The organism is Mesorhizobium sp. P160927, from assembly GCF_057766385.1.
Map to the genome: position 1 here is coordinate 5,466,662 of NZ_JBYMDW010000001.1, position 55,795 is coordinate 5,522,456.

Here is a 55,795-nt window from a genome sequence, read left to right on the forward strand (position 1 = left end):
GCCGGACGTCGTTTTGTTTTGCGGACCGTTTTCTCGGGAGGAAAAACGGCAGGTCCGCCGCATGTCAAGGTCGCCGCGCTTCGGCGGAAAAGGTTCGGACGCGGTAGCCGCCTGAGCCCGGGCCGTACGAGTGATGCCCCCATCTCCCGTCCGAACCACACCGCGTCCTATCATCCACTTAGCAGATGGAGGGTGTCCTTGTCATGTTACCAGAGGTTACATGACACTGTTACGCGGCAATTCTGGTGAATTTTTCAGCCATCCCAGTGGCATGCAGGCAACAAAAAAGCCGGATCAATGAAGATCCGGCTGAGTTTGATTGGAAGTGCCTGTTAAGGCTAACCTCCAGAGGGGAACACTCGAGGACGCTAATGGGAGGAGAACGCGTCCAGGAGATGATCTAAATATGTGCTCTTCATGCCCAAGAAACAAGCATCTATTTTGCAACACACACATGCAAAAAGGCACAGGCTGTGGTCCAACCCGTTCCGGAAGCCAATAGGACCAGCAGAATCGTGAAAATGAGCCGCGATTTCGGGTCATTGTCGTCTCGAAAACGCCAATCCCGACCGATTTTGCTCCCGAACGTCCAAAAACACTGATGATGTTGAATGAGGCAGCGGCGGTTCAATTCCAAGGCATTCAAGCGAGGATCGACCATTGCGCAGGTTTTCGGCGATCGCCGGCAGCGGCATTTTCCTGATTGCGGCTCCCGGCGTTGTCGCCGGGCTGATTCCCTGGCTGCTCAGCGATAGCTGGGGCCTGCCATGGTCGCCCCTGCCCTTGTTTGCTCTCACGGGCGGCGTGCTCGTCATTGCCGCGGCCGCAGTGTTGCTGCATGCCTTCGCCCGCTTCGCGCTGGAGGGGCTGGGCACACCCGCCCCCGTCGCGCCGACCGAAAGGCTGGTGATCGGCGGCATCTACCGCCATGTCCGCAACCCCATGTATGTTGCCGTGCTGTCGATCATTCTGGGCCAGGCGCTGCTGTTCTCAAGCTGGTCGATCGCTGCCTACGCGGCAATCGCGGCGGCTGCCATGGTGACCTTCGTCAAGCTCTACGAGGAGCCGACGCTCGCCGACCGCTATGGCGCCGAATACGAGGCCTACCGCCGCAACGTACCGGGCTGGCTGCCGCGGATGACACCTTGGAAGGGATAGGCTCGCGGACCCGACTTGGATCAGAACGACCAGCTTCTGGCCTTGGCGATGATGAAGTCGCGAAACACGTGCAGCTTGGCCTGGTTCTTCATCGCGTCGGGATAGGCGAAATAGGTGTCGAAGGACGGCACTTCGGTCTCCGGCAGCAGCTGCACCAGGCCGGAATCCTTGCTGATCACATAGTCCGGCAGCATGGCGATGCCGGCGCCGCCCTGCACGGCGCGCTTGATCGATAGGATGTCGTTGATCTGCAGCGACGGCACGCGCTGGCCGCTCTCGAAATCGCCGACCGTCTCCAGCCAGTTCAACTCCGACAGATGCGACGGCACGGGCAGGCCGAAGGTGACGATGCGATGGGTTCTCAGCTCCGCGACCGAGCTCGGCTTGCCGTGCTTGGCGACATAAGAGGGGGCTGCGTAGAGGTGGAAATGCACGGTGAACAGGCGGCGCTGGATCAGGTCCGGCTGTTGCGGCTGGCGTAGCCGGATGGCGCAATCGGCCTGGCGCATGGTGAGGTCGAGTTCCTCGTTGGCGAGGATCAGCTGCAAGCTAATTTCGGGATAGAGTTCGATGAACTCCTGCACCCGCTCGGTCAACCAGCCGGCGCCGAGGCCAACGGTGGTCGTTACCCTGAGCACGCCGGACGGCCGGTCCTTGGTCTCGGTCAGCCGCGACTTGATGGTCTCGAGCTTCATCAGCACGTCATGCGCCGTGCGGAACAGCATCTCGCCCTGTTCGGTCAGCACCAGGCCGCGTGCATGACGGTTGAACAGCGGCACGCCGACATCGTGTTCCAGCGCGCTGACCTGCCTCGAGATCGCCGATTGCGACAGATGCAGCGTCTCGGCCGCATGCGTGAACGACCCCGCTTCCGCCGCAGCGTGAAACACGCGTAGCTTGTCCCAGTCCAACGCCATGATTTCCCCTCGTTCCGGTTGGCGTCTGAATGAAAAATCAGGCTTTTACACGGCGTTTCTAAGCCGTTTTTTACAGTCTGCGGCGGCCCTATTCCGCCGCTTCGCGATGGACTTCGATGCTGGCCAGATACTTTTCCGCTTCGAGCGCGGCCATGCAGCCCAGCCCCGCCGCAGTCACGGCCTGCCGATAGATATCGTCGGTCACGTCGCCGGCGGCGAACACGCCGGGCACGTCGGTGCGCGTCGAATCCGGCGCTGTCCACAGATAGCCGTTCGGCTTCTGCTTCAGCTTGCCGGCGAACAGCTCGACCGCGGGCGCATGGCCAATGGCCACGAAGACGCCGTCGATCTTGAGGTGGCTCTCGGCGCCGGTCACGGCATGCCTGAGCTTCAGCCCTTCGACCGAAGGCGGCAGCGGTGCCTTGCCGGGGCGGCCGGTGATCTCATCGACGATCGTGTCCCAGATGACGCGGACATTGTCCTTCTTCAACAACCGTTCGCGCAGGATGCGTTCGGCACGGAAGTCCGAGCGTCTGTGGATGACGGTGACGCTCTTGGCGAGGTTGGACAGATAGAGCGCCTCCTCCACCGCCGAATTGCCACCGCCGACCACAGCGACATCCTTGCCGCGATAGAAGAAGCCGTCGCAGGTGGCGCAGGCGGAAACGCCGAAGCCCATGAAGTCCTGCTCGGTCGGGATGCCCAGCCATTTGGCTTGCGCGCCGGTAGCGATGATCAGCGCATCGGCCGTGTAGGTCGTGCCGGAATCGCCCATGGCGCGGAACGGCCGCACGTTGAGGTCAACCTCGGTGATGATGTCGTTGATGATGTCGGTGCCGACATGCTCGGCCTGCTTGAGCATCTGCTCCATCAGCCACGGCCCCTGGATCGGATCGGCGAAACCGGGGTAGTTCTCGACATCGGTGGTGATCATCAATTGGCCGCCCTGTTGCAGACCGGCGACCAGCATCGGCTTCAGCATGGCGCGCGCGGCATAGACCGCCGCCGTGTAGCCGGCCGGACCGGAACCGATGATGAGGACGGGCGCGTGCTTGGTGGTCATTTGGAGCCTCTGCGGGGCGGACAGCGAGTGTGCCTTGGAAAAAAGACGTGGAATATCGCGCTTAATGTAAGGGCTGCCAACCACGCCAGCAAGACGAACGGACCGTCGTCCCCGGAAAGCTTCGGCCCATAAGGATATTCGCGCGATGGCCGCTTTCGTTACCTGTCCACAATCGCGTCGACGAGGGCTGGCTTCGACGCAAAAGTCGTTTAATTACAAAATAGCGAAAGATTCTTGCGCCCACTGATCATCGAGAACCCTGATGCCCCTCAAGGCCGATCTTGACGCCATCGACTGGAAGATCCTGCGCGAGCTTCAGTCGGACGGGCGCATGACCAATGTCGAGCTCTCGAACCGCGTCGGCATTTCGGCACCGCCCTGCCTGCGCCGGGTCAAGCGGCTGGAGGAAGCCGGCATCATTCGCGGCTACCGCGCGCTGCTCAACGCCCCGGCGCTGGGCCTCGATGTCGTTGCCTTCTGCCTGGTCGGACTGCATCACCAGGCTGATGCCGAACTGCGCATCTTCGCCGAGCGCACGCGCGGCTGGCCGATCGTGCGCGATGCCTGGATGGTGTCGGGCGAATCCGACTTTCTGCTGCATTGCGTGGCGAGCGACCTCGGCGCCTTCCAGACCTTCGTCATCGAGGAGCTGACCTCGACGCCGAACGTCGACACGGTGCGCACCGCGCTCACCATCCGCCGCGTCAAGGATGAGGGCCTGGTATCGTTCGAGCGATCCTGAGCCAGGCGAAAACCTGCGCGATGGGCAGATTCCCGACATTCGCCACACCGGTGCCGCGTTGGTATTCGAAAGACGCTGATGTACAAGGCTGGACGGCTCTGCCGGATTCGCCGCTCAACTGACGCTTCATTGGTTTTTCAAGCAATTCCAGCAAAAATGTGTAACGGTTTTGCCGCCCGGAATTGCTTGGGAACAGATGCCGCCGGCAGCGTATACTCCGGGAAGAATCCGCCATGGGAAGGGGACCATGACCCGTTTTGCAAGCCCGGTCTCGGCGCTGATCATCTGCGTGAACGAAGCCGATATGATCGGCCCATGTCTGGAAAGCATCGATTTCTGTGCCGAGATCATCATCGTCGATTCCGGCTCGACCGATGGCACCGTCGAATGCGTTGAAAGCTACATCGCCAAGGGCTATCCGATAACGCTGCTGCACAATGACTGGCCGGGCTTCCCCCGCCAGCGGCAATTCGCGCTCGACCACGCCAACCAGCCCTGGTGCCTTTCGATCGACCCGGACGAGCGCGTCGACGACCGGTTGCGGCAGTCGATCGTGGCTATCGCCGGGGCGGCCGGCGGCAAGGCCAGCGGATGGTACATGCGCCGCCGCGACTGGCTGAAGGGCTACGGTTACGCCCATCGCTGGGTGCTGCACAACAGGCTGCTCAGGCTTTTCCGTAGGGAAGGCGCCAGCATGGATCTAACGGCGCGGGTGCATGAATCCATTCACGTGCCGGGCGAGACCGACACGATCGAAGAGGGTCTCTTGCTGCATCGCCGTGAAATATCGGTCGAGGAGGATCTTGCCCGGGCCAACACCTATTCCAGCCTCAAGGCGGTGACCCTGGTCGAGAGAGGCAAGAAGCCCGGCCTGGTGCGGCTGGTGCTGTCGCCGTTCGGCAACTTCCTCAAATTCTACCTGGCCAAGCGCTACTTCCTGTGCGGCCGGCACGGCTTCGTCTACTCAATGTCGGTGATGATCTATTCCTTCGCCACCGAAGCCAAGCTCTACGAAGCCTTGCAGCAAAACGACAAGGCGTAGGCCCTACGATCCGAGCGCGTCGATGGCGGCAAGCAGCCCGCCGAGATCGTGGTCGTCATGCAAGCGCCTGATGGCGAAACCAGGCTGAAGCGCCGCCTCACCGTCGACCAGCCAGCCCTGTGCCAGCCCTGCGCGTTGGGCCGCCTGCATGTCGGCCAGCTTGTCGCCGACCATCAGCGAGCGCTGGAGGTCAAGATCAAGGCGCCTGCCCGCCTCGATCAGCATGCCCGGATTGGGCTTGCGCATCGGATGGTCCGTTATGGCGAGCAGCCCGACGCCCGCCTCGTGATAGGCGCAGGCCAGCACCATGTCGACGAACGCGCCCTGCCTGTCCAGCAAATGGAGCACGCGGCCGTTTACCGCGGCAAAGACGCCCCAGTCGAAATAGCCGCGCGCGATGCCGGACTGATTGGTGACCACGACCACCGGAATACCGATCCGGTTGGCGGCGGCGATCGCCGGCAGCATCCGCGGCCTGAGTTCTATCTCGCCCGGATCGCTGGGATAGTCGGTGTCGACATTGATGGTGCCGTCACGGTCCAGGAACAGCGCCGGCGAGCGCGCGGGGAAAACCCGCCCGCCGACCAGCTCCACCCACAGGCCCGGTTCGGTCAGCGGGTGCGGCTTCCCGATCCTGTCAGCCATTCGACAGGCGCGCTTCGACCACCTCGCACATATAGTGATAGAGGCACAGATGGCCCTGCTGGATGATCGGCGTCGAGGTCGAGGGGACGTTGAGCAGGATGTGGGTGAGCGGCTTGAGCTTGCCGCCGGTATCGCCGGTCAGGCTGATTACCGTCATGTCCATCATGCGCGCCTGTTCGGCAGCGGCGAGAATGCTCGGCGAATTGCCGCTGGTCGAGATCGCCAAAAGCACGCCGCCCGCGGCACCATGCGCTTCGACCTGGCGCGAAAACACCGTGTCGAAGCCGTAATCATTGCCCCAGGCGGTCAGCATCCCGGCGTTGGCCGGCAGCGCAATCACATTGTAGGCTTTGCGCTCCTTCAGGAAGCGGCCGACCAGTTCGGTTGCGATATGTATGGCGTCGCTGGCCGAGCCGCCATTGCCGCAGACCAGCAAGGCCTTTCCCTGGGAAAGCGCCGCCACGACAGCACTCACCGCACGATCCATTTCGCCGGTCAGATCTCGCTCGACCGTGGCAGTGATGGCGGCCGCCGAGCGGACCAGATAGTCGTTCAATTCGGACATGAATTCTCTCAGTTGGTGGCGCCGCCGGCGCGCAGTTTGCCGATGGTGCTAGTGGTGCTCTTGCCGGCGACGAGATCGACCAGAACGACACGCCCGCCCGCCTTCCGCACCACATCGGCGCCGACCACGGTGTCGATCGTGTAGTCGGCGCCCTTCACCAGAATGTCGGGAAGCAGCGCCTCGATCAGAGCCAGCGGCGTATCCTCATCGAAGACAATGACGGCATCGACCGAAGCGAGGGCCGCGAGCACGCAGGCGCGATCATGCTGGTCGTTGACCGGGCGGCCCGGTCCCTTCAGCCGTCGCACCGAGGCATCGCTGTTCAAGCCGAGCACCAGCCGGTCGCACTGGCTGCGCGCCGCGTGCAGCAGGCTGACATGGCCGGCATGCAGGATGTCGAAACAGCCATTGGTGAAGCCGACGCTCAGGCCCTCCGCCTTCCATCCCGCCACCATGCGCGCGGCCGAAGTGGCGTCCAGGATGGCGTCCTTGTGCGCGGTGGGTCCGTGCGAGCGGAACAGTGCGCCGGTGAGTTCCTCGACGCTCAGCCGCGCGGTGCCGCGTTTTCCAACCACGACGCCGCCGGCGGCATTGGCGATGGAGGCAGCGGCGACGGGATCGGCACCGGCGGCAAGCGCAAGTGCGAAGGTCGCGATCACCGTATCGCCGGCGCCCGAGACGTCGAACACCTCGCGCGCCTGGGTGGCGATGTGGCTCGCCTCGTTGGGACCGACCACGCTCATGCCTTTCTCGCTGCGCGTGGCGAGGACGAAATCGAAGCCGTGCGCCACAATCAGTTCCCGAGCCGCCGCAACGATCTCGTCATCGGCGAACACCGCATGGCCGACGGCCTCGCCAAGTTCCTTGCGGTTGGGGGTCACGGCGGTCGCGCCGGCGTAGCGCGCGTAGTCGCGGCCCTTCGGGTCGACCAGCACCGGCTTGCCCGCCTCGCGGCAGATGGCAATCAGTTCGGCGGCGACGCCGTCCAGCAATATGCCCTTGCCGTAATCGGACAGGATGACGATGTCGACATGTTGCAATGCATCCCGGAAACGGCGGACCAGCTCCGCCCGTTCCGCCTCGCCGAGCGGCTTGATCTCTTCCTCGTCGAAACGCAGCACCTGTTGGTTGAGCGCGCTGAAGCGGCTCTTCGACGAGGTCATGCGGCCGCGCTGCTGTGAAAGGCCCACTGTCTCGGCGCCAAGCTCGCCCAGCATCCGTACCAGACTGTCGCCGGCGGGATCAGTGCCGATCACCGAGACCGGAATGGCGCGCGCGCCAAGCGAGACGATGTTGGCCACGACGTTGCCGGCGCCGCCCATCGCCGCGCTTTCGCCACGCCCATGCAGCACCGGGATCGGCGCTTCCGGCGAGATCCGCTCGATGACGCCATTGACGAAGCGGTCGAGGATGATGTCGCCGACCACCAGCACGGCGACGTCGCCGAAGCGCGCAATGGCGCGGTGCAGGGGCTCGGGTGAAGGCGGATTGTGCTTGATCATGTCATCTGCCACGCGCGGGAAACGCCGATCTCAGATAGGTCGAAACACCAGATTTGCGAGGCCGGCCGGTCATGCCTGCCGATATACCGCAATTGGGCACAGCGCAACGCCGGGCGGAGGCAAACCGGACAGGTCAGGCCTTCTGCAAGGCGACGTGGACGCCCAGCCCGACCAGCACCGCGCCGCCTGCCCTCTGCATCAGCCGCTGCGCACGGCTCGAACGCCGCAGCCGGCCGATCACCAGGCCGGCCAGGAACACGCACACGACATCGGCCGATGAGAACATCAGGTTGACGACGGTGCCCAGCACCACGAATTGCACCCAGACCGGGAACCCCGCCGAGGCATCGATGAACTGCGGCAGGAAGGCCATGAAGAAGATCGCGGTCTTGGGATTGAGCACCTCGACGGTGATGCTCTCGAAGAACGCGCGCCGCGCCGACTTCCGCTCGATCGCGGGCAGCGCCACGTCGCCCTCCACGCGCTTGCGAAACAGCGAGATACCCAACCAGATCAGGTACAGCGCGCCCACCAGCTTGACGGCCATGTAGAGCGGCGGCACGGCGTGGAACAGCACCGACAGGCCAGCGGCGGCGGCAAAGACATGGACATAGCCGCCCAGATGAATACCGAGTGCCGCCGTCAGCCCCGACCAGCGCCCCCGCGCCATGGTCTGCGCGGCGGCATAAAGCATGGCGGGGCCCGGAATGTAGGCGAAGATCGCCGTGGTGGCGAAAAACGCGATCAGCAGTTCGGTCGGCGGCATTTCTTGTCCCTCATGATCCTGCCCTGCCCGATTGCAGGGCTTTCAGTCAGCCCGTGGGATGGCTTTGGGTTGGCCCGCGCGAACAGTTGCCATGGAAGCCGACATGACTTTTTGTGGAATGACGGACTGAATGCGCCGATACATGCACCCGGTTCGAATAAGCCGACCATTCCAGAATATCGTGGTTGTACTCGTCGACTATGACCCAAAGCGGGGTAGGGTCAAGGCCGGCGCGGCGGCGTTCAATTTCCGGAACGCCAACTGCGACGCGATCACGGCCCGGCTGGGTGGAGGTGATTGCAAGGATGAAAAGGTTCGTGCCTCCGGCTTTTCCGGGAAGAACGGCAACGAAGGCGCCAGGCCTAGCCTTGCGGCCTTCGATCTCGCCGTCTCCATGTCGGCGATGCCACAGATATGGATATCGCCAGACGTCCGCGGCCACGGGTTTAATCACGGTGCAATTCCGCGGCGTACTGCTCCAGCATCTCGACATGTTGCAGCGGTGCGTCCTCGGCCGCGTAGACGCGACAGCTATCGTTGCCGAAGCGCGCTTCGTAGGCCTCGATGCTCATCAGGACGTATCTCGGCCTGTTGTGGCGAGTGATGGAGACCGGCTGCTGGCTGGCAGCCGCGAGCACATCGCCGAGATTCTGTTTCAGATCAGTGGATGGATAGTGTTTCATTGGAAACTCCGTTTGCCCACAATAGACAAAATGGACAAAACAGACAGGCCTGAGCAGGCGAGCCCCGAGCGGCCACCTGCTTTGTCGACAGCCCGGCCAGCCTCCCTTATAAGGACCGGAATCGCACGCAACCAGAGGCCTTCATGATCATCGTCACGGGCGGCGCCGGCATGATCGGCTCCAACATCGTCGCCGCGCTCAATGCGGAAGGCCATGACGACATACTGGTCGTCGATGACCTCACCGACGGCCACAAGATCGCCAACCTGGCCGATTTGACGATAGCCGACTATCTCGACAAGGATGATTTCCTGTCGCCCATGGAGGCCGGCACTCTTGGCCGTGTCGAGGCCGTCTTCCATCAGGGGGCCTGCTCGACCACCACTGAGTGGAACGGCAAGTTCATGATGGAGGTGAATTACGCCTATTCGAAACGGCTGCTGCATGCCTGCCAAGCACTGCGCGTGCCCTTCCTCTACGCCTCCTCCGCTTCGGTCTATGGCGGCGGATCCGAGTTTCGCGAGGAGCCGGCGCTGGAGCGGCCGCTCAACGTCTACGCCTATTCCAAGAAGCTCTTCGACGACTATGTCAGGCGCACGGTCTTCGACAGTGATCATTCGCAGGTCGCCGGCTTGCGCTACTTCAATGTCTATGGCCCGCGCGAGGCGCATAAGGGCTCCATGGCCTCGGTCGCCTTCCATCTGTTCAACCAGGTCCAGCGCGGTGAAAACCCGAAGCTATTCGGCGCCTATGACGGCTTTGGTCCCGGCGAACAGAGCCGCGACTTCATCCATGTCGGCGATGTCGCCGACCTCAATCTGTGGCTGTGGAAGCGCGGCGCCAGCGGCATCTTCAACTGTGGCACCGGTCGCGCCCAGCCGTTCCGCGCGATCGCCGAAACGGTCATCGACACGCTGGGCAAGGGCGAGATCGAGTTCATCCCCTTCCCCGACCACCTCAAGGGCAGCTACCAGAGTTTTACCCAGGCTGATATGTCCCGCTTGCGCGCGGCCGGCTATAACGGGCAATTCCGCACTGTAGAAACCGGCGTCAGAGACTATGTCGAATGGCTGAAAGCCCAACGATCCTCGTGATCGGCCCACGCTGGGTGGGCGATATGGTGATGGCGCAGTGCCTGTTCTCGGCGCTGAAGGAACTCCATCCCGATGCCGCGATCGATGTGTTGGCGCCCGCCTGGGCGGCACCTCTGGTCAAGCGCATGCCCGAAATCCGACAGCAGATCGATTTTCCGCTGAAGCCTGGCGCACTCGAATTCAGCCATCGCCGCCGTTTCGGCCGTCTGCTGCGCGGCCGCTACGACATGGCCTATGTCCTGCCGGGCAGCTGGAAGTCGGCGCTGATCCCGTTCTTTGCCCGCATTCCGCGCCGTATCGGCCATTTGCGCGAAATGCGCTACGGCCTCCTGACCGACATCGTGCCGCTGCCCGACGCCATGAAACGACGCACCGCGCAGGCCTATTTCGGCCTCGCCCAGGGTGGCGGTTTCCGCGCACCCCGGCTCACCGTCGACGCGAAAAACCAGGCCGCCCTGCTCGATCGTTTCGGCTTGGCGCCGCGGAAATTCGTAGCCCTGATGCCCGGGGCCGAGTTCGGCCCGGCCAAGCGCTGGCCAAGCGAAAGCTATGCCGGCCTTGCCCGCGAATTCATGGCCAAGGGCCTCGATGTCGCTCTGTTTGGCTCGAAGAACGACCGCGACGTGACCGCGGAGATCGCAGCCCTTGCCCCCGGCGTCGTCGACGTCGCCGGCCAGACACGGCTGGAGGATGCCATCGACCTGATCGCGGCGGCAAGGCTCGCGGTCTCCAACGACAGCGGGTTGATGCATGTCGCGGCCGCCGTCGGTACACCCATCGTTGCGGTCTATGGCTCGACCTCGCCTGAAAACACGCCGCCGCTGGCCGAGCGTCGCGAACTGGTCTGGCTCGGCCTGTCCTGCTCGCCCTGCCACCGGAAAATCTGTCCGCTCGGTCATCTCAACTGCCTGAAGACATTGGAAGTCGGGCAGGTCGCCGCGGCAGCGGACCGCCTGCTGAAAGTGTCGGCCGCGGCATGAAGGTGCTGATCGTCAAGACTTCGTCGATGGGCGATGTCATCCACACTTTTCCGGCACTTCAAGATGCCTGCCGCGCACGGCCCGATATCGCTTTCGACTGGTGCGTGGAGGAGGCGTTTGCCGGCATCCTGACGCTGCATCCGGCGATTGGCACCATCCACACTGTGGCGATAAGGCGCTGGCGAAAGAACCTCTTCCACACGAACACCTGGCGCGAGGCGGCGGCCTTGCGCCGAACCTTGCGCGAATGCCGCTACGACCTCGTCATCGATGCGCAAGGCCTGCTGAAGTCGGCCCTGGTGGCACGCCAGACGCGCGCGCCGATCGCCGGCTTCGACCGGTCGAGCGTGCGCGAGCCCTCGGCGACGCTGTTCTATGATATCACCTATGCGGTGCCGCGCGACCTGCACGCCATCGAGCGGACACGGCGGCTGTTCGGGCTGGCGCTCGGCTATCGGCCGGACCTTTTGACGCTCGACTCCGGCATCGTGGCGCCGATCAGCATGGTCGACGGCATCGACGGCAGGACCGCGTTCCTGCTGCACGGCACTAGCCGCGAGGACAAGAAATGGCCGCTCGAGGATTGGATCGGAACCGCCCGCTTGCTGGTCGAGCGTGGCATGACGCCGCTCACAACCTGGTCGAACGAACGGGAGAAGGCGGTGGCCGAAGCGATCGCCAAGGCCGTGCCATCCACGGTCGTGGTGCCGAAGTCACCGCTGGCCGACATTGCCGCCATCCTCGGCGGCTCGACCCTGGTCATCGGCGCCGACACCGGGCTGACCCATCTCGCCAGCGCCTTCGACCTGCCGACGGTCGCCGTGTTCCTGGCGACGGAGCCGGGTCTGACCGGACCGCGCGGGCCGTATGCGTCGACGTTGCTGGCCGTGCCCGGGACGCATGTGACGCCGGCTGAGGTGGTTGCGGAAGTGGAGAGGTTGTTGATGCTTCGCCAGACCGGTCCCGGCGGAAATTGATTTATTCAATCAATTCGATCCGAAGGGCGCCGCCGCCCCTCATTGCCCTGCCGGGCATTTCTCCCCTTAAACGGGGAGAAAGAAGCTGGCCCGCAACGCCGGCGATTGGCGAAACCCTAAATGACAGCGTCCTTCTCCCCGTTTACGGGGAGAAGATGGCGGCAGCCAGATGAGGGGCCGGCGCGCCATTTGGCAATCGAGCAGAGGCAGAAAAGGCGGCGTGCCCTCGTCTTCGGTTTTTAAATGAACTGCACCTGGACGATCTCATACCCCCTGGCGCCGCCCGGCGCATTCACCTCGATGGCGTCGCCGACTTCCTTGCCGATGAGCGCGCGCGCGATGGGCGAGGAGATCGAGATACGGCCTGATTTCACGTCGGCTTCCTGGTCGCCGACGATCTGGTAGGTCTTCTTCTCCTCGGTGTCCTCGTCGACCAGCACCACGGTGGCACCGAACTTGACCTTTTCGCCGCTAAGCTTGGTCACGTCGATCACCTCGGCGCGCGCGATATAGTCCTCGAGCTCGTTGACGCGGCCTTCATTGAGGCTCTGCGCCTCTTTGGCGGCATGGTATTCGGCATTTTCGGACAGGTCGCCATGCGAGCGCGCCTCGGAGATCGCCTCGATGATGCGCGGCCGCTCTTCCTGCTGGCGCCAACGCAGTTCTTCCTTCAATGACGCGAACCCCTCGCCTGTCATCGGGACCTTGTTCATAGTGCCTGACCTTTCCTGCCGCCGCCCCCGCATTCGGGGGAAGCCTTGTCGTTGGGGTACAAAAAGAAAACGGTCCGGCAGCCTCGGGCTAACGGAACCGTTTCACCGCAATTTCCCTGAATATAGCAATCTTTGCGGGCTTTTCACGCCCAAAAATCGGTTTTGTAAAAATCATCACTTCTTTTATAGCGAGGGCGGCCGTGGGACGGAGCCGAACAAAAACGGCCGCGATCGCTCGCGGCCGCTTTGAGAAATCATGAGGGCCCGATCAGCTCCTCATGAAATGCTCGATCTGCTCGGACAGCATGCCGTATTCGCGCGAACCCTTGCCGGTGCGCTTTTCGATTTCCATCAGCTGCTGCTGGGCGCCGGCCAGGTCGCCGATCTGCAGATGCGCCTCGCCGAGATATTCGCGCACCAGCGTGTAATCGGGATCGATGCGCAGCGCTTCCTCGTAATAGCCGAGGCCGACGGTGACGCGGCCGGAATGGCGGTGCGAGTAGCCGAGATAGTTGAGGATGCGCGGATCCTGCTTGTTGGCGGCGAGGCTGAGCACGGCGATCGCCTCGTCATAGCGGCCGGCCATCGCCAGGTCATGCCCGGCATAGTAAATGCTGTCGTCGTCCAGCATGCCTTCCTGGGGTGCGACGCACTTGTTCTTCTTCTTGTCCCAGACCATGCCTTTCTTGCATTGGGTGGTCGTATTGGTGTCGCCGCCACTGCCCGCCGCAAAAACGGGAACGGCAAGGAACTGCAGAGCGATAAGCGCGCTCGCCGCGTGGATCAGCACTCTTTTATGCATGGAAACCTCCTGAGGGTGTGACAATGCAACACTAACGCCGAGCGGTCCGCGTTTCATCCCCGAAAAGATAACCTGTAGAACATGAGGTGACGGATGCCGCAAATCCGGTATCATCCGGCAAAAGACTGACGGAGAGGGCCCGTGCAGCGACGGCTCGAAAAGGACTGGGATCTCACGATCGGCCCCGATACCGTGCGGCTGTTCATTCTCAAGGCCAAGGCGCTGAGCGCGGCCGTCAACGAGGACTATGCCGACGGCGCCGAACACGAGGTCGAGTTCGACGGCGACACGCATGACAACCACCACCACGACGGCCTCGCCGAGGAAAGCTCGGAAAACCTTACCGAGGAAGAGCTGCGCGAGCTGATCAACGACCTCAATATCGACGAGGCCGCCGAGCTGATCGCGCTGGCCTGGGTGGGCCGCGGCGACTACGACGCCTCGGAATGGGCCGACGCCGTAACCGCGGCACGCGAGCGCGCCAACAAGCGCACCGCAAAATACCTGCTCGGCATGCCGCTGCTCGCCGACTGGCTGGAAGAGGGGCTGGAAGCGATCGGCGCGTAACGCGGAGGTAACCGATTGTGATCGGGTCTAAGCGCCTGTCCAGGCAACTTCAGCCGGCCGGCGCCGTTTTGTGGAGAATGGCAAAGCTGAGCTTTTCTCGAAGGTACAGGATTGCATTGGCCTTAGCCGTCACGGCTCTGCTGGTCATGCCGGCCGACGCCAAACATCGTCACAAACACCATGGGCCGCTGAGCCCGCGCGTGGGGCAACCGCTGACACAGCGGGCCGATCAGCCGCTGAAGCCGCGAGGCAAGCGGCAGTCGAGAGCGCGAGCCAGGCAGCATCTTGCGCCCAATCCGGCACCGCTGGCAACGCAGGATGCTCGGCCGTCCGCCGATGTTCCGGTGCCCGAGCCACGTCCGGTGGACACTCCGAAGGCGGACACCCCAAAGTCGCAAGACCAAAACGCTGAAAATCCAAAGAGCGGCGCGGCGCCCAATCTGCCGAAGGACGAAGAGTCACGTCAGAAAAGCCCGAAACCACCGGAACCACCAGCCGAAACGGAAAGCGAGCCGGAGCCGCCTGCCGTGGCGCCGACGCCGACGCCGAAGCCCGCCACCACGACGCCCGAACCTCAACCGCCGGCCGTCGCCCCGCAGCCAACGCCAAAGCCGGCGGAAGCAGGTGGCGAGGAGAAGATGCTGCCCGATCCACGCTCGGCCGATTTTCCCGCCGACAAGATGCCGGCTGAGGAAGTCGCCTGCCGCGAGCGCCTGAACACGCTCGGCGTCGAATTCGAGGAGCGCAAGGCCGAAAGCAACCCCGAAATCGGCTGCTCGATCCCCTACCCCATCGTGCTGAAGTCGCTTGGCAAATCGATCGCGATTGGTCCGGGCACCGAGCTCAACTGCCCTATGGCCGAGGCGGCGGCGCGTTTTGCCGCCGACGTCATCCAGCCGGCGGCTAAAGCCGAATTCGGCGCCGACCTGAAATCGATCGGCCAGGCGTCGGCCTTCGTCTGCCGGCCGCGCAATGGCACGCGCAAACTGTCGGAACATGCTTTCGGCAACGCGCTCGACATTGCCAGCTTTACGCTATCCGACGGCAAGACGATCGAGGTCGGGCCGGCGCCTCCGGAAAAAGACGGCAAATTCCTCGACGCCGTACGCAAGGCCGCCTGCGGCCCGTTCAAGACCGTGCTCGGCCCGGGCGCCGACGCCGACCACGCGCTGCACTTCCATCTCGACCTTGAGCCCCGGCGGCATGGCGGCACGTTCTGCCAATAAACGCGGTCGACGCAGGATCACCGCCGCAATTCCGCCCCAGGCATGAACGCGGACGCTGAGTTTTCCTTTACCCTTGATCGTTAAAATGCCGGATATGCAGAAGTAGGATTCCGCCAATGGCCGGCAAATTTCGCGCCGTTTTCCTCGCCGCCGCGCACCAACTGAAACCTGCGGCGCTTATGGCCGCCGGTCTTGCATTGGCCGCGGTTTCCGCCTGCAACACCGGCAGCGTGCTGTCCCTGCAGCCTGCCGTCGATGTCGGCTCGCAGACCGCGGCCGTGCCGCAATATCAGGGCATGCAGAAGCTTGTTCCGTCCAATCCCTACATGACGCAGGCCGCCTATCCGCGCATGGACGAGCCGATGTCGCCGGTCGAGCAGATTCCAGCCAGCGAAACCGATTGCCGCCAGCAGCTGAGGCGCCTCGATGTCGCCTACACCGACCTGGCACCGATCCATGAAGGCCAGTGCGGCATCGACTATCCGGTCAAGGTCACGGCTATCGGCAGCATCCAGGTGAAACCCGCGGCGACCCTGACCTGCGACATGGCCGCCACCTTCGCCGCCTGGACCAAGAACGAACTCGTTCCCTCCGCTCGCTGGCGCTATTTCTCCGGCGTCAGGACCATCCACCAGGGCTCAAGCTATTCCTGCCGCAACATTGCCGGCGAAGGCGTGCTGTCGGAGCACGGCAAGGGCAACGCGCTCGACGTCATGAGCATCGAACTCAACAATGGCGACGACATCGACGTGCGCAAACCAGGCCTGTTCGCCTTCCGCACCCGCGGCTTCCTCAACAATGTGCGCGCCGACGGCTGCCAGTATTTCACCACCGTGCTCGGCCCCGGCTACAATTACGACCACCGCAACCATTTCCATTTCGACATCAAGAACCGCAGGAACGGTTATCGCGCCTGCCGGTAGGAACAGATCATGCGTCACCGGTGGACGCGATAATTTGCCGAGCCACGAGATCCTGGATGCGCCAGAGATTCTTATCGCGAATACCGCTTTCTTCCAGCTTGCTGACGGTCCGGAACAGATACTGCGCCGACGACCCCCAGTGTCCGGCGGCTCGCGCCAGCGTGTCCGCAACCTGCTCCAACGGCAACCGTCCGGCATAGGCCTTGCCATCCGGCGCGGCGACGAAAGCCAGAGCGCGTAGCGGACCCTCCGTGGTCTTGACCTTGATCCAGCAGGGCACGTTGGTTGGCGGGTTGGCATCGATTTCCCGGCGCATAAGCTGGCCGAGCTGCCCGAAATGATCTTCATCGGGCAGCCGGTAGACGATCCCGTTGCAGCTGCCACCCCGGTCCAGCGCCAGCATCAGGGCAGGCAATTCGCGCGTCCCCCGCCAACGCGTCAGCTTCAGGCAGAACGAGCGGTGCCATCCAGGCGCCGTCGCCGGGCGCTGCTCGACAGGAACGAATTCGGGATTCCAGATCAACGAACCATAGGCGAAGACCCACAGCATTTCGGGCCGATATTCGGCAAGCAGTCGAGCGACCAACTCATCGAACTCCGCGTTGGTGTGCTCGGCCGTTCCAGGCTCGGGCCCGGGATCCGGTTCGACGCGCTCGACCCGGGCGACAAGATCCGCGGTCAACGCCATCGTTCTCAGGCCCGTCGGCTTCCGCTTCATTCCCGCCCCCACGAAAAAATGATGGCTGACGATAAACCGTCTGCTCATCTCTGGCCATTGATTTCCAGGAACCGTCAGGCAACAGATACCGCTCGGATCGAGCCGCCTTTATGAGCCAACGAAGCCTCCAGCGACGCATTGCAATCTGGGCAGCGGCCGTGCTGGGTGCCTGGCTGGCGCTCGCCTATGTCGCGGCGCCGGAATTCTGGACGTTCCGTGATCGCGGCTTTGGCGATCGGCATTTCGAGATGGTCACCCACACGCCGCAAGGCATTCCCGGTGACCCCATCAATGTCGGCCTGATCGGCACGGAGAAGGAGTTGGTCCACGCTTTCGCCGTTGCCGGCTGGGACACCGCCGACGCCGTCACCTTGAGAACCGCCATCGACATCGGTGAAAGTGTCCTGTTTTCCCGCCCCTATCCCGACGCACCGATAAGCCGTCTGCTGTTCGAAGGCCGCGCCCAGCAACTCGCTTTCGAAAAGCCGGTCGGCGACAGTGCCGACCGGCGCCATCACGTCCGTTTTTGGCGGACGGATACGGTCGGCGACGATGGCAGGCCGCTCTGGCTGGGTGCCGCCAGCTTCGATCGCGGCGTCGGTCTGAGCCATGACACGGGCGCCATCACCCATCACATCGGTCCCGACCTCGATGCCGAGCGCGACTTTATGATCGGCGATCTCAACGCCGCCGGCCTGCTGGCTTCGACCAGCGGCCTGGCAGGCATCGGCCCCACCCGGAGCGGCCGCAATGGCGGCGGCGACCCTTATTTCACCGACGGCAAGGCGATTGTCGGCGTGCTGAAGCAGTTGCCGTAACGGCAGGTCAGGTCGTGGCCCGCATCCGCTGTCATCTTTCTAAAATGGCTTCCGACTATTTTCGAAAGCCGTGCGGCAATGCTATTGAGCCCTCATGCTATACGTTGAAATCGCCACCGTGGTCGTCCTCATCTGCGTGAACGGCCTTCTGTCGATGTCCGAACTCGCCATCGTCTCATCGCGGCCGGCTCGCCTGAAGGCGATGATCGACCGCAACGTCAAGGGTGCCGGCCGCGCTTTGGCGCTTGGCTCCAATCCCGGCAAATTCCTGTCCTCCGTGCAGATCGGCATCACGCTGGTCGGCGTGCTCTCGGGCGCCTTTTCCGGCGCCACGCTAGGCCAGAGACTGGCGCAATATCTGGCTACGGCAGGCATCCGCGAGAACATAGCCGACCCGCTCGGCGTCGGCATCGTCGTGGCCATCATCACCTATGCCTCGCTGATTGTCGGCGAACTCGTGCCCAAGCAGATCGCGTTGCGCGATCCCGAGCGGGTCGCGGCACGGGCGGCGCCGGCAATGACCATCCTGGCCACCATCTCGGCCCCCCTGGTCTTTCTGCTCGATATTTCGGGCCGTGCCGTGCTCTGGCTGCTCGGCCAGCGCGGCGAAAGCGAGGAAAAGGTCACCGACGAGGAGATCAAGATGCTGGTCGCCGAGGCCGAGCATCACGGCACCATCGAATCCGACGAGCGGCGCATGATCGCCGGCGTCATGCGGCTTGGCGACCGCGCGGTGCGTGCCGTCATGTCACCGCGCACCGATGTCGACTGGATCAACCTGCAGTCCGATGATGCCACGATCCGCAAGCTTCTGATGGACACCCAGCATTCGCGCCTGCCCGCCGGCGACGGCGGGGTGGACGCCATGATCGGCGTCATCCAGACCCGCGACGTGCTGGCCGCACTGCTCGGCGGCCGCGCGCTCGACCCGCGCAAATATGTGCGCACGGCACCGATCGTGCACGACCAGGCCGATGCGCTTGATGTGTTGCAGAAGCTGAAGGAGAGCGACGTGCCGATGGCGCTGGTGCATGACGAATACGGCCACTTCGAAGGCATCGTCACCCCCGCCGACATCCTCGAAGCCATCACCGGCGTCTTCCGCTCGGACCTCGAGGCCGGCGAGGAAGAAAACGCAGTCCAGCGCGACGACGGCTCATGGCTTCTCGCCGGCTACATGCAGGCCGACGAGATGGCCGAGGTGCTCGGCATCGACCTGCCGGAGAACCGCGACTACGAGACCGTTGCCGGCTATGTGCTGTCGCACATGCACCATCTGCCGGCGACCGGCGAATGTGTCGACGCGCAGGGCTGGCGCTTCGAGGTCGTCGACCTCGACGGCCGCCGCATCGACAAGCTGATCGCCACCCGCCTGCCCAGCGGCCACCGCGAGATGGTGCGCTGACGGCATATGCCTGGTTTTCGGCCCGGCGGTTCTCGACCAATATATTGCGCGGACGGCGAGCTCTACCGCTCGGTGAAGGCGCGGGCGAAGGAATCGAGCATCGGCCGTGCCAGATACTCCAGGAAAGTCCGGTCGCCGGTGTTGATGAACGCCTCGACCGGCGTCCCGGGATAAAGCTGCTCGGGCTTCACGCCGGACGGCAGGTCGGCCGCGATCCTCAGCTTGGCGCGGAAATAGGGCTCATGCGTTGCCTCGTCGATGAGCCGGTCCGCGGAAATTTGCGCCACCGTGGCTGAAACCTCGGGAGTGAGCCGCGCGTTCAAGGCCGACAGCCGCAGTTTCGCCGGCTGGCCGACACGGACCTGATCGAGGTCTTTCGGCCGCAGCCTTGCATCGACGACGAGGCCCGATGCCGTGGGCAGGATCTCCATGATCTTTTCACCCGGGGCAATCACGCTTCCCTTGGAATTATATGCCGACGACACCACGATGCCTGCCGCCGGCGCCTTGATCGTCGTACGCCGCAGCACCGCCTCCGCCGCCCTGGTCTGCTCCTCGACGTCGGCCAGATTGGCGCGAACGTCGTCCAGCTTCGTCAGCGCCTCCTCGACGCGTTGCGTGGTCTGGCGCTCGATCTGCTCCTGGGCTTCGACGATCTGGGTGTTGGCCGTCGCCAGATTGGCCTCCAGGGCCCCGGCCTGCCCGACGAGATCGGCCTCGCTGCGCAACAGCTGGGAGTACTCGGTGCGGTTGGTGAGGCCCTTGTCCAGCAGGCCGGTCTTGATGCCGAGTTCGTTCTTCACCACGTCGGCTTGCTGCTGAATGGCCTGTTGCTGGGCCTGCAACCCCACCACCGATTGTCGATGCATGGCGACGCGTTGTGCCAGGATCGATTTTTCCGACCGGAACCGCGCGAGCCTGGCGTCGAATTCCTTTTGCTGTTCGCGAACCAGGATCTCGAAATCGTGCTGGAAAGGTGCCGGCGCCGCTTCGGTGAGGGGCGCCATCCTGTCCAATCCGTCGCGTTCCGCCTCCAGCCGCGCCGCACTTGCCCTGAGCGCGATCGACTGCCTCACCAGCCGGTTGAGCTCGGCCTGCGCGGCCGTTGGGTCCAGCACGACCAGGTCCTGACCCTGTTGCACGCGATCGCCCTCATGGACCGGTAATTCCCTGATGATACCGCCCTCGCGATGCTGGATGCGGATGTTTCCGCCGGTCGCCGAGATCGTGCCTTGCGTGATCACCGCTCCCGACAAGGGAGCGCTGACGGCCCAATAGCCGAAGCCGCCCGCCAGCACAGCTATGGCGACGTAGCCGGTGAGGGCCACGCGTCTTATGTCGGTGCGCGGCTGGCTGTCCCAGGCGAGGCTCTGTGTCGTCATCTCACGATCCGAAACCGCCACCCGCGCGGATTGTCGGGACGAATGACCCGGTCACCACCGTGCTCTGCTGGGGGGCCTTGCCGATTACCGAGCGCCGCAGCACCTCGTCGCCAGGGCCGAAGGCTTCGACCATGCCGCCGCGCAAAAGCATCACGCGGTCGCAAGCGGCGGCGATCGCAGGGCGATGGGTGATCACGACGACCGTGACGCCCGCCGCGCGCGCGGCCGAAAGCACCGCCTCGAGCGCGGCCTCGCCGCTGCCGTCGAGATGGGAGCTGGGCTCATCGAGCACCAGGAGCCGCGGATTGCCGTAGAAGGCGCGCGCCAGGCCGATCCGTTGGCGCTCGCCCCCCGAAAGGGCCCTGTCCGACGGGCCAATCATGGTCTGGTAGCCGTCGCGCTGCGCCAGGATAAGCTCGTGCACCTGGGCGCGCCTTGCCGCCTCGACGATCGCGGCGTCGTCCGCTTGCGGGTCGAAGCGGGCGACGTTTTGCGCGATCGATCCAGGAAAGAGCTCAACCTCCTGCGCGAGGTAGCCGACATGCTTTCCGAGCTGGCCTTCGTCCCAGGTCCTGAGGTCGGCGCCGTCGATCCTGATTGAGCCGCCGGTCGGTTGGGCGGCACCCACGAGCAACCGCGCCAGTGTCGATTTGCCGGCCCCACTCGGGCCGACGATGGCCAACGCTTGGCCCGCGCCGATCGCAAAGTTGAGCCGCTTGAGGATGGGTTCCGTGCCGGGTTTGGCGTTCGGCGCCATGAAGAAGACGTCCTGCACGGAAATCGCGCCAGCCGGATCGGGCAGGATCAGTTTTCGCGGCTCGGCCGGACGCATTGCGAGCGCTTTTTCCAGCCGCGTCCACGCCCGCCGCGCGTCGGCGATCTGCCGCCAGGCGCCGATCAGCTGGTCGAGCGGCTGCAGCGCGCGCGACGACACCAGCGAGGAGGCGAAGATCATGCCGGCCGTCATCTGCCCCTGCAGCACCAGCCATGCGCCGGCGCCGAGGATCGCCAGCTGCAGCACCATGCGCAACGCCCGCGAGGCGCCGCTGAAGATCGCATTGGCGCTCGAGGAACGGTCATGGAAGGTAAGCGCCGCCGCCACGTGCCGTCCCCAGACCAGGGAGGCATTCTGCACCATGCCCATGGCGCGCAGCGTCTCGGCATTGCGGGCAAAGGCCTGTTCCGCCTGGCTGGCCAACGCCGAACGCTCCGCGGACAAGGCATCGTTCCTGCCGATCGCAAGCTGGTTGGCAACGACCAGGAAGAGCAAAAGCACCGCGCCGGCGACCGTCACCCAGAACAGCACCGGATGGATGAGATAGAGCAAGGCGAGGAAGACAGGGGCGAAAGGCAGGTCGAACAGCACCGCCACGCCGCGTGACCTGATGAAGGCGCAGACCGAAGCGAGATCGCGCAGCGGCGACAGGCCGCCGGCATATCTCGCGCCGAGCGAAATGGCGAAGGTGCTGGCACCCAGCTTGCGGTCGACTGTCGCCGCGACGCGGTGCGTGTAAACGGCGCGGATCGCGTCAAGCAGCCCGAGAAAGGCGAGCGCGAGCACCGCGATAGCTGAAAGATAGACAAGCGTCTCGACGCTGGAGGACGGCAGCACGCGGTCATAGACCTGCAGCAGGTAGAGCGGAATCACCAATAGCAGAATGTTGATCAGCAGCGAGAAGACGCCGACATCGGCGATGGCGCGCAGGAAGACCGGACGCAGGCCGGACGGTCCAGTCATTTCCGCATTTCCCGTCGCTGCATGATCCCGGGACCTTACGCGTGGCCCCCGAATTCGGAACCGCCGTGCAGCGTGCTGCTGGCGATGCTATGCGTGGCGGTGCTGGTGGCGGTGTGCAAGGCGCTCGCCGGCGCGTTGTCCAGCGTATAGGCGCGGATATAGTCGATCTTCATCTCGGCAGGCGTCGCCAGATGATCGGGAGGCGCGCCGGCAAGGCCGCCGACCGCGAGATCGGCCAGCATGTACATGGGCTTGTGCATATCGGATGGCGTCGCCGCTTCAGCGACCTGGACACCGTCATAGGTCCAGACGAGCTTGTCCGGGGTCCACAGCAGCCCATAGGTGTGGAAGCCGGCGGTATCCATGGTGTTCACCATCGACGTCACCTTGGTGTGGGTTCCCGTTTCATTCGAATGCGCCGTCATGATCAACGAGTTCGGGTCCTGCCCGCGCGTTTCGATCACATCCAGTTCCGGCGGCCACGAGCCGTCTGCCGGGAGCAGCCAGAAGGCCGGCCACGCGCCGGCGTTCTCGGGCAGGTCGGCGCGCATTTCGAAATAGCCGTAGGTTTGTGAGAAGGTGCTGTGCGTATTGAGGATACCTGACGTGTATTCGTAGTTGTTGATCAGGGGCTTGATGTCGGCTGGCGCCTGCGCGGCGGTGATGGTGAGCACGCCGTTGTTCACGCTGAACGGGTGGACGGAACTCGTCGGCCCGTAATTGGCGTCGATGTACCATTGCAGCTCGCCATTGCTGGTCAATGTGCTGCCGTTCGGCGCTCCCCATGAGAAATTGGTATCCCACGTGCCACTCTGGGCGTTGTGAAGATTGAGCGTGTTGAAATCGTCGCTGAAGGACAGCTTCATGCCGGACAAGTCGATCGGCAATTCGAACTGGTTGGGCTGCAGCTTGTCGACGGTCGTGTCCTTGAACTCGAGGATCTCGCCGGATCCGAGGTTCAGCAGCACGTTCGATCCCGCCTGGATCAGGTGCGAGTGAACGGCATCGAACGACGTGAACCCATAGCCATTGAGGCGGACGGCGTCGGTGGCGGCAAAATTGGCGATCAGGTCGCTGCCGTTGCCTTTCGAGATGACGAACGTGTCGTAGCCGCCGCCGCCATCGATCAGCACGTCGTTTCCCGCGCCGCCGTCCAGCGTCTGGTGCCCGGCCTTGGCGGTGATGATGTTGTCCAAACCGTTTCCGAAAGCGTAGTTATTGGGGTTTGTGACGATGAGGTTCTCGACATTGGCGGGGAGCTTGTAGCTCATCCACGTGCTGATCGTGTCGATGCCTGCACCGGCGCCCTCGGCCACCTTGTTGCCCGCCCCATAGAGGTAATAGATGTCATCGCCCGTGCCGCCATGCATGGTGACGTTGAGATTGCCCGCTCCGTAAAACGAGTCATTTCCCGCGCTGCCGTACAAGTCGGGCCCGGCCCCAGGCGCCGAGAACCAGTGGTTGGACGTGCCGCTATAGGAAAGAGGAACACCCACGGCGTTGACGAAGAAGCTCATCGGATACATCCTCCTCGTGAGGCCTGGCCGCCTCGAACCGTCGCTTAAAATTTCCGGATGGCCACGTAGGACCAATGCTGAAAGGAACGATTTTCGTTCCAGGGAATCATTACACAATCCACCATATCATCGATCTTTCGGAAGACATATACTTATTATTCGGGGAAAGAGCGTCGCTTAAGCAAGGCTATTTAGTAAAATGGTGTATAAACTCTAAATTGCAAAGGATCTACTTAGATGAATGATCTACTTAGATGACCGCTATCCTCCTCCGGGCTCATCAGCCTTCCTCTTAGGCGCATGGCGGGCGGGAAGCTTACGCCATCAGAGAGCAGCTTCGATCGGCTCGGCAAGCCTGGGATTTGAGCGTGCCGCGATCAGGCAACTGGTGACGATGAGACCCGCTCCCGCCAGCGTGGTCCAGGTCACCGCCTCGTCGAAGAAAAGCCAGCCAAGGGCGATCGCCCAGATGAAGGCGGAGTATTCCGTCGGAATCAGATACTGCGCTTCGGCCCGCGCATAGGCCCAGCTCATCAGGAATTGGCCGGCGAGCGACAGCGCCGTCACCCCGGCGAGCGGAAGCCAGAGCTCACGCGGCAGGGCAATGGCCAGCCAGGGTGACGCGAGACCAAGGAAGACCGCCACGCAAAGGTTCTGGAACAGCATGATCTCGATCGGCTTGGCCACCAGCGCCTGCTGCCGCGCAAGGATCAGATTGTAGGCATAGAATCCCGTCGACACCAGCACCGCCGCCGTGCCGAGCAAGGCATCCCTGGCATGGCTTGTCTGCCCGAACTGTCCGCCGACGATGATTATGACGCCCGCAATGCCGGCCAGCGAGGCCCAGATCGCCTGACGCTGTATTCGTTCGCCGAGCAGCAGCGCCGCGAGCAGCAGGGCAAACAGCGGCGCCACGAAACTGAGTCCGATCGCCTCCGCCAGCGGCAGCCGGGCAAGCCCCCAGAAGAAGGACAGCAGGACAAAGCCGACGACCGCGGCACGCAGCGCATGCAGCCTGAGCACGGAAGGCGCGGGTAGCGTGCGCGGTCCCGCCGACCAGCCGGCGCCGGCAACCACGGTCGCCAGCATGCTGCGCCACAGCACCGTGTTGTAGACGCCGACGGCAAGGACCAGGACCTTCATCGCCGCGTCCATCCCTGACAGAAGGAAGATGCCTAGGGCGCAGACAAGCACCGGGATCGTGGGAGAAACGGCGCCTGCAAGGCTGGAAGACTTCACGAGGCCCCCTCATGTGGTGGATCGCAGCTGGATATATCAGGGCGGACCGGCGGGGCCAGGTGGCAGCCCCGCCGATATGGCGATCCACGTTGCTGCCGGAGTGATCGGGGCCTGAATTTTCTTCGCGCTGTCGATTCCGCCGTTGCCCGTTCGTCATATGATCGAACCAACCCAAACAAGGAGAAAGACATGCGATTCATGATGCTGATGATCCCCGCCGGCTACGCGCAGGCGACGCCCGATGTCAGGCCCGGCGCCGAGGCCGTGGAAGGGATGATGAGATACAATCACGAGCTGAAGAAAGCCGGCGTGCTGCTGGCGCTCGACGGGCTGCATCCGCCATCCTCCGGAGCGCGGGTCAGCTACAAGGGCGGCAAGCCTGTGGTCGTCGACGGCCCCTTCGCCGAGGTCAAGGAGGTTCTTGGCGGTTATTGGGTGATCGACGTGCGCTCGCGCGACGAAGCCATCGAATGGGCGCGCCGCTGTCCCGCCGGGGAGAATGACGTGATCGAAATCCGCCAGGTTTTCGAAATGAGCGAATTTCCCGAGGACGTCCAGAAGGTGGCGGAAGGCTTTGGCGAGTTGAAGGCTTGACGGCCAGCGCAACCATCGAAGCCGTCTGGCGGATCGAGCAGCCAAAGCTCACCGCCAGACTGGCACGCACCCTCAGGGATGTCGGACTGGCCGAGGAAATCGCGCAGGACGCCTTCCTGCTGGCGTTGGAGCGCTGGCCTCGCGACGGCATTCCGCGCAATCCGGCCGCCTGGTTGACGCACGTCGCCAGGAACAGGGCGCTCGACCGGCTGCGCCGCACAACCATGATCGACGGCAAGCATCGCCAACTCGCCGTCGACTTGACCGAGCTGCAGCGCGAGATGCCCGACGTCGAGGCGGCGCTCGACGAGGATATCGACGACGACCTTTTGCGGCTGATCTTCACCGCTTGCCATCCCGTCCTGCCCGCCGAGCAGCGTGCCGCGCTTGCCTTGCGGCTCTTGGGCGGGCTGTCGACGCCGGAGATCGCCCGCGCCTTCCTGGTGTCCGAAGCCACCGCCGCCCAACGCATCGTGCGTGCCAAGCGAGGCCTTCGCGATGCCGCCGTCCCGTTCGAGACCCCGCGCGCGGAAGAGCGCCGCGAACGCCTCACGACTGTGCTGGAGGTGGTTTATCTCATCTTCAACGAGGGCTATGTGGCCACCGCGGGACCGGACTGGCTGCGTGCCGACCTATGCGGCGAGGCGCTGCGCCTCGGCCGCTCGCTGGCGGCGCTGGTACCTGATGAGCCCGAGGTGCAAGGGCTGGTGTCGCTGATGGAGTTCAATGCCTCGCGCTTCGCCGCCCGCACCGACAAGGCGGGCGACCCGATCCTGCTGCTCGACCAGGACCGCGGCCGGTGGGACTGGTCGCTGATGCGGAGCGGCCTCGACGGCCTGAACCGCGCCATGGCCCTGACATCGGCGCCCGGCCCCTATCTGCTGCAGGCGATGATCGCGGCTTGCCATGCGCGCGCGGTCACCGCCGCGGATACCGACTGGATCGCGATATCCGCCTACTATCAGGCGCTTGCGCTCTCGGCCCCCTCGCCCATCGTCGAAATCAACCGCGCCGTGGCGGTCGGCATGGCGTTCGGCCCGGCGCAAGGGCTCGCCATCGCCGAGGCGCTGAACGACGAGCCGCGCCTGAAGGACTCGCATCTCTTGCCCACGGTACGCGGCGATCTCCTCGAGAAGCTCGGCCATGGGGCGGAAGCCAGTGCCGCGTTCCGCCACGCCGCTGAATTGACCGGCAATGACAGGGAACGCGCCCTGCTGCTTGCCCGCGCCACGGCGGCCGCCGGTCGGGACCTTTAGTTGGCACTCCGCCGCCAACTTCTTTGCAAGAACGCAGCCAACGAAAAAAGGGCGACGCAAGCGCCGCCCGTATCCCTTGGGAGGATAATCCCGTCCGGCGGATCAGGCCGCCTGGGCTTCTCCGGCGATGGCGTCGGCGGCGCGGGCGGCCTTCAGCACCTTGGCCCACCAGGCGACGTCGTTGACCAGCGCGGTGGCGGCCTGGTTCAGGTGCTCGAGATCTTCGAGCTTCTTCTCGCCCTGGCGCACGGCGAGGAAATCGCCCCAGGCGATATGGACTGCGGACTTGACCGGCGCCATCTGCAATTCGACGGCATGGAGACGAAGCTGTTCGACGGCGCGGGCGCCACCGACGCTGCCATAGCCGACAAATCCGGCCGGCTTCTTGTTCCACTCGTTGGCGGCGTAGTCGATGGCATTCTTCAGCACGGCCGTCGGACCGTGATTGTATTCGGCGGCGGTGAAGATGAAGCCGTCCAATCCGGCGACCTTCTTCTGCCAGCGCTGTGCGACTTCGTTCTGCGACGGCGCCCAGGCGGAGGACGCGACCTCATCGAAGAAGGGCAGCGGAAAGTCGCGCAGATCGACAATTTCGACATCGATGTCGGCATGTGCCTTGGCGATCTTGGCGATCCACTGCGTCGGCACGTCGGCGAAGCGGGCGGCGCGCGTCGAACCGACGACAATAGCAATTTTGGGCTTGGACATAAGGGGCTCTCCTTGCGGGAATTTTTGGTATCATTTGGATACCGGCGCTATATGTGATACTGATAATTTGATGCGCAAGGAGGCACGTTTTTGTTACTGAGGCACCCGCATAACACCGAGGACTGCCGCGCAGTATCGGAAATCCTGCAGCGCGTCGGCGACAAATGGACCGTGCTCGTGGTCGGCAAGCTAGGTGGCGGACCGCTGCGCTTCAACGAGTTGCGCGCCGCCGTCGGCGGCATCTCGCAGAAGATGCTGACCACCACGTTGCGCGGCCTGGAGCGCGACGGCTTCGTCACCCGCAAAGTGTTTCCGACCATTCCACCGCGCGTCGACTACGAGCTGACGGAGCTCGGTCACGAGTTGCTGGTGCCCGTCGGCGCGCTTGGCGAATGGGCACGCAAGAACACCCAGCGCGTTCAGTCTGCGCGCGCTAGGTTCGACGACATGCATGCCTGAAACCCTTGCGCGGCAAGGGGTCCAAATTCGCACCGAGCGGCACTAGCTGCTGCTGCCGGAGTAAAGGTTCCCTGAAAGCGACTTGGGGATTTTGTCTATGGCGCTCGATGCCGGTCCAACGCCCCGGTACCCTCGACGGACCGCATTCCAACGGCAGCCAGTCAGGCACTTCGCACCAACGCTCCGCAAGGCGTCTGGCTGCAGAGCGTGCACGTCGCTATCAGCTGCTTAGCATCCGTCGTGTCATGCAGGCAGGCGGTGCGCCCAAGGTCCTGTTTGACTTCGGCGTAAGCGGTTATGCCGAGCAGGCAGACCAGGGCCACGAGAGCTGCCGCAAGCCAGCCGTTCAACAGGTGTTGACGCATTGTCTTCCTCCGGTGCCCCGCAGAATTGCGCGTGAAGGGCAACGGCAGGATGTCGCTGAACGCATCGCTTCGCTCCGGCGATGTTACAAATGCCCCGGCTTGGCGGTGTGGAATCAGCTCTCGGCGGGAACCGCCTTCGGCTTGCCCTCGCCGTCGAGCGCCACCATGACGAAGTCGGCGTGCGTCACCTTTTCCATCAGGTCGGAAAGATAGCGCTGCGCCCAGGCCTCGACCTTGAGCGTCATCGAGGTGCGGCCGACGCGTTCGACATGGGTGTAGATGCACAGCGTGTCGCCGATCTTCATCGGCTTGGCGAAGGACATTTCCTTGACCGCCGCCGTCACCACGCGGCCCCTGGCGCGCTCTGCGGCGCGGATGCCGCAGGCAAGATCCATCTGCGCCATCACCCAACCGCCGAAAATGTCGCCGGCGGCATTGGCGTCCGAAGGCATGGCCAGGGTGCGCAGGGTCAGGTCTCCGATCGGCCGTCCGTCCGCGTACTGCACCATGGGAGCATCCTTAAGCAGTGATGGTCATCAATCCCGTATCGCCGCCATGGGACTAGGTCAACGCGCGGCGGCCGCTGTTTCCTCGCCCCATGGCCATAGGCTAACCTGGCATTCGCCCGGTTGTGCCTGGTTTTCAGCGGCTTCGGGTGTCAGGGAGGATTTCTCCCAATCGCCTAGGAATGCAGTTCCTGGAGATCGCACCTCTCTCAAAAATAACGTGCAAGGTTTGCGCGGATGCGGTCGAGAACAGTGTCGCCGGAAATGTCGGGAACGAATGCCTTGCCGGTGATCGCCTCGTAAGCCTGGGCATACACCTTGGAGGCCTGTTCGACGATCTCGTCCGGAATCCTCGGGATCGGGTCCTTGTAGGGATCGCAGCGCGCCGTCACCCATGAGCGGATGAAATCCTTGTCGAAGCTCTCCGGCCGCGTGCCATCAGCCAGCGCCTGTTCATAGCTGGCCGCGATCCAGTAGCGGCTGCTGTCGGGCGTGTGGATTTCGTCGGCGAGAATGACCGTCCCGTCCTTGTCTGTGCCGAATTCGTATTTCGTGTCGGCGAGAATCAGGCCGCGTTCGGCCGCGCGCGCCTGGCCACGGGCGAACAGCTTCAGGGCATAATCCGAAACCGTGTCCCACTGCTCCTGCGTGAGCAGGCCCTGCTCCAGGATCTCGTCCCTGGCCAGCGGCTCGTCATGTCCGCCGCCGGCCGCCTTGCTGGTTGGGGTGATAATGGGTTCGGCCAGCTTCTCATTGTCGCGCAGGCCACCTGGCAGGCGCATTCCATACATGTCCCGTTCGCCGCGTCGGTAGCGGGTCAGGATCGAGGTGCTGGTGGTCCCCGCCAGATAGCCGCGCACGACGATCTCGACCGGCAGTATGTCGAGCCTTGTGCCGACAACGACGTTGGGGTCGGGGTATTCCAACACATGGTTCGGACAGATGTCGGCCGTTTCCTCGAACCAGTACCGCGCCGTCCGGGTCAGGATCTCTCCCTTGAACGGGATCGAGGTCAGGATAATGTCGAAGGCGCTGAGACGGTCGGTGGCGATGATGATACGCCTGCCGTCGGCCAGGTCGTAGTTCTCCCGGACCTTGCCTTTGTAATAGCCCGGCAGTTCGGGAATGAAAGCATCCGACAGGACACGCATGGGTTCTCCTGCCTTGCGCAGAGTGGGCAGAGCATGATTCCAAAAAGTTGCAGATTCTTCGACAAAATCATGCGCCAAGTAAGATCACCGCATAGTCCGTCGACCCCATGCATATCAAGTGCGATTGTCGGCATTCCCCGAAAGCGGCCCGGGATACCAGTCGCTTTTTTCACAACCGATGCCGGAAGGCGCGGCGACGCGGCGAACCCATGGCGTCTAGGCTGCGCCAGATTTCCGGAGCCGCCATTTTCATCATGCAGACCCATGACTTCATCATCGTCGGCTCCGGCTCGGCCGGCTCGGTTCTGGCCGACAAATTGTCGGCCTCGGGCCGCTTCTCGGTGCTGGTGCTGGAAGCCGGCGGCAGCGACCGGCGTTTCTACGTGCAGATGCCGCTCGGCTATGGCAAGACCTTCTTCGATCCCGCGGTGAACTGGAACTACAAGACCGAGCCGGATCCCGGCCTCGGCGGCAATGTCGACCACTGGCCGCGCGGCAAGCTGCTTGGCGGGTCGAGCTCGATCAACGCCATGGTCTGGATCCGCGGCGCCCGCGAAGACTTCGATGACTGGCGCGCCGCCGGCAATCCCGGCTGGGGCTATGACGATCTGTTGCCGGCCTTCAAGGCGATCGAGGACAATGAAGCCGGTGCCGACGCATGGCGCGGCAGCGGCGGTCCCCTGCATATCAGCGACACAACTGATGCCGTCCACCCGCTGACGAAGCGCTATCTCACCGCCGGCCAGCAGGCCGGCCTGCCGCTCAACCCCGATTTCAATGGTGCTGCCCAGGAAGGCGTCGGCATCTACCAGATCTCGACCAAGAACGGCCGCCGTATGTCGGCCGCCCGTGCCTTCCTGCGCCCGGCGATGAAGCGCACCAATGTGCGTGTGGAGACCAACGCGCTGGCAAGCCGCATCCTGTTCGAAGGCAAGCGCGCCGTCGGCATCGAGTATTTGCAGAACGGCCAGACCAAGACGGCCCGCGCCGGCCGCGAAATCATCCTGTCCGCGGGCTCGATCAACTCGCCGCAGATCATGCAGCTCTCCGGGGTAGGCCCGGCGGCGCTGCTCAAAGGCTTGGGCATCCCGGTCGTGCACGGCAACGAGAATGTCGGCGCCAATCTGCAGGACCATGTCGGCATCAACTACACCTTCAAGGGCAAGCTGCCGACGCTCAACCAGATCCTGCGTCCCTGGTGGGGCAAGCTGTTGGTCGGCATGCAATATATCCTGACCCGCTCCGGCCCGCTGTCGCTGTCGATGAACCATGGCGGCGGCTTCTTCCGCACCGATCCGGCCTTCTCCCGGCCCAACATGCAGCTCTATTTCCAGGCCTTCTCGACCCTCATCCCGAAGAACGGCGAGCGCCCGATCCTGACGCCGGATCCGTGGCCGGGATTCTCCATCGGCCTGTCCAACTGCCGGCCATCGAGCCGGGGCCAGATCATGATCCGCTCCAGCAATCCGCTCGACTATCCCAAGATCGTCGCCAACGCCTATTCCACCAATGCGGACGTGACCGAGATGCTCGACGCGGTGAAGTTCGTGCGCAAGATCGCCTCGATGCCCGCCATGGCCGAGATCATCGCCGAAGAGGTGCTGCCCGGCCCGTCGATCCGGTCCGACGCCGACCTGATCACCGATTTCAGAAAACGCTCCGGCACCGTCTATCACCCGGTTTCGACCTGCCGCATGGGACCCGACCCCTCGCGCGCCGTCGTCGATCCGCGCCTCAAGGTGCACGGGCTCGAAGGCTTGCGCATCATCGACGCCTCGATCTTTCCCGACAACATCACCGGCAACACCAACGCCGCCTCGGTTATGACCGGGTGGAAGGGCGCCGAACTGGTTCTGGAGGACCACACATGAAGATCACCGACGTCAAGACATGGGTTGTCGGCAACCCGCCACCCGGCATTGGCGGCAAGTATTTCATCTTCGTCAAGCTCACCACCGATGGCGGCGTGGTCGGTTATGGCGAAGCCTACAACGCCACCTTCTCCGCCCATGTCACGGCCAAGCTCGTCGAGGACATGGCCGAGCGCTATCTGATCGGCCACGATCCGCACGACATCGAGAACTTCTTCCGCCGCGCCTATTCCTCCGGTTTCACCCAGCGCCCCGACGTGACCGGCATGGGTTGTTTTTCCGCACTCGAAATGGCCTGCTGGGACATCATCGGCAAGGAGGCCAACAAGCCGGTCTACAAGCTGCTCGGCGGCCAGGTGCACGAGACGCTTCGCTCCTACACCTATCTCTATCCGCACACCGGCAGCGTCCATTCCGAGGACGCGCCGGACGGCAGGAATGTTTACAACGACCCGGAGATGGCGGCGGCCTGCGCGCTCGAATATGTCGAGCAGGGATTCAATGCCGTCAAGCTCGACCCGGCCGGCCCCTACACCGCCTTCGACGGCCACCAGCCGCGCCTCGTCGATATCGATGTCTCCACCCGCATGATCAAGGCCATCCGCGAGGCGGTCGGCACCCGCGCCGATATCCTGTTCGGCACGCACGGCCAGTTCACCGCATCGGGCGCGCTGCGCATGGCGCGCGCCATCGAGCCCTATGATCCGCTGTGGTTCGAGGAGCCGGTGCCGCCCGACATGCCCGAAGTGATGGCGCAGGTCGCCCGCGCGACCTCGATCCCGATCGCCACCGGCGAGCGGCTGACGACCAAATCCGAATTCGCCCGTGTCATTGAGAACCGCGCCGCCACCATCCTGCAGCCGGACCTCGGCCGCTCCGGCGGCATTCTGGAAACCAAGAAGATCGCGGCAATGGCCGAGGCCTATCACATCCAGGTCGCGCCGCATTGCTATTGCGGGCCGATTGTCGGTGCCGCCAACATCCAGCTCGCGGTGACGCTGCCCAACTTCCTCATCCTCGAATCGCTGAAGCAGTGGGACGGTTTCCACGCCACGCTGTTGAAGAAGAAGATCGAGTGGCAGGACGGCAATGTCATCCCGTCGAAGGAGCCGGGCCTCGGCGTCGAGCTCAACGAGGCGGTCTGCGACGCCCATCCCTACACCGGCAAGGACCTGCATCTGCAGATGATGCAGACGCCGCTGATGCCGTGAGCGAGAGCTACGCCTTCATTGGCCTTGGCCATCTCGGCGGCAACCTTGCCGCCAGCCTGATCCGCAACGGCTTTGCCGTCACCGTCGTCGACCGCGACCCCGCAGCCGTCGAGCGCCTTGTCGCGCTCGGCGCGACGGCCGCCAACAAACCGGCCGAAGCCGCGGCGCGGGCCGGCAATGCCATCACGTGCCTGCCTTCGCCAAAAGTCAGCGAGGCGGTGCTGGCCGGCCCGGGCGGATTGCTGGAAGGGCTGCCCAGGGGCGGCATATGGATCGAGATGTCGACCAACAGCCGTGACGAGATTTTGCGGCTGGCCGCCCTCGCCTCGGCCAAGGGGATCGAGACGTTGGAATGCCCGGTCACCGGCGGTGTGCATCTGGCGGCCGTCGGCAAGATCACCGCGCTGGTCGGCGGTCACGCCACCCTCTACGAGCGTCACCGTCCGGCCATCGAAGCGATGTGCGCCAAGTCGTTCCTGATGGGCCCGATCGGCTCCGCGGCGGTAATCAAGGTCATCACCAACATGCTGGCCTTCATCCATCTGGTCGCCGCCGGCGAGGCGCTGATGCTGGCCAAGCAAGGCGGGCTCGACCTTGCGCAATCCTACCACGCCATCGTCGCGTCTTCAGGCAACAGCTTCGTCCACGAGACCGAAAGCCAACTGGTGCTGAACGGCTCCTACGATATCGGCTTCACCATGGACCTGGCGCTGAAGGACCTTGGCTTCGCGCTGACCATGGCCGAACAATCCGGCGTGCCGCTCGATCTGGCGTCACGCGTCAATGCGATTTTCGAGCAGGGCAAGGCGGCTTATGGCGGCGACGCCTGGTCGACCCAGATCGTTAAATTGCTTGAGGATACCGTCGGCACCGACCTGCGCGCGCCGGGTTTTCCGGCCAGGCTGGAAGTCGATCGGTGATCCGAAGACTACGCAGTTTCCTCCACTTGAATAGATAACCGGATTCAGTTCCGGAAAGACTTGAACCAGACCCTCAACGCCTTGATTCAATATCTCACCATCAACGCACCAGGCAGGATCTCGAAGGTCGCGGGTATGCGTCCGGGCGACTCGCCGTCTATGTCGACCAGCGCGCCATTCTTCTCGACGTCGCCGAGCGGTTCGACTACCACTTTCCTGCCGCGCAGGATGGTAATCGCTGGATGATTGCGGTGCCGCCCGCCATAGAGAAGGCGGATGTCCCAGATCAGCTTCAGCTTGCCCGCCGCGCGCAGGATGACGATGTCGAACTGTCCATCGGTCAGTTCCGCATCGGGCGCGATCATCATGCCGCCGCCGAAGAATTTGCCGTTGGCCACCGCCACCAGCGCCATGCGCGCCTCGACCGGCGTGCCGTCATCGACGGTGATCCGCACGTCCTGGAAGCGGTAGCGGATGAACTCGACCACGGTGCGCCACAGGAACAGCGCCTTGGCCGACATCCTGCCCTTGCGCTTATCGGCATTGACGGCGCGGTCGGTGGCGCCCGACAAGCCAAGGCTGGCGATGTTGATGAAGTGGCGGCTGGCCAGCGCGCCATGGTCGTCGATATAGCAGATGCGGCCGGCATCCACCGCCCTGGCCTTCGCCTCGGCAATCCGTTTCAGCGTCGCGCCGATCTCCTTCGGCAGGCCGAGGCCGCGCGCGAAATCGATGCCGGTGCCGCAAGGCAGGAGGCCGAGCTCGGTTGTCCTGCCGCCCTCCTCTCGGGCCTGGAGCAAGCCGTCGGCCACCTCGCTCGCCGTGCCGTCGCCGCCGGCCGCGATCACCAGGTCGAAGCCGTTTGCCGCGAGATCGAGCGCCAGCCGCTCGGCGTCGCCTTCGGCCTGCGTCTCGCGCAGTTCGAAATCGCCGAAGTGCTTTTTCAGCGCGGCGGCGACGTCAGGCCAATGCCGTTTCAGCCGGCCGCCACCAGCAATCGGATTGAGCACCACCCCGACCTTCAAGTTTCGCCCTCCCCGGCGCCGGACATGGATGCCCGATCCTTTGCCGGCATTCAAACTCGTACCGGGCGGCGGAGCAAGGGCGCGTTCGGCCATGAATGCCAAAAAGCGCGGGGCAGGCTGTCCAAGGCGTTCGCGCTTGAACTTCCCTGGCTTCTGGCATTGGTCCCGATAATCCCGCTATCCACAGGGGTCCGGCCATTCCCCAAACCCCTTACCCGGCGTAAGTTCAACCCATCTCAGGCGGCTACCGATCATCAAGCCGAAAGGCGAAGTGAAAGGCGGATTTCCTGAGGCCCGTACGGCCCGAAACGAGAGCAGGCTTGCTTGTTCAAGGGACGGAAGCCGAGACCTACGGGGCCGCGGAAAGCGTGCCAACGCCGACGGCGGACCGATGCTGCCATGAAGGACGGCAAAAACCTTCGATGGCACGCAGGGCAAAGCCCGCCAGGGCCAAGACCGGCGTGGTCTGGAACGGATGCTGCTCTCGGGTGGCTTCTGGCAGGACCGTCAAAATCAAGGCCGGCATGGCGCGACGACTTTACGGAAGTTGCTGCCGCGACCGTGTCCTGATCTGACAGGGAGGCGCTGGGAGAAATCCCGGCGCCGACTGTCTTTTAATTCCCTCAACGTTCTTTCCCGGCGAAGTTGCGGGCGCCGCTTCACCGTGCGCTAAAATCGGTTAGTATCGCCTTTCAGAGTCCGTTCGGTGACGTGCTCTAAGACTGTTTCGAATTCGCTCTGGCGAGTCATATGGTGGTGGTTTCGAGAACCGGAGCGCAGCGGACATATGGGTCCGTGAGCTAAGGTCTACTGCGACGCAGTAGAACGCGGAAGCGCGGAAAACGCCATCAGATGGCCGCCGGAGCAGAGTTTCCAAACAGCCTGATTGAAGGGGGATACTTTATGACGCTGATCCAGAAGCTTGCCGTCGCCTACGCGTTCCTGTTCTTCGGCGTCGTGGCCATCGGTTACATTCCGGCCTTCAACGACGCCAATGGCAATCTGTTCGGCCTGTTCTCATTGCAATGGTACGACGACCTGCTGCACGCCTTCTCCGGCGTCTGGGCGCTGGCTGCCGCCTTCATCTCGCATCGCCAGTCGGTGTTCTATTTCAAGCTGTTCGGCTCGGTCTACCTGTTCGACGGCGTGCTCGGGCTGATCACCGGCTCCGGCTGCCTCGATGCCGGTATCTTCATCAACGGCTTCCGCTCCCTCAACGACATCGAATTCCCTGCCCGCTTCTTCGCCAACCTGCCGCACATCGTCATTGGCGGCATCGCCGTCTATATCGGCTTCTGGCTGTCGAAGCGCATCTATGACCACTTCGCCACGGCCTGACGGGTCATGGTCCTGTTCCGCTTGATAAAGCGCATCATCAAGGCGATCCTCTGGCTGGTCGTGATCGTCATCCTGATCCCGATCGCCGGCCTCGCCTATGGCTTCCTGACGACGCCGGCGCTCGACAGGACGCCGCTGCCCGGCATTGCCGACGGCGCGCCGCCCAAGGCGCTGGCCGACAAGGTGCGCGCCGAAATCCCCGGCTACCAGCGGCCGGAGGAGTCGACCTTTCTCACCTACCCGGAATGGGCGATCGTCTACGCCGCGCGCGAATATGCCGGTTTCGTCGCCAAGGACCAGCCGAGCGGCTTTCCCTATTGGTCCTATGTCGGCCGCTTCTGGCAAGACTATGCCACGGTGATCCGCGCCAGCTCTCCCTACAAGTTCAACTACGCCAACCACCAGATGCTGGTCATCATCGGCACTAGCCATTCGATCGAGCATATACTGCAATGGACCTATGAGAACACGGTCGGTCGTATCACCGAGGCGACGTCGGCCAAGCGCACGGCGGCCGACATCTACTAGGCCAAGGTGGCCGCGGAGTATGCCTCTTTCCTCGACCAGGTGCCGTGGTACCAGTTCCCCTATGCCGAGAAGCGCGCCGGGCTGTTCGCGGTGCAGCCGGCGCCTGGTGACAGTTCCATCCGCACCAGCGAACGCAAGCTGGCCTTCGGTCTCGCCGACACCATCAAGCAAGGCTATGCCGACCTGATCACCAAGGCGCTTGCCGCGACCTCCGACCCGGCCGTCCCCAACGTCCATGTCTGGGCCAAGGGGCCGGTCGGCGAAGCCACCCGCAACGAGCCCGACACCTTGCTGGAACGCGATTATGGCGCGGACGGCACCGTCTTCGTCACCAAGCGCTACCAGGTGTTCACCGACATGATCCCGCGGCTCATCGACAAGGGTGTCTCCTTTGTCGAGATCGGCGGCAATGACGAGATCATGGTCACGGTGCTGTCGACCGATTCCATCGCCATTCCCGAAGGCATGCGCATCCTGTTCAGCTATCCGCTTCCCGCGGATCCCTCGACACGCCGCACCGGCATGGTCGTGGCCGTACGCAAGCTGCATCTGGTGCTGCCGTCGCTGATCAAGGCCGGCGCAAAGCTCGAACACGTCTACGATTATTGAGCCCTTTCGGCCACGCTCGGCCGAGATCGGAGACTTGCCACGCTCATTCCATAATCGCGGCCAAATCCAGCCTTGTTCGCGCGCGATGGAATGAGGCAGTATCCTGAATGGGCTGCCGGGGGGTATCTCGAAGGGACGAGACCCGTGATCAAGACCGCCCTTGTCGCCATGACCATCGTCGGCTGCGACTGCGACGCCAAGCTGTGCGAATATATCGGCGAGACGCCGGCCAAATGGTCGACCATCGCCGAGTGCGAAGCCGCGATGAAAAGCCAGATTCTGCACGAGCGCAATTTCAACTATCCGCTGGTGTCCGGCATCTGCCGCGCCAAAGGCTCGGCGTCCTCCTCGCACCTTGCCGCGATCGCCTCGGGCCCGGAACTGAAGCCCGCCAGCCGGGCCGTCAGGACGGAAAGCCCGCTGCCGCCGGAGCTCAGCCATCGGCCGAGTGTCCCGGTCGGTTCGCCGACGACGGCTCTGGACGCGGCCGCTGCCCGGCCCGTCGCCTATGAACAGGTGGTCGATGGCGGAACCGGCGTGCTCTATCGCACGAAGAACGGCTACGCCGTGGTCAAGACCGATCTCGGCCGCGCCGCTTCGGCAACCGCCGACGCGGCAAAGCGCTCCGTGAACTGGCTGGCCGGCCTGATGCCGACCGGGCTGTAATCGCGCTAGCGTCTCGGCCGCTGGCCGGTTCTATCCAGCGGTGATAAGCCGCCCACTCTCCGTTTGGTCAATTCGACTTGATACATGCTTCGCGGATGCCGTCTCAGTCGCCATGCGTTGAGAGACATGATCAGCGCCAAATATCCGAACAGCGCAAAGAGGCCCCAAAAAAATCCAAACATGCTGATTGCGATAGAAATCACAAATCCAACTGCAACCACGACATAATATAAGATCGAGGCCCAGACATATTTCTCCATTTGGGAGCTACTCATCTATCTGTGGGTCCGGTTTGGCCATTCGCTTCATAGCTCACCAATGCTGAGCAATTCGTTCTTGAGAATATGTCAATGGAGCGGGGCGTCTTCAACCCACAGCCGAAATCAAAACTGAGACACTACCCCGCCGCTACATCTTTTACCTTCAGGCTCTCCAGAACTTGTCGATCAACGGCTGTTCGGTGCCCTGGTCCTCGCTGCCGACGCGCGTGATGAACAACGGCCCCCCTGATCGGCGAAGCCATAGCCGACGATCTCGAAATACGCGGTATCGGTGCGCGTCTTCACCTCGGCGCGGATGCCGGTCAGTTCCTTGCCGTCGGGAAGCTTGCGTGTCGTCGGCTGCTGCGTCAGTTCGGCGCCGGCCTGGACCGATTCCCCGGTCATCTCCTGCAGCATCAGCTGGTTGAGCGCCACCGGGTTCATCTTGCCGTATTCCTGCACCACGACGATCGTGCCCAGCGCCGAAGCCATCAGATATTGCGTGATGTTTTCGCCAAGATCGGTCTTGGTCGCCGACATGGTGCTTGGATGGTTGAAGGAGAAACTGCCGCCGGAAAAGGTGGCGAAATCGTTGCGTTCGAGCGTCACCTTGCTCTTCTTGCCGCCGGGCAGCGTCACATCGGCGCTCTCGCCGGGATCGATGTCGACCGCCACCCCGTCGATGGTCAGCCTGAAAGCCTTGAGGTCCTCGGCGCCGGCCGGTCCAGCGCACAGCGCGATGAGGGTGAGGGCTGCCGCTGATACCAGCCGCATGAAGTCTCCTAGCGTCTACGCAACCCCGCTCAGCGCCTTGATGGCACGGTAGAAGGTCGAGGAAAACAATTCCGCCGGGTCGTAGTGCCGCTTTGCCGTTAGGAAGGCCGGAAGTTCGGGATAGGACGCCAGCAATTCCTTGGCCGTATAGTGCAGTTGGTAGGGCAGGAAGAACCGCCCGCCATGCTTGATCGTCACGTCGATCAGCGCGCGCGTCAGCGCCCGCATCCTGGCATTGCCATCGGTATCGGCCGGCTGGTTGATATAGAGCACCAGCGAATAGGCCGGCTCCGGCGCGTAGGTCAGCGCCACGTCCTCCTTGTGGACGATCCGTACCGACGCGTTGAGCACTGGCAGATCCTGGTCGCGCAGGATTTGGCGCGCTTCCGCGATGAATGGACTATAGCTCGCGCGAGGAATAAAATATTCGTGCAGTATGTCGGTCTCGCCCATGAGGTCGTTGAACAGATACGGCACCGAATCGTGCATCGGGTTGTTGCGGGTGACGAGACAGGCCTCGCCCTGGGCAAGCGCCGAGCTACGCGGCACGGTGCAGCTCTCGAATTTCGGCTCCAGCGTCTTTTCGGTGAACCATTTCAGTTCCTGGAACGCGCTGCCCCATTTGGCCATGTTCATGATCACCCGCTTCAGGCCAACGCCATCGGGTTCGCCGAGCGCCGGCTGGTCGGCCGGCGGCTGCTCCGCCACCTTATCGTAACGGTAGACGATCATGTCCTCGAGGAAATTACCCCGCGCCGTCGACAGATGCCCGTAGAACAGGCCGATGTCTTTGTTCGGCTCCAGCACCTCGGCGAAGAATTGCGGGAAATCGTCGGATTTGATGATCTCGCGCGAGGTGCGGTGGACGGCATTGTCGACGATATCGAGCGTCGCCTCCAGCACCACGCCGAACAGACCGTAGCCGCCGACGACATGTCGGAACAGCTCGATGTTTTCGGTTGGCGAGCAGACGGTCACCGACCCGTCTGCCATCATGACCCGCATCGAGCGGATGGAGCCGGCCACCGAGCCGGCCTGATGGTCCATGCCATGCGCGTTCACCGACAGCGAGCCGCCGACCGAAAAAATGTCAGTCGACTGCATCGCCTTCACCGCGAAGCGCGGATGCAGCATGATCTGGATGTCGTGCCAGCACGCGCCCGGCTGCAAGGTCATGGTTTTGGCCGCGGCGTCCACCGTAACCTTGTTGAACTTTCTCAGATCCAGAACCAGCGCATTGTCGTCGAAAGCATGCCCGCCCATTGAATGGCGGATGGCCGCCAGCGACACTTTCAGCCCGTTGGCGCGCGCGAAGGCGAGCGCCTTGGCGATATGCTCGTCCTCGCTGACCTCGACGACGCCATAGACCGGCGTCCTCGACAGGCCGCTGGCATCATTGATGTCACCGCCTTTGGCCAGCCAGGGCAGCGACGGATCGAAGGCGGGCGGGCTCGCGATCGGCTTCAGCGGCAGCGCGATGCCGTCTACATCGGCGATACGTCCGGTGTTCTTCGGCCCTGACGGGCCGCGCGCAAGCCTCGCCACGGTGGCGCCGCCCCACAGCACGGCGCCGCCGAAGACGGCCGCGCCCAGCAGCAGCCGCCGCGACAGGCGAAATCCCTTTTGTTCCTCGGCCATGCAGATCCCCCGGCAGCCAAGGAATAGCGCGGCCTTTTGGCGAAAACCATAGCGTCGCTGCCGCAACGGCGTTCCGCCACCGTCGTCGCCTTGCGGTAAGTGTCCAAGCTAATGAAAATGGCCGGTTCCCCAAGGAACCGGCCAGATTGGAGCAGGGTCTCAGAGTCCGATCGGCAGTCTCTACGAGGCCTTCTTGATCGACGTCACCATGCCGGTCTTGTCGTCGACGGTCACCGCCACCTTGGCGCCGACCTTCAGTTTCCCGACCGACGCATCGGGCGAGAGCTGGTAGATCTTGCCGTCGTCGAGGGTGACCGACTTGGTTGTCGGATCGACCGCCTGGATTGTGCCCTGAACGGTCGCGGCATAGGCCGTGCCTAGGAAGGCGAGCAGAGCGGCGGTGGTTGCGAGGGTCTTCTTCATGGATAGCACTCCGTGCTGTTTCGGTTTTCCGGTACCGCTTGGGAGAGGGCAGCACCGAACGGCCGGAGACTGGAGCGGAAAGAGCACTGTCCGCAAATCACGTTGGATGTATTTTCGCAAGGAAATCATCGGCTTAATTCCGACACAATAGCCTCCTAGCCGCCGATGTCGACAGCTTACGCGCCCTTATGGAAGGCTCTTCCCCGCGCAAAAAGAGTCGTTTGCCGAATTGCGGCCGGCGCCATCGGCGATCACGTGGCCGCCGCAATCCCTTCCCGGCCGCATCACGAAACAGGACTTCGATTTTTTCATCGATACACGTTTTATGTCGCGAGCCGGCGCGATCCTCCTACCCGGCAAACACGAATCTGGCGCTCAGGTTGCAAACTCCAAGCGAACGCGAATTGGTGTCGCGCGTTGTCATAAAAGGAGACTTCCACGAAAATGGCCGTCCGGACCACGCTGTCCCCGATGCTGGCGACAACCCAGCCTGGCTGGCGCGCAAGGCGCCGAACCGGGCGATGACAAGACGCTGATCTTTGCTCCAGCGATCCCGAGATGACGGAGGCGATGCAAAGGCCCTTGCCAGCCTCGACGAGTTCCTGGCCTTGTCCGAAGCCCCTGCCTCCGGCGTCTGCATGATGTAGGTCGACTGTATGCGCGACGAGTACGGCTTCGACTGCTGACGACGCCGCCAGCTAAGCTTCGTCCTTCGCGCCGATCTTGCGCACGAGTGCCGCGGTCGCCAGCATCGCACCCAGGTCCGAAATCATCGGTGCGACATGGCTGGCATAGTCGAGCGGCACCGAAATATCAGGCAGTTCGAAGAAGTTCTTCGGTTGCGGCAGGAGCAGAAAACCGTCGCTGCCGTTGAGCGCGACACGCGCGGGTTCGTCCGGCCAGGCTTCGCCGAGCCATTTCAGCGCTTGCGCCAGGCGGCCGGTCACCAGCGGCCGGGCCGCCTCGACATTGTTGGTGCGAAACTCGTAGGCGTCGTCGAGCTCCGGCACGCCGGACGGCAGTTCCTGCATCTTGGCCGCGAACATGCCGCGGAAAAAGCCGATCACGCCACTTGCACGTCGCGCGGCGACCAATATTCCTGGAAACGGCTCGATGGTTTCGAAGGCTACGACGACGCCCTTGAACGTGGTGGCCTTGTTCTTGGTGGCGCCCCCGTCCCATAGGTCGGCTTCGTACAGTTCAAACGCAAATCCGTCATAGCGTCCGGAGATGATATCGTCGAAGCGGCTCATGGTGAAACCGCCGACGGTCTCGCGCGGCAGTCGGTCGAAGGAATGCGGCGTCACGTCATGCTGGTAGCGCATATCCCCAATGAAGCCGAAGATGATCGGCATCAGCGTCTGGCGAAACGATTGCTGCAGCCTCGCCGCCGGCCTGATCGCCCGGAAATAGAGCACGATCGCCACCACGAAGCCGATGACGTAGAGAAATACGTGCGGCGTCGAGAACCATTGCTCGTTGGGATCGGCGACCTTGTTGAACAGCCAGGCAATGAGCGCCACGAAGACGACCACCAGGCCAACGAACAAGGGTACGCGCCACTTGGCCGCGCGTGCCACCGAGGCCCTTTTCGCTTCGTGGATCTCGATCTCTTTCTTGATGGCTGCGATAGCAGCCGCGTCCGGCATGAAATCCGCTGTTTCCATCGCCATCCCCCGCCGCCAGTATTGCGGCATGATATCCGTTTTTGCGGGAAAGTCGCCAACGCATGCTCCTTTCCGCCCGTCGGGCCTGTCGCCAGTCAGGGCCACACGTCCACAAGGGAAGAAGGGAAAACCGCTCCCAGCCGGCCCTCGATTTTTTGCCGCATGGGCACGTCCAATGCTTCTACCGGCACCAGACGCTCGTGGTCTCCCGCACGCAGGCGGACAAACGGATAGAACCAGTAAGACGCAACAGTCCCGCGCGTTTGCGGATCGGCGCTGACGTCAACGATGAAAATCCCGCCGATCCGCCCCGGCCATGGCTGGCGGGCAAAGGCGGTGCCGAGGAAATCGCCGAGCCCATAGGCAACCACCGCCCCGCCGATCCGCTCCACCGGCTGCACGACATGGGCGTGATGGCCGGCGATCAGACCGACGCCCTGCCCGGCCAGCCGCCGAGCCAGCGCCCGTGTTGCAGCACGCGGAAAATGCCGGAACTCCCAATCCCAGTGCGGCACGGCACAGAGGAGATCGAGCCCAGCACTCGTCTCGCGCGGCCAGCGCGCCGGATCGCCTTCCATCGAGACGCGGCCGGCAAACAGGCGCTCGTCGGCGTTGCGCCAGAGCGTGAAAGCGGCGAAGCCGAGAGCGAGCGGCCCGGCAGCGAAGCGTTCGACCGGTCCCTTGGCGGCGAGGCCGATGGTGCCGATGCCGAGCCGCTTCAACGCCGCGACCGTCGCGTCGAAACCAGCGGCGCCCTGGTCGAACACATGATTGTTGGCCAGCGACAGGACCAGTTTTTCGCGCCCAATGCCGACCGCCGCGAGTGCCTCGGCCAGAAAGCGTTCGCTCATCGCATGATGCGTACCGAGCTTTGTCCCCAGCACGGCGCTCGGCCTGTCGACGACAGGGCTTTCGCAATTGCCGATCACCAGGTCGGCCGTGCCCAGCAGCGCCTTGATCGCCGGATCGCAGTCCGGCGCGCTCCGGTTGGCTACCGCCGAGATGTCGCCGATGAAGGCCAGCCGCATCGTCTGTCTCGGTGGCGGCTCCATCAGCGTCCCCGATGCCGGCGCGAACCCGTTGACGTCGCCCTCGAGCGACGGTTTCAGGAACCTCGGTAGCCAGGACAGTTTGTAGGAGAGCGGATAGTTCGACACGACACGCCTCATCATTGGCCTTCTGTAGACCGTCCGCCGGACCGGTTGAAGCGTGCCCGGCGACAATCATGCAACGATGTGGACGGCGTGCCGGCATCGACAGGCGCGGCGTCGTAAATCTGTGTATGGTCGCCGGCGACAAATGGGAGGGAAAAGATGACACGAATAGCAAGCCTGCTGGCATCGGCTTTCATTCTGGTCGTGCCGCTGTCCTCCGCATCGGCGGCCATGCCCGAAGCGGCAACGGCTTTGTTCGAGGCAAGGACCGTGGCCGCGCGCGACGGCGCGCTGTCTACCTTGGAAGCGGCCGCGCCGAATGATCCAGCGTCAGCCTATGCCGCAGGCGCCGGCGAGTTCTTCACCGCGCTGGAACTGCTGGCCAGCGGCCTGCATCGCCATGGGTTCGAGAGCCCGCAATCCTTCATGCTGCCGCTGATGCAGTTGCCGGTACCGGCGAACCCCAATCCCGAGCCGCTGACCTATGAAGAGTTCCGCGCCATACTGGTCGCCTTCCGTGACCGGCTCGCAAAGTCCGCCACCACCCTTGGTTCGGTGCCGGCCGATGCCGCTATCGGCATGATCATCGACCTCACCCATGTCGGCATCGATCTCAACGAAGACGGCACGATCGCGCCCGATGAAAGCATGGCGGCGATCATGGTGGCGCTGTCGCGCGGGGGCATGGCGCCCGACGGTGGTGCCCCCGCGCTCACGTTCCGCTTCGACCGCGCCGACGGCTATTGGCTGCAAGGCTATGCGGAATTCCTGATGGCGCAGGCCGATTTCTGGCTGGCGCATGATTTCAAGGGCACGTTCGATGGCTCGTTCCACATGCTGTTTCCGCGCGCCAAGCTGGCGTTGCAGGACATCCTCGTGCCGCCGCCAAGCGAGATGGGCTCGAGCATCTTCTCCTCGGAATGGCGCATCGCCGATTTCATCTCGATGGTGCACATGATCAACTGGCCGGTTGTCGAGCCGGAACGCCGCAAGGCGGCGCGCCAGGAGCTGCTCGAAATGATCCGGCTGTCGCGCGAGGACTGGAAGGCGATCCGGGCCGAGACCGACAATGACCGCGAATGGCTGCCCGGCCCACAGCAAAAGGGCGAGAACCCGCTCACCGGCCTCCAGGTCGGCGAGGAACAGGTCCGGGCCTGGCTCGCCACCCTGGCGATGGCCGAGGACTTGCTCGAAGGCCGCGCGCTGCTGCCGCACTTCCGCATCACCGGCAAAGGCATCAACATGAAGCGCTTCTTCGACGAGCCGAAACCCTTCGACCTCGTACTCTCGATCACCGGCCCCGGAATCGCGCCTTACCTCGAAACCGGCAAGGTCCTGACCAGCGAGGATTTCGGCCAGATCCAGCGCCAGTTCGGCGGCGGCGGGTTTTTGACGTTCGCGCTGTGGTTCAACTGAGCGGTGCGGACGCTACGCGTCGGCCGAACTCCGACGTATCCGAAAGTAGGGAACCGTGGACATCGGCGTTGGAGCCGTAGGAGCCCACCACAACCCCGCTATGAGCCCCGAGAGCCGACCCTTTTTGGCCGAAGAATGGTGGCAGGACGGCAACAATATTTGTTGGCACCCGGGCGGCCCGGCCGACAGGCATTTGGCGTGCCTCACTGTCCCGGAAGCGCCGAACCGCCTTTTTGCGTGGTTGGCAAAGACTGTTCTGCTTGACTCGGCAGATAAAAACATGCAGCAAAAAAGCCTTGGAAGGGCTGCAATACCGCGTGCATGGTCGTGGACGAGCCTTTTTCGGCACAAAGTCCACGTCTCTCGATTGGTTTTGAGAGGGATTGGTTAACCAACTTTGTCCATATTTTGAAGCAATCGGCAACTAACGACAGGCGCGGCAAACGCGTCGGGGACCACCTGGGATCACTCACAGAATGGTCGTCGCGGCTATCACGGCCGCGGACGTGGGAGCCGATTGGAGCAAGATTGGTTGCATGGCGTTGTTGAGTCGTAAAATTGTCGGGGACAGGCGTTGCAGCGGCGAGACCGCCTTCGAAGCGCCACGTGCCTCATCCTTCACCCCTGAACGGGTTGTCCGCTGGATCGCGGTGCCGGGCGTCAGCGCCGCCGTCGGCCTATGGCTGATCGGCACCATGGCCGGCCTTAGTTCTGTCGGCGCCTCGCTTTTGGTAACGTCTGCCGGCCTGCCGCAGACGCTGTCCATGCCGGGCACGCTCGCTCTCGCCGATCCGCTGAAGCAGCATTTCCTCAGCTCTTCCGCGCCCTTCATGACGGCCAATGCCCATGGCGGCTCACAGGCGCTGCACGACCATGCCGTACAGTGCGGTGCCAGTTGCTTCAAGCTGGCCTCGATAACCTCCAAGGCGGAGAAATCCGGGCGCCTGGTGGCGCAGGCCAAGCCAACCCCGGCGAAGTCGAAATCGCAGCAGCGCTTCGAACTGATGGAAGCGTCGCTGTCGCCGACAAAGCTTGCCGCTGCCTTCGCCGGCGCGGGCAAACCGGCGACCGCGGCCAGCACACATCCCGTGATTTCCAGCGCCGCTCCACGGGTCACCGAGGCATCCCTCGTGCCGTCCGTCCAGGTCATGGCCAGCCTGTCCAACGACATGCCGGCTCCGGCGGCGGAACGCTTCGCCCGCGCCGAAACGGGTTCCGTCGTGCAGACCGCGCCGGCGCCGATGGGCTTTGCTCAGTCGGAAACGCCCGATAACGCGCAGCTGGCGCTTGCCCTGGTCGAGTCGATGCCGGTCGAGGACGAAGCCTTCGCCTCGCCGCTGCCGATGACCGAATCCTCGCCCGATGTCGCGGTTGCGCCGGTCGAGACCCAGCAGGAACAGCCGGGCGACGCCGCTTCGCTGCCGGATGCGCTCACCGACGACGTGCCGCTGCCGACCCGCCGCCCGCAATATGACGCGCCTCGGCAGCCCCGGGCCGTGGAAGAGGACAAGCCGGCCACACAGCCCAGGGCCTTGGAGCAGAAGCCGGCGCTCCAGCCGAAGCCCGTCCTGCAAGCCAGGCAGCAGCCGGCCCGGCAAGGCCGGACCCGTGATGGTGGCGACGTGCTGGCCTATGCCAAGCCGGATACGCCTTCGGGCGGCCTCGGCCAGGCGTTCAGGAACCTGTTCAACGGCCCGAGCGCCGGAAGCGGCGCCGGCCATGGCGTCGCCGTCTACGACATCAGCGCCAAGACCGTCTACATGCCCGACGGCCAACGGCTCGAGGCGCATTCCGGCCTCGGCGCAATGGTCGACCAGCCGCGCTATGTCCATGTCAAGGATCGTGGCCCGACGCCGCCCAACACCTACAATCTGTCGCTGCGCGAATCTCGCTTCCACGGCGTCGAGGCCATCCGCCTGACCCCGACGAGCGGCGGCAACAAGTACAACCGCAACGGCCTGCTCGCGCACACCTACATGCTGCGCGGCGGTCGCGCCGAATCCAATGGCTGCGTGGTCTTCAGGGACTATGCCCGCTTCCTCGCCGCCTTCAAGAAGGGCAAGGTCAACCGCCTCGTCGTGGTGGATCGCCTGAACGGATCGGCGACCCGGGTCGCGTCGAACGGAAGCGGCGCTTGAAATAAGGCGAAACCCTCCGCCGCCTCCTGACAGCCTTCTGTCAGGAGCCTGACGCGGCCGTCGGCCCGTCCTCATCGCGCTCTTTCCATTTTGGCCGAGAAATCCCATATTCGGGACATGGCCAAATCCCCAGATAAAAGAACGCCACCGACGGCGGATGAGGACCGCGCCGCGCCGAAGCGGCGCAGCCCGCTGACCGATTTCCTCGACGCCTCGGAACCGCTGCAAAAGGGCGGCTTCGCCGAGATGCCGCAGGCCGAATTGTCGGGCACGCCGCTGACCGGCTCGATCTCCGATTGGGCCGAGCAGATCGAGCAGGAGGCTGAACGGGAAGGACGCGCCGCGGGCAAAGGCGGCGGCGCCAAGTCGCCGAAGAAGATTCCCGAGCGCTCCGCCGCGCCGGGCCGCACCGCGCGCGGCACCTCGATGGGCGGGGCCGCGTCGGCCCGCGAACGCACTGCCGCCGGCCTCAATCCGGTCGCCGGGCTCGACATCTCGCTGGAAGAAGCCGAGACGATGTCGTCCAGTGGCGTCACCGCCACGGTGGCCGCTCTCTCGGCGCTGATCGAATCCGGCAATCCGTTGCACAAGGACGGCGTGCTGTGGACGCCGCACCGCCCTGCCCGGCCGGAAAAATCCGAAGGCGGCATCGCCATCAAGATGGTGTCGGACTTCGAGCCCGCAGGCGACCAGCCGACCGCCATCAAGGATCTGGTCGAAGGCGTCGACAACAACGACCGCACCCAGGTGCTGCTCGGCGTCACCGGCTCCGGAAAAACCTTCACCATGGCCAAGGTGATCGAGGAGACGCAGCGCCCCGCTCTGATCCTGGCGCCCAACAAGACGCTGGCCGCGCAGCTCTATTCCGAGTTCAAGAAATTCTTCCCCGACAACGCGGTGGAGTATTTTGTCTCCTATTACGACTATTACCAGCCGGAAGCCTATGTTCCGCGCACCGACACCTTTATCGAGAAGGAATCCTCGATCAACGAGCAGATCGACCGCATGCGCCATTCGGCGACGCGTTCGCTGCTCGAGCGCGACGACGTCATCATCGTCGCCTCGGTGTCCTGCATCTACGGTATCGGTTCGGTCGAGACCTACACGGCGATGACCTTCCAGATGCAGATCGGCGACCGGCTCGACCAGCGCGCTTTGCTCGCCGACCTCGTTGCCCAGCAGTACAAGCGCCAGGACATCAATTTCGTGCGCGGCTCGTTCCGCGTGCGCGGCGACACGATCGAGATCTTCCCGGCCCACCTTGAGGACCGCGCCTGGCGCATCTCGATGTTCGGCGACGAGATCGAGGCGATCACCGAGTTCGACCCGTTGACCGGCCAGAAGACCGGCGAGCTGAAGAGCGTCAAGATCTACGCCAACTCGCACTATGTGACGCCACGCCCCACGCTCAACCAGGCGATCAAGTCAATCAAGGAAGAGCTCAAGCACCGGCTGGTGGAACTCGAGCGCGCCGGCCGCCTGCTCGAGGCGCAAAGGCTGGAGCAGCGTTGCCGCTTCGACCTCGAAATGCTGGAAGCCACCGGCTCCTGCGCCGGCATCGAGAACTATTCGCGCTACCTCACCGGTCGCCAACCTGGCGATCCGCCGCCGACGCTGTTCGAGTACATTCCCGACAACGCGCTGGTCTTCATCGACGAGAGCCACGTCACCGTGCCGCAGATCGGCGGCATGTATCGCGGCGACTTCCGGCGCAAGGCGACGCTGGCCGAATATGGCTTCCGCCTGCCCTCCTGCATGGACAACCGGCCGCTGCGCTTCGAGGAATGGGACGCCATGCGGCCGCTCTCGGTTGCCGTTTCGGCGACGCCGGGCGGCTGGGAGATGGAACAGGCCGGCGGCGTCTTCGCCGAACAGGTTATCCGCCCGACCGGCCTGATCGATCCGCCGGTCGAGGTGCGCCGGGCCAAGAGCCAGGTCGACGACGTCGTCGGTGAGATCCGCGACACCACCAAGGCGGGATATCGCACGCTGGTGACGGTGCTGACCAAGCGCATGGCCGAGGATCTGACCGAATACCTGCACGAGCAAGGCGTGCGCGTGCGTTACATGCACTCCGACATCGACACGCTGGAGCGCATCGAGATCCTGCGCGACCTGCGCCTCGGCGCCTTCGACGTGCTGGTCGGCATCAACCTTTTGCGCGAAGGCCTCGACATTCCCGAATGCGGCTTCGTCGCCATTCTCGACGCCGACAAGGAAGGTTTCCTGCGTTCGGAAACGTCGCTGATCCAGACCATCGGCCGTGCCGCCCGCAATGTCGACGGCAAGGTCATCCTCTACGCGGACCAGGTCACCGGTTCCATGGAGCGGGCGATGGCCGAGACCAACCGGCGCCGCGAGAAGCAGATGGAGTGGAACGCCGCCAACGGCATCACGCCGGAATCGGTCAAGTCGCGCATCTCCGATATTCTCGACTCGGTCTACGAGAAGGACCATGTCCGCGCCGACATCTCGCGGTTCACCGACAGCGCCGGCGCGATGATGGGCAACAATTTCAAGGCCCATCTCGACGCGCTGGACAAGCAGATGCGCGACGCCGCCGCCAATCTCGACTTCGAGAAGGCGGCCCGCATCCGCGACGAGATCAAGCGGCTGCACGAGATGGAATTGTCGATCTCCGACGATCCGCTGGCGCGCGAAGTGGAAGGCCAAAGTCCCGCGTCAGGCCGCGAAAAGGGCAAGCACAACAAGGGCGTGGCCAAGCATCGGACATTGGAGGAACAGGAACGGTTCCGCACGCTCGACCAGGCACGCGCGGCCGAAGAGGCGGACAAGGCCGCCAGGCCCAACCTGTTCCGCAAGCCCGATCTCGACGAGATGGGCGCCGACCGCGCCGTGCCGGTGAAGAAGCCGCTGTTCGCCAAGCCGTCACTGGACGATATGGGCCCTGGTACCGACATGCCGACGCCGTCAGGCGCGGTGTCGCGGTCGCTGTTCAAGAAGCAGTCGGCGGAAGAAGCGCACGGCTCCGATTTCGGCATTCCCGGCGACGCCACCAAGCCGTTGTTCAAGAAGAATTCGCTCGACGAGATGACGGTGCGGCGGACCGAAAAACCGGTAGAGGGGAAAGTGCCGGCGAAGCCACAGCCAACCTCTCCCCAAGTGGGGGCCGGCAGGACAGAGGGGGGCGCGAAGGATCGCGGCGATGCCAACAAGCCTATCGTCCGTCAGCGCTCCGGTATCGGCTCCTACGAGGACCAAGGAGACGCCCGCCGCGAAAAGCGCCGGCCGGGGAAGACGGGCAGACCGGGACGGTAGCAATCCTTCGCGCCCCCTCTGTCCCTCCATTATAGATCAGCTCTTCTTGCCACCTTGCCAGTCGTGGGACGAACCTATACGGGCCTTGCAATTCTGCTCTTCCGCTCCGAAACCATCAGCCAGCTCCCATGAAACCCAGAGACATCGCCGCCTACGTCTTCCTGGCTGTCACCTGGGGACTGTCGTTCCTGGTGCTGCTCAAGGTGGTGCATGCCTTTGGCTGGGTCGGCGCGGTCACCTTGCGCGCGCTGATCGCCGGCATCACGCTCTTTCTGCTTGCCGCCGTGACGCGGCGACGGCTGGATTTCAGCGCCGGCTGGTGGCACTTCGCCATGGTCGGCGCGACGACGGTGGCGGCGCAGCTGATCGGCCTGTCCTATGCCACGCCCCGCATCGGCACGGCGATGGCGGCCATCCTGGTTGCCGCCATCCCGCTGTTCTCGATGATCATCGGCCAGCTCTGGGGGCTTGAGCGCATCGCAGTTCGCGGCCTTGCCGGACTGCTGCTCGGCGCTGCCGGCATCATCATCCTGGTCGGTTTCCCCGCCGTTCCGGTCACCGCATCCTTTGCGATCGGCTGTGCCGCCTCGCTGTTCAGTTCCTTCTCGGCGGCATTCGGCAGCAACTACGCCAATCGCCATTTGCGCTCGGCCCGCTCGCTGGAACTCACCAGCGCCGCGTTCCTGTTCGGCGGCCTGATGACGCTGCCGCTGCTGCTCGCCGTGCCGGTGCCGGCCATGCCGCGCTCTGTCGACTTCCTCTACCTGGCCATACTGGCCTGCGTGATGAGCGCATTGACCTATGTCGTGTATTTCCGGCTGGTGGCCAGCATCGGAGCGACCAGGACCATCAGCGTCGAATTCGCTGTGACCACGATCGCGGTGCTGGCCGGAACGATTGTGCTCGGCGAGTCGCTGACCTTGATCCAGGGCTTCGGCGCGGTGGCAATCATCGGCGGCTGCATACTGGTGCTGGACCCCTTCCCGCGCAGCCTGAAAGCGGCGGCCTTGCCATCAGCCTCGCCTTTGGTGTAGCCAGTCGTCACACTCGAACGTCTCGAAAGGAGGGCTCACGTGTTTACGTTTTTTCGTCACCATCGTCAGCGTGGCCCGATTTCTGCCCTGCGAGCCAGCTTGCAGGGCTGACCAGGGACGGTCCGGGTTTTTTCCCGCTTCGATTTTTTGGTCTGCCCTTCGTGGTGTGCAACGCCTGGCCTGATGGCCGGCACGCGCTCCGTCAAAGTGCACCCGGAGTAGTTTCCGGCAAGAGCGCATGACCCCGAAAGCCGGATGGTTTCGGAAAGGATCATGCGCCAACCAAAAAAGCGAAAGCAAAATGGCCCTGATCAGCCTCAAATCCCTCGGCGTCACCATGAGTGCGCCGCTCTTTTCCAATCTCGACCTCACCATCGCCAACGGCGACCGGCTCGGCATCGTCGCCGCCAACGGCCGCGGCAAGTCCACCTTGCTCAAATGCCTGACCGGCGAACTGGAGCCGACAACCGGCGACATCACCCGCACGCGCGGTCTGCGTGTCGGCCATGTCCAGCAATCCGTAGCCTCTGCCCTGCTTGGCCGCACTTTCCACGAGGTTGTGGCTGAGGCGTTACCGCCCGAACAGGCCGACAGCGAGATGTGGCGCGTCGATGTGGCTCTCGATTCACTTGACGTGCCCGAGCCGATGCGCGGGCGAAAAATGCAGGCACTGAGCGGCGGCTGGCAGCGGCTGGCGCTGATCGCGCGCGTCTGGGTTACCGATCCCGACGTGCTTTTGCTCGACGAGCCGACCAACCATCTCGACCTCGCCCGCATCAGCCAGTTGGAAACCTGGCTCAACGCGCTGCCGCGCGAGGTGCCCGTCATCATCGCCAGCCATGACCGCGCCTTCCTCGACGCCACCACCAACCGGACACTGTTTCTGCGCCCGGAACAGTCGCCGGTGTTTTCCCTCCCCTATTCCCGCGCCAGGGAGGCGCTGGACGAGGTTGACGCGTCGACCGAACGAAAGTTCCAGCGCGACATGAAGGTGGCTCAGCAATTGCGCCGGCAAGCGGCCAAGCTCAACAATATCGGCATCAATTCCGGCAGCGACCTGCTGACGGTCAAGACCAAGCAACTCAACCAGCGCGCGGAAAAATTGGAAGAGGCCGCCTATCCGGCGCACCGCGAGAAATCGGCGGGCGCGATCAAACTCGCCAATCGCGGCACCCACGCCAAGGTGCTGATCACGCTCGACGACGCGGCGGTCGAAACACCCGACGGCACGCTGCTGTTCAGGACCGGCAAGCGCCACATCTGCCAGGGCGACCGTATCGTGCTGCTCGGCCGCAACGGCGTCGGCAAGTCGCGCTTCGTCACCTCGATCCGCAACGCCATCCTCGAACCGGACACGGTGCGCAATGTGAAGGTGACGCCGTCGACGGTGCTCGGCTACAGCGACCAGGCGCTGTCGGGCATCAGCGGCGACGACACGCCGCTGGCGATGGTCTCGCGCCGTTACGATGTCGGCGAACAGCGCGCCCGCTCGCTGCTCGCCGGCGCCGGCGTGGTCATCGAGATGCAGGAGAAAAAGATCGGTGTGCTGTCGGGCGGCCAGAAGGCACGGCTGATGATGCTGGCGCTCAGGCTCGCGAATCCCAATTTCTATCTGCTCGACGAGCCCACCAACCATCTCGACATAGACGGCCAGGAAGCGCTGGAGGAGGAGTTGCTGAAGCACCAAGCAAGCTGTCTGCTGGCCTCGCACGACCGCTCCTTCATCCGCGCCGTCGGCAACCGCTTCTGGCTGATCGAGAGGCGGAAGCTGACCGAAGTCGAGGATCCGGAGAGCTTCTTACGCGAGGTGGCCGAGGGAACCGGCTGAGCGGCGGGCGATCGGCATGCCTGTAAGCTATTTGCTTACAGGCTCTTAAAGCCGGTGTCCCCGGCAGTGGCCGCTCGACTTGGCAAGCTGTTCGGCGACGGCGCCGCGATCTGGCTTCGGATGCAGGCGGCTTTCGATGCCTGGCACGCCGAGCGTGAAGTCGATGTTTCGGCCATTCCCACGCTCAAGGTCGCATAGGTTCTCCTCGGCTGCGCCTGAACGAGATCTAAACGCCGACAAAAAATTCTCCGGGCAATCTGTCGGATCGCCCGTTGCTGCCTCGTCCTTGGGATGCCGACACGATGATGCCGGCGCCAACCCAAGGGAGAAGTCACCATGTCCGTCCTGTCATCCATCGGTCGCATCGCAACCCGGTATGCCGCCGCGCGCGCCCGTCACCGCAGCGAACGCATCCTGCTGTCGCTGCCGGCCGAACTGCGCAAGGATATCGGCTTTCCGGAAATCTTCGACGCCCGCGACAACCGCCGCGCCGCAACGTCCTCGGCCAAGGTCATATGACCATGGCCCGCCGCCAGTGCGAAGCCCTCAAAAGCTGGCCTGTCGCCCGATGAACCGGGCCAGCCGAAAAATTTTCAACGTCCTGTAGGATTGCCGTCATCTCATCCGTCCTATGGTCCGCAAGACCAAACAAACGTGAAGAGGAACATGCAATGACCGACCAGACCCCACCCCGGCCAAAAGTGCTTGGCGGATTGACCCCCTATCTTGAGGTCGACGGTGCCATCAAGGCGGCCGAGTTCTACAAGAAGGCTTTCGGGGCCGAGGAAGTCTTTGCCTACCCGGCGGATGAAAAAGGCCGCACCATGCATATCCATCTCTATATCAACGGCTCGACGCTGATGCTGGGCGACGCCTATCCGGAACACGGCCATCCGCACCAGGCGGCGCAGGGCTATACGCTGCAGCTCCATCTCGGCAAGGATGATATCGACGCTTGGTGGAAGCGCGCCGTCGACGCCGGCTGCGAGGCCGTCACGCCGCTGCAGGTGATGTTCTGGGGCGACCGCTGGGGCCAGGTGAAGGACCCCTTCGGCGTCGCCTGGGCAATGAACGCACCGACGGAATAGGCTTTAGCGAGCGCGCCCCGTCGCCGAGGGGATGCGCCAAACCGCGCCGGGTCTTTTCCCCGCTGACCCGGCGTTCGAATTCAGCAAAGAGGAGACCACCATGTCCTATGTCGATGGCTTCGTGCTTGCCGTGCCGAAGGCAAATCTCGATGACTATAAAAAGCTCGCCAACCTCGCAGGCCCCATATGGATGGAACACGGCGCGCTCGCCTATGTCGAATGCATCGGCGACGATGTACCCTATGGCGAGCTGACCTCGTTTCCGCGTGCCGTTCAGGCCAAGGACGATGAGATCGTCGTTTTCTCCTGGGCCGTATACAAATCCAGGCAAGATCGCGATGCGGTAATGGCCAAGGTGATGGCCGACCCTCGTCTGCAGCGCGATATGGCCACGATGCCGTTCGACGGCAAGCGCATGATCTTCGGCGGCTTCCAGCCCTTCCTGGAACTTTGAGACAGCTCGACCCCGGGGTCCGGAACCGAGCGTACATTTGAATACGTGAGTACCGGAAGCGCGGGAAACCGCCGTTCGCAGGCCGGCCTTACCGCGATATTGGCCTATCCGAGCTTATCCAGCAGTGGTTTCAGCCGGTCGCCATAGCGCTTCCACAGATCGACCGATCCCTGGTACATGGGCTGGCGCACCTGCGCGGCCGACGCCGTGCGCACCGGCCTGTCGGTCTGGTGGAACGACAGCACGGCATCGT

The 55,795-nt window shown here is 63.7% G+C and carries 54 protein-coding genes and 1 pseudogene (1 of these 55 only partly in view); 30 read left to right on the plus strand and 25 right to left on the minus strand.

The window, feature by feature from the left end; translation table 11 throughout:
- The first annotated feature begins 660 nt into the window (after positions 1-660).
- Positions 661-1,158, plus strand: coding sequence for a methyltransferase family protein (locus tag AC3CB8_RS26765; protein WP_023770204.1), 498 nt, complete (start codon positions 661-663; stop codon positions 1,156-1,158).
- Positions 1,159-1,178: 20 nt separating this feature from the next.
- Here the strand turns inward: AC3CB8_RS26765 and AC3CB8_RS26770 are convergent, their stop codons facing one another.
- Together AC3CB8_RS26770 and trxB are read right to left on the minus strand one after the other, a co-directional pair.
- Positions 1,179-2,075, minus strand: coding sequence for a LysR family transcriptional regulator (locus AC3CB8_RS26770; protein ID WP_023770205.1), 897 nt, complete (start codon positions 2,073-2,075; stop codon positions 1,179-1,181).
- Positions 2,076-2,163: 88 nt separating this feature from the next.
- Positions 2,164-3,138 (minus strand): thioredoxin-disulfide reductase, encoded by a 975-nt coding sequence (gene trxB, locus AC3CB8_RS26775; protein ID WP_023770206.1) that lies wholly within the window; start codon positions 3,136-3,138, stop codon positions 2,164-2,166.
- 262 nt (positions 3,139-3,400) lie between these two features.
- Here trxB and AC3CB8_RS26780 point away from each other — a divergent pair, with 262 nt between their 5' ends.
- Together AC3CB8_RS26780 and AC3CB8_RS26785 are read left to right on the plus strand one after the other, a co-directional pair.
- Entirely contained in the window at positions 3,401-3,880 is a 480-nt protein-coding gene (locus AC3CB8_RS26780; RefSeq protein ID WP_023770207.1) for an Lrp/AsnC family transcriptional regulator, read from the plus strand.
- A 247-nt stretch (positions 3,881-4,127) separates the two neighbouring features.
- Complete coding sequence (locus tag AC3CB8_RS26785) at positions 4,128-4,922, plus strand: glycosyltransferase family 2 protein (protein WP_023781483.1); 795 nt, start codon at positions 4,128-4,130, stop codon at positions 4,920-4,922.
- A gap of 3 nt (positions 4,923-4,925) precedes the next feature.
- Here AC3CB8_RS26785 and gmhB read toward each other — a convergent pair whose 3' ends face one another.
- The 6 genes from gmhB to AC3CB8_RS26815 form a co-directional block, all read right to left on the minus strand.
- Positions 4,926-5,567 carry a D-glycero-beta-D-manno-heptose 1,7-bisphosphate 7-phosphatase gene (gene gmhB, locus AC3CB8_RS26790; RefSeq protein WP_023781482.1) on the minus strand — a complete coding sequence of 214 codons (642 nt, stop codon included), beginning with the start codon at positions 5,565-5,567 and terminating at the stop codon, positions 4,926-4,928.
- Positions 5,560-6,132, minus strand: coding sequence for a D-sedoheptulose-7-phosphate isomerase (locus AC3CB8_RS26795; protein WP_023781481.1), 573 nt, complete (start codon positions 6,130-6,132; stop codon positions 5,560-5,562). The genes gmhB and AC3CB8_RS26795 overlap by 8 nt, the downstream gene beginning before the upstream one ends.
- Positions 6,133-6,140: 8 nt before the next feature.
- A complete protein-coding gene (rfaE1, locus tag AC3CB8_RS26800; protein ID WP_352564564.1) occupies positions 6,141-7,634 on the minus strand; it encodes a D-glycero-beta-D-manno-heptose-7-phosphate kinase in 1,494 nt (497 codons plus the stop codon).
- Positions 7,635-7,767: 133 nt separating this feature from the next.
- Entirely contained in the window at positions 7,768-8,400 is a 633-nt protein-coding gene (locus tag AC3CB8_RS26805) for a LysE family translocator (protein WP_023770213.1), read from the minus strand.
- 46 nt (positions 8,401-8,446) lie between these two features.
- Positions 8,447-8,854, minus strand: a complete 408-nt coding sequence (locus AC3CB8_RS26810) for a hypothetical protein (RefSeq protein WP_352564562.1) — start codon at positions 8,852-8,854, stop codon at positions 8,447-8,449.
- A complete protein-coding gene (locus AC3CB8_RS26815) occupies positions 8,847-9,083 on the minus strand; it encodes a type II toxin-antitoxin system Phd/YefM family antitoxin (protein ID WP_352564560.1) in 237 nt (78 codons plus the stop codon). The genes AC3CB8_RS26810 and AC3CB8_RS26815 overlap by 8 nt, the downstream gene beginning before the upstream one ends.
- A gap of 143 nt (positions 9,084-9,226) precedes the next feature.
- Here AC3CB8_RS26815 and rfaD point away from each other — a divergent pair, with 143 nt between their 5' ends.
- From rfaD to waaC, 3 genes are read left to right on the plus strand one after another with little or no spacing between them, the layout of a single operon-like run.
- Positions 9,227-10,177 (plus strand): ADP-glyceromanno-heptose 6-epimerase, encoded by a 951-nt coding sequence (gene rfaD / locus AC3CB8_RS26820; protein WP_352564558.1) that lies wholly within the window; start codon positions 9,227-9,229, stop codon positions 10,175-10,177.
- The gene (gene waaF / locus AC3CB8_RS26825) at positions 10,150-11,157 is read left to right on the plus strand and encodes a lipopolysaccharide heptosyltransferase II (RefSeq protein WP_352564556.1); all 1,008 of its coding nucleotides are present in this window, start codon (positions 10,150-10,152) and stop codon (positions 11,155-11,157) included. Before rfaD ends, waaF begins: the two co-directional genes overlap by 28 nt.
- Positions 11,154-12,134, plus strand: a complete 981-nt coding sequence (gene waaC / locus AC3CB8_RS26830; RefSeq protein WP_352564554.1) for a lipopolysaccharide heptosyltransferase I — start codon at positions 11,154-11,156, stop codon at positions 12,132-12,134. The genes waaF and waaC overlap by 4 nt, the downstream gene beginning before the upstream one ends.
- A 239-nt stretch (positions 12,135-12,373) precedes the next feature.
- On the opposite strand, the gene greA is transcribed toward waaC, so the two are convergent.
- Positions 12,374-12,847, minus strand: coding sequence for a transcription elongation factor GreA (greA, locus tag AC3CB8_RS26835; protein WP_023767588.1), 474 nt, complete (start codon positions 12,845-12,847; stop codon positions 12,374-12,376).
- Positions 12,848-13,115: 268 nt separating this feature from the next.
- Positions 13,116-13,649, minus strand: coding sequence for a tetratricopeptide repeat protein (locus AC3CB8_RS26840; protein ID WP_023770217.1), 534 nt, complete (start codon positions 13,647-13,649; stop codon positions 13,116-13,118).
- A 141-nt stretch (positions 13,650-13,790) separates the two neighbouring features.
- Here AC3CB8_RS26840 and AC3CB8_RS26845 point away from each other — a divergent pair, with 141 nt between their 5' ends.
- From AC3CB8_RS26845 to AC3CB8_RS26855, 3 genes are all read left to right on the plus strand, one after another.
- Positions 13,791-14,216 carry a DUF3775 domain-containing protein gene (locus AC3CB8_RS26845; RefSeq protein ID WP_023770218.1) on the plus strand — a complete coding sequence of 142 codons (426 nt, stop codon included), beginning with the start codon at positions 13,791-13,793 and terminating at the stop codon, positions 14,214-14,216.
- 146 nt (positions 14,217-14,362) lie between these two features.
- A complete protein-coding gene (locus AC3CB8_RS26850) occupies positions 14,363-15,442 on the plus strand; it encodes an extensin-like domain-containing protein (RefSeq protein ID WP_435053105.1) in 1,080 nt (359 codons plus the stop codon).
- Positions 15,443-15,558: 116 nt separating this feature from the next.
- The gene (locus AC3CB8_RS26855) at positions 15,559-16,365 is read left to right on the plus strand and encodes an extensin-like domain-containing protein (protein ID WP_023781470.1); all 807 of its coding nucleotides are present in this window, start codon (positions 15,559-15,561) and stop codon (positions 16,363-16,365) included.
- A 7-nt stretch (positions 16,366-16,372) separates the two neighbouring features.
- Here AC3CB8_RS26855 and AC3CB8_RS26860 read toward each other — a convergent pair whose 3' ends face one another.
- A complete protein-coding gene (locus AC3CB8_RS26860) occupies positions 16,373-17,083 on the minus strand; it encodes a gamma-glutamylcyclotransferase (protein ID WP_023781469.1) in 711 nt (236 codons plus the stop codon).
- Between the two features lie 110 nt (positions 17,084-17,193).
- Between AC3CB8_RS26860 and AC3CB8_RS26865 the strand changes: the two genes are divergently transcribed.
- Positions 17,194-17,901 carry an LssY C-terminal domain-containing protein gene (locus AC3CB8_RS26865; protein ID WP_023770222.1) on the plus strand — a complete coding sequence of 236 codons (708 nt, stop codon included), beginning with the start codon at positions 17,194-17,196 and terminating at the stop codon, positions 17,899-17,901.
- 94 nt (positions 17,902-17,995) lie between these two features.
- Positions 17,996-19,306: a hemolysin family protein gene (locus AC3CB8_RS26870; protein ID WP_023770223.1), complete on the plus strand. Its 1,311-nt coding sequence runs from the start codon at positions 17,996-17,998 to the stop codon at positions 19,304-19,306.
- Positions 19,307-19,368: 62 nt separating this feature from the next.
- On the opposite strand, the gene AC3CB8_RS26875 is transcribed toward AC3CB8_RS26870, so the two are convergent.
- From AC3CB8_RS26875 to AC3CB8_RS26890, 4 genes are all read right to left on the minus strand, one after another.
- Positions 19,369-20,688 (minus strand): HlyD family type I secretion periplasmic adaptor subunit, encoded by a 1,320-nt coding sequence (locus AC3CB8_RS26875; RefSeq protein WP_352564551.1) that lies wholly within the window; start codon positions 20,686-20,688, stop codon positions 19,369-19,371.
- Between the two features lies 1 nt (position 20,689).
- Positions 20,690-22,426 (minus strand): type I secretion system permease/ATPase, encoded by a 1,737-nt coding sequence (locus AC3CB8_RS26880; protein WP_023794153.1) that lies wholly within the window; start codon positions 22,424-22,426, stop codon positions 20,690-20,692.
- A 35-nt stretch (positions 22,427-22,461) separates the two neighbouring features.
- Positions 22,462-23,943 carry an endo-1,3-1,4-beta-glycanase EglC gene (eglC, locus tag AC3CB8_RS26885; protein ID WP_352564549.1) on the minus strand — a complete coding sequence of 494 codons (1,482 nt, stop codon included), beginning with the start codon at positions 23,941-23,943 and terminating at the stop codon, positions 22,462-22,464.
- Positions 23,944-24,267: 324 nt separating this feature from the next.
- Positions 24,268-25,182, minus strand: a complete 915-nt coding sequence (locus AC3CB8_RS26890) for a DMT family transporter (RefSeq protein WP_352564547.1) — start codon at positions 25,180-25,182, stop codon at positions 24,268-24,270.
- A gap of 189 nt (positions 25,183-25,371) precedes the next feature.
- On the opposite strand from AC3CB8_RS26890, the gene AC3CB8_RS26895 reads away from it, so the two are divergent.
- Positions 25,372-25,776, plus strand: a complete 405-nt coding sequence (locus tag AC3CB8_RS26895) for a YciI family protein (protein WP_023770228.1) — start codon at positions 25,372-25,374, stop codon at positions 25,774-25,776.
- On the plus strand, positions 25,773-27,032 hold the full coding sequence (locus AC3CB8_RS26900; protein ID WP_352564546.1) for an RNA polymerase sigma factor: 1,260 nt from the start codon (positions 25,773-25,775) through the stop codon (positions 27,030-27,032). The genes AC3CB8_RS26895 and AC3CB8_RS26900 overlap by 4 nt, the downstream gene beginning before the upstream one ends.
- 102 nt (positions 27,033-27,134) lie before the next feature.
- Here the strand turns inward: AC3CB8_RS26900 and AC3CB8_RS26905 are convergent, their stop codons facing one another.
- Positions 27,135-27,740 carry an NADPH-dependent FMN reductase gene (locus tag AC3CB8_RS26905; protein ID WP_023770229.1) on the minus strand — a complete coding sequence of 202 codons (606 nt, stop codon included), beginning with the start codon at positions 27,738-27,740 and terminating at the stop codon, positions 27,135-27,137.
- 90 nt (positions 27,741-27,830) lie between these two features.
- Between AC3CB8_RS26905 and AC3CB8_RS26910 the strand changes: the two genes are divergently transcribed.
- Positions 27,831-28,199, plus strand: coding sequence for a winged helix-turn-helix transcriptional regulator (locus AC3CB8_RS26910; RefSeq protein WP_023770230.1), 369 nt, complete (start codon positions 27,831-27,833; stop codon positions 28,197-28,199).
- Positions 28,200-28,677: 478 nt separating this feature from the next.
- Here AC3CB8_RS26910 and AC3CB8_RS26915 read toward each other — a convergent pair whose 3' ends face one another.
- Together AC3CB8_RS26915 and AC3CB8_RS26920 are read right to left on the minus strand one after the other, a co-directional pair.
- Positions 28,678-29,073 (minus strand): acyl-CoA thioesterase, encoded by a 396-nt coding sequence (locus tag AC3CB8_RS26915; RefSeq protein WP_013893544.1) that lies wholly within the window; start codon positions 29,071-29,073, stop codon positions 28,678-28,680.
- Positions 29,074-29,279: 206 nt separating this feature from the next.
- Complete coding sequence (locus AC3CB8_RS26920; RefSeq protein ID WP_352546418.1) at positions 29,280-30,221, minus strand: phosphoribosylaminoimidazolesuccinocarboxamide synthase; 942 nt, start codon at positions 30,219-30,221, stop codon at positions 29,280-29,282.
- A 254-nt stretch (positions 30,222-30,475) separates the two neighbouring features.
- Between AC3CB8_RS26920 and AC3CB8_RS26925 the strand changes: the two genes are divergently transcribed.
- From AC3CB8_RS26925 to AC3CB8_RS26935, 3 genes are read left to right on the plus strand one after another with little or no spacing between them, the layout of a single operon-like run.
- The gene (locus AC3CB8_RS26925) at positions 30,476-32,092 is read left to right on the plus strand and encodes a GMC family oxidoreductase (protein ID WP_352564692.1); all 1,617 of its coding nucleotides are present in this window, start codon (positions 30,476-30,478) and stop codon (positions 32,090-32,092) included.
- On the plus strand, positions 32,089-33,303 hold the full coding sequence (locus tag AC3CB8_RS26930; protein WP_352564545.1) for a mandelate racemase/muconate lactonizing enzyme family protein: 1,215 nt from the start codon (positions 32,089-32,091) through the stop codon (positions 33,301-33,303). The genes AC3CB8_RS26925 and AC3CB8_RS26930 overlap by 4 nt, the downstream gene beginning before the upstream one ends.
- Positions 33,300-34,223, plus strand: coding sequence for an NAD(P)-dependent oxidoreductase (locus AC3CB8_RS26935; RefSeq protein WP_352564544.1), 924 nt, complete (start codon positions 33,300-33,302; stop codon positions 34,221-34,223). The genes AC3CB8_RS26930 and AC3CB8_RS26935 overlap by 4 nt, the downstream gene beginning before the upstream one ends.
- 86 nt (positions 34,224-34,309) lie before the next feature.
- Here the strand turns inward: AC3CB8_RS26935 and AC3CB8_RS26940 are convergent, their stop codons facing one another.
- Positions 34,310-35,248: a diacylglycerol/lipid kinase family protein gene (locus AC3CB8_RS26940; protein ID WP_023770237.1), complete on the minus strand. Its 939-nt coding sequence runs from the start codon at positions 35,246-35,248 to the stop codon at positions 34,310-34,312.
- Positions 35,249-36,151: 903 nt separating this feature from the next.
- On the opposite strand from AC3CB8_RS26940, the gene AC3CB8_RS26945 reads away from it, so the two are divergent.
- The 4 genes from AC3CB8_RS26945 to AC3CB8_RS26960 all read left to right on the plus strand — a co-directional run bounded on the left by AC3CB8_RS26945 (position 36,152) and on the right by AC3CB8_RS26960 (position 38,389).
- Positions 36,152-36,586, plus strand: a complete 435-nt coding sequence (locus AC3CB8_RS26945; RefSeq protein ID WP_023781458.1) for a hypothetical protein — start codon at positions 36,152-36,154, stop codon at positions 36,584-36,586.
- Between the two features lie 6 nt (positions 36,587-36,592).
- Positions 36,593-37,114, plus strand: coding sequence for a hypothetical protein (locus AC3CB8_RS26950; protein ID WP_352564543.1), 522 nt, complete (start codon positions 36,593-36,595; stop codon positions 37,112-37,114).
- Between the two features lie 6 nt (positions 37,115-37,120).
- A complete protein-coding gene (locus tag AC3CB8_RS26955) occupies positions 37,121-37,723 on the plus strand; it encodes a hypothetical protein (protein ID WP_352564542.1) in 603 nt (200 codons plus the stop codon).
- A gap of 144 nt (positions 37,724-37,867) precedes the next feature.
- On the plus strand, positions 37,868-38,389 hold the full coding sequence (locus AC3CB8_RS26960; protein WP_023770241.1) for a hypothetical protein: 522 nt from the start codon (positions 37,868-37,870) through the stop codon (positions 38,387-38,389).
- A 446-nt stretch (positions 38,390-38,835) separates the two neighbouring features.
- On the opposite strand, the gene AC3CB8_RS26965 is transcribed toward AC3CB8_RS26960, so the two are convergent.
- The 5 genes from AC3CB8_RS26965 to AC3CB8_RS26985 form a co-directional block, all read right to left on the minus strand.
- A complete protein-coding gene (locus AC3CB8_RS26965) occupies positions 38,836-39,423 on the minus strand; it encodes a hypothetical protein (RefSeq protein WP_245276035.1) in 588 nt (195 codons plus the stop codon).
- Positions 39,424-39,438: 15 nt separating this feature from the next.
- Entirely contained in the window at positions 39,439-41,061 is a 1,623-nt protein-coding gene (locus tag AC3CB8_RS26970; protein ID WP_352726631.1) for an FAD-binding oxidoreductase, read from the minus strand.
- A gap of 180 nt (positions 41,062-41,241) precedes the next feature.
- Complete coding sequence (locus AC3CB8_RS26975; RefSeq protein WP_015316128.1) at positions 41,242-41,484, minus strand: DUF1344 domain-containing protein; 243 nt, start codon at positions 41,482-41,484, stop codon at positions 41,242-41,244.
- A 698-nt stretch (positions 41,485-42,182) separates the two neighbouring features.
- Entirely contained in the window at positions 42,183-43,151 is a 969-nt protein-coding gene (locus AC3CB8_RS26980) for a DUF3137 domain-containing protein (protein ID WP_023781454.1), read from the minus strand.
- Positions 43,152-43,246: 95 nt separating this feature from the next.
- On the minus strand, positions 43,247-44,320 hold the full coding sequence (locus AC3CB8_RS26985; protein ID WP_031247646.1) for a CapA family protein: 1,074 nt from the start codon (positions 44,318-44,320) through the stop codon (positions 43,247-43,249).
- Positions 44,321-44,464: 144 nt separating this feature from the next.
- On the opposite strand from AC3CB8_RS26985, the gene AC3CB8_RS26990 reads away from it, so the two are divergent.
- The 9 genes and pseudogenes from AC3CB8_RS26990 (at position 44,465) to AC3CB8_RS27030 (ending at position 55,542) form a co-directional block, all read left to right on the plus strand.
- Positions 44,465-45,721, plus strand: coding sequence for a hypothetical protein (locus AC3CB8_RS26990; protein ID WP_352564537.1), 1,257 nt, complete (start codon positions 44,465-44,467; stop codon positions 45,719-45,721).
- A 536-nt stretch (positions 45,722-46,257) separates the two neighbouring features.
- Positions 46,258-47,859, plus strand: a complete 1,602-nt coding sequence (locus AC3CB8_RS26995) for a DUF2778 domain-containing protein (protein WP_352564535.1) — start codon at positions 46,258-46,260, stop codon at positions 47,857-47,859.
- A gap of 117 nt (positions 47,860-47,976) precedes the next feature.
- Entirely contained in the window at positions 47,977-51,138 is a 3,162-nt protein-coding gene (uvrB, locus tag AC3CB8_RS27000) for an excinuclease ABC subunit UvrB (protein WP_352564533.1), read from the plus strand.
- A 128-nt stretch (positions 51,139-51,266) separates the two neighbouring features.
- Positions 51,267-52,172 (plus strand): DMT family transporter, encoded by a 906-nt coding sequence (locus AC3CB8_RS27005; RefSeq protein WP_352551043.1) that lies wholly within the window; start codon positions 51,267-51,269, stop codon positions 52,170-52,172.
- 301 nt (positions 52,173-52,473) lie between these two features.
- Positions 52,474-54,000: an ABC-F family ATP-binding cassette domain-containing protein gene (locus tag AC3CB8_RS27010; RefSeq protein ID WP_352564530.1), complete on the plus strand. Its 1,527-nt coding sequence runs from the start codon at positions 52,474-52,476 to the stop codon at positions 53,998-54,000.
- Between the two features lie 48 nt (positions 54,001-54,048).
- Positions 54,049-54,198: pseudogene (locus tag AC3CB8_RS27015) on the plus strand (helix-turn-helix transcriptional regulator); the annotation flags it as partial.
- Positions 54,199-54,336: 138 nt separating this feature from the next.
- The gene (locus AC3CB8_RS27020; RefSeq protein WP_352564528.1) at positions 54,337-54,519 is read left to right on the plus strand and encodes a hypothetical protein; all 183 of its coding nucleotides are present in this window, start codon (positions 54,337-54,339) and stop codon (positions 54,517-54,519) included.
- A gap of 152 nt (positions 54,520-54,671) precedes the next feature.
- A complete protein-coding gene (locus AC3CB8_RS27025) occupies positions 54,672-55,088 on the plus strand; it encodes a VOC family protein (protein ID WP_023770254.1) in 417 nt (138 codons plus the stop codon).
- A 100-nt stretch (positions 55,089-55,188) separates the two neighbouring features.
- Positions 55,189-55,542 carry a DUF1428 domain-containing protein gene (locus AC3CB8_RS27030; RefSeq protein WP_023770255.1) on the plus strand — a complete coding sequence of 118 codons (354 nt, stop codon included), beginning with the start codon at positions 55,189-55,191 and terminating at the stop codon, positions 55,540-55,542.
- 104 nt (positions 55,543-55,646) lie between these two features.
- Here AC3CB8_RS27030 and AC3CB8_RS27035 read toward each other — a convergent pair whose 3' ends face one another.
- Positions 55,647-55,795 carry the 3' end of a tetratricopeptide repeat-containing sulfotransferase family protein gene (locus AC3CB8_RS27035; protein WP_023770256.1) on the minus strand. The gene runs 1,486 nt beyond the window's last position, so 149 of the gene's 1,635 nt are visible here — the last part of the coding sequence; its start codon lies off the right edge, out of view; the stop codon is at positions 55,647-55,649.

What these genes read in the sequence shown, in the direction of transcription:
- AC3CB8_RS26770 (WP_023770205.1), bottom strand. Translation starts at nt 2,075, where the DNA reads ATGGCGTTGGACTGGGACAAGCTACGCGTGTTTCACGCTGCGGCGGAA.
- trxB (WP_023770206.1), bottom strand. Translation starts at nt 3,138, where the DNA reads ATGACCACCAAGCACGCGCCCGTCCTCATCATCGGTTCCGGTCCGGCC.
- AC3CB8_RS26780 (WP_023770207.1), top strand. Translation starts at nt 3,401, where the DNA reads ATGCCCCTCAAGGCCGATCTTGACGCCATCGACTGGAAGATCCTGCGC.
- AC3CB8_RS26785 (WP_023781483.1), top strand. Translation starts at nt 4,128, where the DNA reads ATGACCCGTTTTGCAAGCCCGGTCTCGGCGCTGATCATCTGCGTGAAC.
- gmhB (WP_023781482.1), bottom strand. Translation starts at nt 5,567, where the DNA reads ATGGCTGACAGGATCGGGAAGCCGCACCCGCTGACCGAACCGGGCCTG.
- AC3CB8_RS26795 (WP_023781481.1), bottom strand. Translation starts at nt 6,132, where the DNA reads ATGTCCGAATTGAACGACTATCTGGTCCGCTCGGCGGCCGCCATCACT.
- rfaE1 (WP_352564564.1), bottom strand. Translation starts at nt 7,634, where the DNA reads ATGATCAAGCACAATCCGCCTTCACCCGAGCCCCTGCACCGCGCCATT.
- AC3CB8_RS26805 (WP_023770213.1), bottom strand. Translation starts at nt 8,400, where the DNA reads ATGCCGCCGACCGAACTGCTGATCGCGTTTTTCGCCACCACGGCGATC.
- AC3CB8_RS26815 (WP_352564560.1), bottom strand. Translation starts at nt 9,083, where the DNA reads ATGAAACACTATCCATCCACTGATCTGAAACAGAATCTCGGCGATGTG.
- rfaD (WP_352564558.1), top strand. Translation starts at nt 9,227, where the DNA reads ATGATCATCGTCACGGGCGGCGCCGGCATGATCGGCTCCAACATCGTC.
- waaF (WP_352564556.1), top strand. Translation starts at nt 10,150, where the DNA reads ATGGCTGAAAGCCCAACGATCCTCGTGATCGGCCCACGCTGGGTGGGC.
- waaC (WP_352564554.1), top strand. Translation starts at nt 11,154, where the DNA reads ATGAAGGTGCTGATCGTCAAGACTTCGTCGATGGGCGATGTCATCCAC.
- greA (WP_023767588.1), bottom strand. Translation starts at nt 12,847, where the DNA reads ATGAACAAGGTCCCGATGACAGGCGAGGGGTTCGCGTCATTGAAGGAA.
- AC3CB8_RS26840 (WP_023770217.1), bottom strand. Translation starts at nt 13,649, where the DNA reads ATGCATAAAAGAGTGCTGATCCACGCGGCGAGCGCGCTTATCGCTCTG.
- AC3CB8_RS26850 (WP_435053105.1), top strand. Translation starts at nt 14,363, where the DNA reads ATGCCGGCCGACGCCAAACATCGTCACAAACACCATGGGCCGCTGAGC.
- AC3CB8_RS26855 (WP_023781470.1), top strand. Translation starts at nt 15,559, where the DNA reads ATGGCCGGCAAATTTCGCGCCGTTTTCCTCGCCGCCGCGCACCAACTG.
- AC3CB8_RS26860 (WP_023781469.1), bottom strand. Translation starts at nt 17,083, where the DNA reads ATGAAGCGGAAGCCGACGGGCCTGAGAACGATGGCGTTGACCGCGGAT.
- AC3CB8_RS26865 (WP_023770222.1), top strand. Translation starts at nt 17,194, where the DNA reads ATGAGCCAACGAAGCCTCCAGCGACGCATTGCAATCTGGGCAGCGGCC.
- AC3CB8_RS26870 (WP_023770223.1), top strand. Translation starts at nt 17,996, where the DNA reads ATGCTATACGTTGAAATCGCCACCGTGGTCGTCCTCATCTGCGTGAAC.
- AC3CB8_RS26875 (WP_352564551.1), bottom strand. Translation starts at nt 20,688, where the DNA reads ATGACGACACAGAGCCTCGCCTGGGACAGCCAGCCGCGCACCGACATA.
- AC3CB8_RS26880 (WP_023794153.1), bottom strand. Translation starts at nt 22,426, where the DNA reads ATGACTGGACCGTCCGGCCTGCGTCCGGTCTTCCTGCGCGCCATCGCC.
- eglC (WP_352564549.1), bottom strand. Translation starts at nt 23,943, where the DNA reads ATGAGCTTCTTCGTCAACGCCGTGGGTGTTCCTCTTTCCTATAGCGGC.
- AC3CB8_RS26895 (WP_023770228.1), top strand. Translation starts at nt 25,372, where the DNA reads ATGCGATTCATGATGCTGATGATCCCCGCCGGCTACGCGCAGGCGACG.
- AC3CB8_RS26905 (WP_023770229.1), bottom strand. Translation starts at nt 27,740, where the DNA reads ATGTCCAAGCCCAAAATTGCTATTGTCGTCGGTTCGACGCGCGCCGCC.
- AC3CB8_RS26915 (WP_013893544.1), bottom strand. Translation starts at nt 29,073, where the DNA reads ATGGTGCAGTACGCGGACGGACGGCCGATCGGAGACCTGACCCTGCGC.
- AC3CB8_RS26920 (WP_352546418.1), bottom strand. Translation starts at nt 30,221, where the DNA reads ATGCGTGTCCTGTCGGATGCTTTCATTCCCGAACTGCCGGGCTATTAC.
- AC3CB8_RS26925 (WP_352564692.1), top strand. Translation starts at nt 30,476, where the DNA reads ATGCAGACCCATGACTTCATCATCGTCGGCTCCGGCTCGGCCGGCTCG.
- AC3CB8_RS26930 (WP_352564545.1), top strand. Translation starts at nt 32,089, where the DNA reads ATGAAGATCACCGACGTCAAGACATGGGTTGTCGGCAACCCGCCACCC.
- AC3CB8_RS26945 (WP_023781458.1), top strand. Translation starts at nt 36,152, where the DNA reads ATGACGCTGATCCAGAAGCTTGCCGTCGCCTACGCGTTCCTGTTCTTC.
- AC3CB8_RS26950 (WP_352564543.1), top strand. Translation starts at nt 36,593, where the DNA reads ATGGTCCTGTTCCGCTTGATAAAGCGCATCATCAAGGCGATCCTCTGG.
- AC3CB8_RS26965 (WP_245276035.1), bottom strand. Translation starts at nt 39,423, where the DNA reads ATGCGGCTGGTATCAGCGGCAGCCCTCACCCTCATCGCGCTGTGCGCT.
- AC3CB8_RS26970 (WP_352726631.1), bottom strand. Translation starts at nt 41,061, where the DNA reads ATGGCCGAGGAACAAAAGGGATTTCGCCTGTCGCGGCGGCTGCTGCTG.
- AC3CB8_RS26975 (WP_015316128.1), bottom strand. Translation starts at nt 41,484, where the DNA reads ATGAAGAAGACCCTCGCAACCACCGCCGCTCTGCTCGCCTTCCTAGGC.
- AC3CB8_RS26980 (WP_023781454.1), bottom strand. Translation starts at nt 43,151, where the DNA reads ATGGAAACAGCGGATTTCATGCCGGACGCGGCTGCTATCGCAGCCATC.
- AC3CB8_RS26985 (WP_031247646.1), bottom strand. Translation starts at nt 44,320, where the DNA reads ATGAGGCGTGTCGTGTCGAACTATCCGCTCTCCTACAAACTGTCCTGG.
- AC3CB8_RS26990 (WP_352564537.1), top strand. Translation starts at nt 44,465, where the DNA reads ATGACACGAATAGCAAGCCTGCTGGCATCGGCTTTCATTCTGGTCGTG.
- AC3CB8_RS26995 (WP_352564535.1), top strand. Translation starts at nt 46,258, where the DNA reads ATGGCGTTGTTGAGTCGTAAAATTGTCGGGGACAGGCGTTGCAGCGGC.
- uvrB (WP_352564533.1), top strand. Translation starts at nt 47,977, where the DNA reads ATGGCCAAATCCCCAGATAAAAGAACGCCACCGACGGCGGATGAGGAC.
- AC3CB8_RS27005 (WP_352551043.1), top strand. Translation starts at nt 51,267, where the DNA reads ATGAAACCCAGAGACATCGCCGCCTACGTCTTCCTGGCTGTCACCTGG.
- AC3CB8_RS27010 (WP_352564530.1), top strand. Translation starts at nt 52,474, where the DNA reads ATGGCCCTGATCAGCCTCAAATCCCTCGGCGTCACCATGAGTGCGCCG.
- AC3CB8_RS27020 (WP_352564528.1), top strand. Translation starts at nt 54,337, where the DNA reads ATGTCCGTCCTGTCATCCATCGGTCGCATCGCAACCCGGTATGCCGCC.
- AC3CB8_RS27025 (WP_023770254.1), top strand. Translation starts at nt 54,672, where the DNA reads ATGACCGACCAGACCCCACCCCGGCCAAAAGTGCTTGGCGGATTGACC.
- AC3CB8_RS27030 (WP_023770255.1), top strand. Translation starts at nt 55,189, where the DNA reads ATGTCCTATGTCGATGGCTTCGTGCTTGCCGTGCCGAAGGCAAATCTC.